Source organism: Aeribacillus sp. FSL k6-2211, assembly GCF_037966125.1.
Lineage (GTDB): Bacteria > Bacillota > Bacilli > Bacillales > Aeribacillaceae > Aeribacillus > Aeribacillus composti.
Genome location: NZ_CP150190.1, coordinates 2,233,494 through 2,291,164 on the forward strand (window position 1 = coordinate 2,233,494; position 57,671 = coordinate 2,291,164).

Annotated in this window: 47 protein-coding genes, 6 pseudogenes, 1 CRISPR repeat array, 1 riboswitch and 1 other annotated feature (2 of these 56 cut by a window edge); of the genes and pseudogenes, 16 read left to right on the top strand and 37 right to left on the bottom strand. The window is 39.9% G+C overall.

The window, feature by feature from the left end:
* The 4 genes from NSU19_RS10700 to NSU19_RS10715 all read left to right on the top strand — a co-directional run.
* Positions 1-671, top strand: partial view of an FtsX-like permease family protein gene (locus tag NSU19_RS10700; RefSeq protein WP_339196446.1) — the 3' portion only. 346 nt of this gene lie to the left of the window's left edge; the window shows 671 of its 1,017 coding nt (coding positions 347-1,017); the start codon falls outside the window, past its left edge; it ends in the stop codon at positions 669-671.
* Positions 664-1,749 carry a hypothetical protein gene (locus NSU19_RS10705; protein WP_339192903.1) on the top strand — a complete coding sequence of 362 codons (1,086 nt, stop codon included), beginning with the start codon at positions 664-666 and terminating at the stop codon, positions 1,747-1,749. Before NSU19_RS10700 ends, NSU19_RS10705 begins: the two co-directional genes overlap by 8 nt.
* 2 nt (positions 1,750-1,751) lie before the next feature.
* A complete protein-coding gene (locus NSU19_RS10710) occupies positions 1,752-2,447 on the top strand; it encodes an ABC transporter ATP-binding protein (RefSeq protein WP_094245972.1) in 696 nt (231 codons plus the stop codon).
* A gap of 120 nt (positions 2,448-2,567) precedes the next feature.
* Positions 2,568-2,738, top strand: coding sequence for a hypothetical protein (locus tag NSU19_RS10715; protein ID WP_339196448.1), 171 nt, complete (start codon positions 2,568-2,570; stop codon positions 2,736-2,738).
* 1,290 nt (positions 2,739-4,028) lie between these two features.
* Here NSU19_RS10715 and NSU19_RS10720 read toward each other — a convergent pair.
* Positions 4,029-4,709, bottom strand: a complete 681-nt coding sequence (locus tag NSU19_RS10720) for a response regulator (protein WP_339196450.1) — start codon at positions 4,707-4,709, stop codon at positions 4,029-4,031.
* Positions 4,709-5,539, bottom strand: a pseudogene (locus NSU19_RS10725) (ATP-binding protein); the annotation flags it as partial. The pseudogene NSU19_RS10725 and the gene NSU19_RS10720, both read right to left, overlap by 1 nt.
* 102 nt (positions 5,540-5,641) lie before the next feature.
* Between NSU19_RS10725 and NSU19_RS10730 the strand changes: the two are divergent.
* The gene (locus NSU19_RS10730) at positions 5,642-6,520 is read left to right on the top strand and encodes an IS982 family transposase (protein ID WP_339196453.1); all 879 of its coding nucleotides are present in this window, start codon (positions 5,642-5,644) and stop codon (positions 6,518-6,520) included.
* A gap of 36 nt (positions 6,521-6,556) precedes the next feature.
* Here NSU19_RS10730 and NSU19_RS10735 read toward each other — a convergent pair.
* The 7 genes and pseudogenes from NSU19_RS10735 to NSU19_RS10765 form a co-directional block, all read right to left on the bottom strand.
* Positions 6,557-7,309 (bottom strand): annotated as a pseudogene (locus NSU19_RS10735) (PAS domain-containing protein); the annotation flags it as partial.
* Between the two features lie 65 nt (positions 7,310-7,374).
* A pseudogene (locus NSU19_RS10740) lies at positions 7,375-8,902 on the bottom strand (tripartite tricarboxylate transporter permease).
* Positions 8,903-8,917: 15 nt separating this feature from the next.
* The gene (locus tag NSU19_RS10745) at positions 8,918-9,373 is read right to left on the bottom strand and encodes a tripartite tricarboxylate transporter TctB family protein (RefSeq protein WP_144598315.1); all 456 of its coding nucleotides are present in this window, start codon (positions 9,371-9,373) and stop codon (positions 8,918-8,920) included.
* 55 nt (positions 9,374-9,428) lie between these two features.
* Positions 9,429-10,396: pseudogene (locus NSU19_RS10750) on the bottom strand (tripartite tricarboxylate transporter substrate binding protein).
* An 875-nt stretch (positions 10,397-11,271) separates the two neighbouring features.
* A CRISPR array of direct repeats spans positions 11,272-11,636; the repeat unit is 30 nt; unit sequence GTTTCAATTCCTCATAGTTAAGATAAAAAC.
* Between the two features lie 436 nt (positions 11,637-12,072).
* Positions 12,073-12,383 (bottom strand): annotated as a pseudogene (locus tag NSU19_RS10755) (IS3 family transposase); the annotation flags it as partial.
* A gap of 172 nt (positions 12,384-12,555) precedes the next feature.
* Positions 12,556-13,890, bottom strand: coding sequence for a type I glutamate--ammonia ligase (glnA, locus tag NSU19_RS10760; protein WP_130158322.1), 1,335 nt, complete (start codon positions 13,888-13,890; stop codon positions 12,556-12,558).
* Between the two features lie 48 nt (positions 13,891-13,938).
* Positions 13,939-14,346 (bottom strand): MerR family transcriptional regulator, encoded by a 408-nt coding sequence (locus tag NSU19_RS10765; RefSeq protein WP_063386743.1) that lies wholly within the window; start codon positions 14,344-14,346, stop codon positions 13,939-13,941.
* Between the two features lie 71 nt (positions 14,347-14,417).
* Here NSU19_RS10765 and NSU19_RS10770 point away from each other — a divergent pair.
* Positions 14,418-14,548 (top strand): annotated as a pseudogene (locus NSU19_RS10770) (helix-turn-helix domain-containing protein); the annotation flags it as partial.
* A 7-nt stretch (positions 14,549-14,555) separates the two neighbouring features.
* Here NSU19_RS10770 and NSU19_RS10775 read toward each other — a convergent pair.
* The 13 genes from NSU19_RS10775 to spoVS all read right to left on the bottom strand — a co-directional run bounded on the left by NSU19_RS10775 (position 14,556) and on the right by spoVS (position 31,806).
* Positions 14,556-15,824, bottom strand: coding sequence for a methionine gamma-lyase family protein (locus NSU19_RS10775; RefSeq protein ID WP_063386742.1), 1,269 nt, complete (start codon positions 15,822-15,824; stop codon positions 14,556-14,558).
* Between the two features lie 14 nt (positions 15,825-15,838).
* Complete coding sequence (gene hflX, locus NSU19_RS10780; protein WP_063386752.1) at positions 15,839-17,044, bottom strand: GTPase HflX; 1,206 nt, start codon at positions 17,042-17,044, stop codon at positions 15,839-15,841.
* 684 nt (positions 17,045-17,728) lie between these two features.
* Positions 17,729-18,643, bottom strand: a complete 915-nt coding sequence (spoVK, locus tag NSU19_RS10785) for a stage V sporulation protein K (RefSeq protein WP_232515765.1) — start codon at positions 18,641-18,643, stop codon at positions 17,729-17,731.
* Positions 18,644-19,062: 419 nt separating this feature from the next.
* Entirely contained in the window at positions 19,063-19,290 is a 228-nt protein-coding gene (gene hfq, locus NSU19_RS10790; protein WP_066246428.1) for an RNA chaperone Hfq, read from the bottom strand.
* Between the two features lie 30 nt (positions 19,291-19,320).
* On the bottom strand, positions 19,321-20,277 hold the full coding sequence (gene miaA, locus NSU19_RS10795; protein WP_339196456.1) for a tRNA (adenosine(37)-N6)-dimethylallyltransferase MiaA: 957 nt from the start codon (positions 20,275-20,277) through the stop codon (positions 19,321-19,323).
* 226 nt (positions 20,278-20,503) lie between these two features.
* Positions 20,504-22,402, bottom strand: a complete 1,899-nt coding sequence (gene mutL, locus NSU19_RS10800) for a DNA mismatch repair endonuclease MutL (protein WP_339196458.1) — start codon at positions 22,400-22,402, stop codon at positions 20,504-20,506.
* A gap of 9 nt (positions 22,403-22,411) precedes the next feature.
* The gene (mutS, locus tag NSU19_RS10805; RefSeq protein ID WP_327862727.1) at positions 22,412-25,030 is read right to left on the bottom strand and encodes a DNA mismatch repair protein MutS; all 2,619 of its coding nucleotides are present in this window, start codon (positions 25,028-25,030) and stop codon (positions 22,412-22,414) included.
* A gap of 562 nt (positions 25,031-25,592) precedes the next feature.
* Positions 25,593-26,147: an outer spore coat protein CotE gene (cotE, locus tag NSU19_RS10810; protein ID WP_339196461.1), complete on the bottom strand. Its 555-nt coding sequence runs from the start codon at positions 26,145-26,147 to the stop codon at positions 25,593-25,595.
* Positions 26,148-26,389: 242 nt separating this feature from the next.
* Entirely contained in the window at positions 26,390-26,815 is a 426-nt protein-coding gene (locus NSU19_RS10815; RefSeq protein ID WP_063386735.1) for a RicAFT regulatory complex protein RicA family protein, read from the bottom strand.
* The gene (gene miaB / locus NSU19_RS10820; RefSeq protein ID WP_094246007.1) at positions 26,815-28,347 is read right to left on the bottom strand and encodes a tRNA (N6-isopentenyl adenosine(37)-C2)-methylthiotransferase MiaB; all 1,533 of its coding nucleotides are present in this window, start codon (positions 28,345-28,347) and stop codon (positions 26,815-26,817) included. The genes NSU19_RS10815 and miaB overlap by 1 nt, the downstream gene beginning before the upstream one ends.
* A gap of 204 nt (positions 28,348-28,551) precedes the next feature.
* The gene (locus tag NSU19_RS10825; protein ID WP_063386733.1) at positions 28,552-29,418 is read right to left on the bottom strand and encodes a 2-oxoacid:ferredoxin oxidoreductase subunit beta; all 867 of its coding nucleotides are present in this window, start codon (positions 29,416-29,418) and stop codon (positions 28,552-28,554) included.
* A complete protein-coding gene (locus NSU19_RS10830) occupies positions 29,419-31,176 on the bottom strand; it encodes a 2-oxoacid:acceptor oxidoreductase subunit alpha (RefSeq protein WP_063386732.1) in 1,758 nt (585 codons plus the stop codon).
* 369 nt (positions 31,177-31,545) lie between these two features.
* Positions 31,546-31,806 (bottom strand): stage V sporulation protein SpoVS, encoded by a 261-nt coding sequence (spoVS, locus tag NSU19_RS10835; RefSeq protein WP_003181955.1) that lies wholly within the window; start codon positions 31,804-31,806, stop codon positions 31,546-31,548.
* Positions 31,807-32,098: 292 nt separating this feature from the next.
* Here spoVS and NSU19_RS10840 point away from each other — a divergent pair, with 292 nt between their 5' ends.
* Positions 32,099-33,280 (top strand): IS701 family transposase, encoded by a 1,182-nt coding sequence (locus NSU19_RS10840; protein WP_339196464.1) that lies wholly within the window; start codon positions 32,099-32,101, stop codon positions 33,278-33,280.
* A gap of 253 nt (positions 33,281-33,533) precedes the next feature.
* Here NSU19_RS10840 and NSU19_RS10845 read toward each other — a convergent pair whose 3' ends face one another.
* The 13 genes from NSU19_RS10845 to NSU19_RS10905 all read right to left on the bottom strand — a co-directional run bounded on the left by NSU19_RS10845 (position 33,534) and on the right by NSU19_RS10905 (position 47,962).
* Entirely contained in the window at positions 33,534-34,643 is a 1,110-nt protein-coding gene (locus NSU19_RS10845) for an IS4 family transposase (protein WP_339196466.1), read from the bottom strand.
* A 126-nt stretch (positions 34,644-34,769) separates the two neighbouring features.
* Entirely contained in the window at positions 34,770-35,564 is a 795-nt protein-coding gene (locus NSU19_RS10850) for a TIGR00282 family metallophosphoesterase (RefSeq protein WP_063386731.1), read from the bottom strand.
* 82 nt (positions 35,565-35,646) lie between these two features.
* On the bottom strand, positions 35,647-37,206 hold the full coding sequence (gene rny / locus NSU19_RS10855) for a ribonuclease Y (RefSeq protein ID WP_063386730.1): 1,560 nt from the start codon (positions 37,204-37,206) through the stop codon (positions 35,647-35,649).
* Positions 37,207-37,454: 248 nt separating this feature from the next.
* A complete protein-coding gene (gene recA, locus NSU19_RS10860; protein ID WP_063386751.1) occupies positions 37,455-38,465 on the bottom strand; it encodes a recombinase RecA in 1,011 nt (336 codons plus the stop codon).
* A gap of 166 nt (positions 38,466-38,631) precedes the next feature.
* Positions 38,632-39,891, bottom strand: coding sequence for a competence/damage-inducible protein A (locus NSU19_RS10865; protein ID WP_339196468.1), 1,260 nt, complete (start codon positions 39,889-39,891; stop codon positions 38,632-38,634).
* A gap of 18 nt (positions 39,892-39,909) precedes the next feature.
* Positions 39,910-40,488 carry a CDP-diacylglycerol--glycerol-3-phosphate 3-phosphatidyltransferase gene (gene pgsA / locus NSU19_RS10870; protein ID WP_327862729.1) on the bottom strand — a complete coding sequence of 193 codons (579 nt, stop codon included), beginning with the start codon at positions 40,486-40,488 and terminating at the stop codon, positions 39,910-39,912.
* A gap of 54 nt (positions 40,489-40,542) precedes the next feature.
* The gene (locus NSU19_RS10875; RefSeq protein ID WP_339196470.1) at positions 40,543-41,430 is read right to left on the bottom strand and encodes a RodZ domain-containing protein; all 888 of its coding nucleotides are present in this window, start codon (positions 41,428-41,430) and stop codon (positions 40,543-40,545) included.
* 15 nt (positions 41,431-41,445) lie between these two features.
* Complete coding sequence (locus tag NSU19_RS10880; protein WP_339196472.1) at positions 41,446-42,240, bottom strand: YmfK family protein; 795 nt, start codon at positions 42,238-42,240, stop codon at positions 41,446-41,448.
* A gap of 146 nt (positions 42,241-42,386) precedes the next feature.
* Positions 42,387-42,644, bottom strand: coding sequence for a DUF3243 domain-containing protein (locus NSU19_RS10885; protein WP_063386726.1), 258 nt, complete (start codon positions 42,642-42,644; stop codon positions 42,387-42,389).
* Between the two features lie 73 nt (positions 42,645-42,717).
* On the bottom strand, positions 42,718-43,428 hold the full coding sequence (locus tag NSU19_RS10890) for an SDR family oxidoreductase (protein ID WP_339196474.1): 711 nt from the start codon (positions 43,426-43,428) through the stop codon (positions 42,718-42,720).
* 18 nt (positions 43,429-43,446) lie between these two features.
* Entirely contained in the window at positions 43,447-44,736 is a 1,290-nt protein-coding gene (locus NSU19_RS10895; RefSeq protein WP_063386724.1) for a pitrilysin family protein, read from the bottom strand.
* Positions 44,733-46,010, bottom strand: coding sequence for a pitrilysin family protein (locus tag NSU19_RS10900; RefSeq protein ID WP_339196476.1), 1,278 nt, complete (start codon positions 46,008-46,010; stop codon positions 44,733-44,735). Before NSU19_RS10900 ends, NSU19_RS10895 begins: the two co-directional genes overlap by 4 nt.
* Positions 46,011-46,588: 578 nt before the next feature.
* Complete coding sequence (locus NSU19_RS10905) at positions 46,589-47,962, bottom strand: IS1380-like element ISGsp2 family transposase (RefSeq protein ID WP_327847978.1); 1,374 nt, start codon at positions 47,960-47,962, stop codon at positions 46,589-46,591.
* Positions 47,963-48,164: 202 nt separating this feature from the next.
* Positions 48,165-48,209: riboswitch (PreQ1 riboswitch) on the top strand.
* Positions 48,210-48,218: 9 nt separating this feature from the next.
* Between NSU19_RS10905 and NSU19_RS10910 the strand changes: the two genes are divergently transcribed.
* The 9 genes from NSU19_RS10910 to NSU19_RS10950 all read left to right on the top strand — a co-directional run bounded on the left by NSU19_RS10910 (position 48,219) and on the right by NSU19_RS10950 (position 55,399).
* Positions 48,219-48,707: a QueT transporter family protein gene (locus tag NSU19_RS10910; protein WP_339196478.1), complete on the top strand. Its 489-nt coding sequence runs from the start codon at positions 48,219-48,221 to the stop codon at positions 48,705-48,707.
* 310 nt (positions 48,708-49,017) lie between these two features.
* Positions 49,018-49,240, top strand: a binding site (T-box leader).
* Between the two features lie 99 nt (positions 49,241-49,339).
* Positions 49,340-50,377 (top strand): anthranilate phosphoribosyltransferase, encoded by a 1,038-nt coding sequence (gene trpD / locus NSU19_RS10915; RefSeq protein ID WP_339196480.1) that lies wholly within the window; start codon positions 49,340-49,342, stop codon positions 50,375-50,377.
* Positions 50,374-51,162, top strand: a complete 789-nt coding sequence (gene trpC, locus NSU19_RS10920) for an indole-3-glycerol phosphate synthase TrpC (protein WP_339196482.1) — start codon at positions 50,374-50,376, stop codon at positions 51,160-51,162. The genes trpD and trpC overlap by 4 nt, the downstream gene beginning before the upstream one ends.
* Entirely contained in the window at positions 51,163-51,513 is a 351-nt protein-coding gene (locus NSU19_RS10925) for a hypothetical protein (protein WP_339196484.1), read from the top strand. It abuts the gene before it with no gap.
* An 8-nt stretch (positions 51,514-51,521) separates the two neighbouring features.
* Positions 51,522-51,770 carry a hypothetical protein gene (locus NSU19_RS10930; RefSeq protein ID WP_339196486.1) on the top strand — a complete coding sequence of 83 codons (249 nt, stop codon included), beginning with the start codon at positions 51,522-51,524 and terminating at the stop codon, positions 51,768-51,770.
* A gap of 71 nt (positions 51,771-51,841) precedes the next feature.
* Positions 51,842-53,053 carry a tryptophan synthase subunit beta gene (gene trpB / locus NSU19_RS10935; protein WP_339196488.1) on the top strand — a complete coding sequence of 404 codons (1,212 nt, stop codon included), beginning with the start codon at positions 51,842-51,844 and terminating at the stop codon, positions 53,051-53,053.
* Positions 53,028-53,759, top strand: coding sequence for a tryptophan synthase subunit alpha (trpA, locus tag NSU19_RS10940; protein ID WP_339196490.1), 732 nt, complete (start codon positions 53,028-53,030; stop codon positions 53,757-53,759). Before trpB (NSU19_RS10935) ends, trpA begins: the two co-directional genes overlap by 26 nt.
* A gap of 85 nt (positions 53,760-53,844) precedes the next feature.
* Positions 53,845-55,008 (top strand): tryptophan synthase subunit beta, encoded by a 1,164-nt coding sequence (gene trpB / locus NSU19_RS10945; protein WP_339196492.1) that lies wholly within the window; start codon positions 53,845-53,847, stop codon positions 55,006-55,008.
* 85 nt (positions 55,009-55,093) lie between these two features.
* On the top strand, positions 55,094-55,399 hold the full coding sequence (locus NSU19_RS10950; RefSeq protein WP_339196494.1) for a chorismate mutase: 306 nt from the start codon (positions 55,094-55,096) through the stop codon (positions 55,397-55,399).
* Here the strand turns inward: NSU19_RS10950 and NSU19_RS10955 are convergent.
* Together NSU19_RS10955 and NSU19_RS10960 are read right to left on the bottom strand one after the other, a co-directional pair.
* The gene (locus NSU19_RS10955; RefSeq protein ID WP_087960047.1) at positions 55,362-56,723 is read right to left on the bottom strand and encodes a transposase; all 1,362 of its coding nucleotides are present in this window, start codon (positions 56,721-56,723) and stop codon (positions 55,362-55,364) included. The genes NSU19_RS10950 and NSU19_RS10955 overlap by 38 nt on opposite strands.
* A 313-nt stretch (positions 56,724-57,036) precedes the next feature.
* Positions 57,037-57,671 carry the 3' portion of a GLUG motif-containing protein gene (locus NSU19_RS10960; RefSeq protein ID WP_339196496.1) on the bottom strand. Its footprint extends 2,248 nt past the window's final position, so 635 of the gene's 2,883 nt are visible here — the last part of the coding sequence; its start codon lies beyond the right edge, outside the window — the gene reads right to left on this strand; the stop codon is at positions 57,037-57,039.

Below are 57,671 nucleotides of genomic sequence, written 5' to 3' on the forward strand. Positions count from 1 at the left end.
CGGACTTAACAACTTCTCATGTCTATCTTTTCCGAGGTACATACACTGAAAAACAGTGGTCGAATTCTGGTACAGCATCTCTTTTACCAAAGGAAGTTGAAATTTCCGGAGTGATTGATTCGCCATCTGCAACAGATGATTATCAATATGCACGTACGATTAATCTAGATCCACTACCTCCTGGAAATTACACGATAAATACTTCGGATCCGGATCAAGTAAAACATATATTAAACTTGTTCTATCAGATGGGGTTTGTCCCTCAGGTAAGTAAGGAAATCCCATTATTTACATATTTCATTAATAATCCATTTGTTGTAATCACTGTCATTTTTCTAGTTATGGGTCTTTTATGTGTTGTTTTGGACTGGTTTTTATACAATCAAGAACGTGCTCGAGAGTTTGGCATTCGAAGACGTTATGGAGCCTTGCCCACTACCCTCGTGCGAGAAAATCTATTATTTGGGATAGCTGGTCTTCTAATAGGGAGTGCTATAGGTGGAATTATGTCAAAACTTCTAATAGCAGAAGTTAGCCATACTGATATCCCATTATTCAATTTACAAACATTCGCTAGTATTGCTATCTCATTCATTATTGTCATCTTGACATGGTCTTTGATACTTTATGTGGTTATAAAGACAAACAAGGAGGTAAATGTTGATGCGTGAGTTGTGGGCAGGGGTTATTATGGCTTGCCGACGTTGGCAGGCCATGTTAGGAATTTCATTGATGATTACCGCAGCCTGCGTTGTTTTTGCACTGGCCTTAGAGGATGTTGTATCCCAGGTTGCTGTATTAAAAGGAGGCCAGCAATTACGGGAACAGCACGCTGTCACTTTTACCCCTTACTATCCATCCGATGGTGAACCGAGTCAAGTAGGGACGGATACTATACAATTTGTGATAGACCAAATCAACGATCAAAAGGGCTATACTGCAATCATTAATAACATGGGACTTGATGATCCTGAATTTGCAGATGGACATCTTACACTAATACTGTTCGGTGATGTTATTTCAGATTTATTTCCTGAGCTTCAGCTGTGCGAATCCGTACCATGTGCTATGCAAGGGTCAAAACTTGCTGGTGAAAATATGGACTCTGTAAATATAGCAGGAGAAAACATACCAGTAGTCGGCACACTTCCTGCAGGAGCTACTTTTTTTGATCCTTCGGCGGCAGGTTTACCCTTAGACAACCGCATCGTGATTAGAGCACCAACTAACCTTCTTCCACTACTCAGTCCTATTGAGCAAGAAGAAGCTATAGCTCGAACGGTCTTGCTTGATCCGGAAGCTAAAGCGGTAGGTACGTTTGTTAAGATGAGTGCAAATAGTGACTTGTTTCTTATTCCCCATGACATAGCTGTGGATCAACCTCAACGATTTCGTGAAATAATGGGACGTTCCGCTATATATATTGTAGGTATGTTAAGTTTTCTGTTACTAGTTTTTATTGCTTTCGTGTCCTCTGCACGTTTGACGATTCGTCAAGAGCATCGGGCTTTTAAAATCAGGGTTATGTATGGAGCAACGCCTTTTCATATTAGTCTTCGCATTGGGGGATTTTTGGCAGCGGTGGTGCTGATCCCACCGATTACGATACTTACACTGCTCTTATGTTACTTACATCTTGCGGGTGCACCATCACCAAATGTACCGTTATGGGTTATGTTAGGAATCTTAGTGACATTTTTTATATTATGGTTATGGTCCATGCGCAGCACAAAAAAGATAGGAGGCTGAAAATGAAACCAATCCTTGAAGCTCGAAACATTTCGAAGGTTTATGGTAGGGATCGCACACAAGTAACGGCTCTTGAAAAAGTTTCTTTACGACTGAATGCTGGTGAATGTGTTATTTTGATGGGGGCGTCAGGTAGCGGTAAATCTACATTATTAAATATATTAGGATTAATTAGTAAGCCAACGCGGGGCCATATCCTCATTCAAGGAAGAGAAGTATCAGAACGCGATCGTAATAGGGCTCGTCTACGAAATGAGTATTTTGGATATATCCATCAGGATTACGCAATAATTGAGAATGAAACTGTTGAAAGTAATGTCATGATACCATTGCAATATGCAAGACCCTTACCAGGACGTAAGGAGAGAAAAAATAGAGTATTAGAGGCATTAGAGAAAGTCGGTCTGGATTGGGCATTAAAGAAGAAACCATCAGAACTTTCTGGAGGTGAACGACAGCGAGTTGCTATTGCTCGTGCTCTGGTGAACAATCCTGATGTGATACTCGCCGATGAGCCGACAGCAGCCCTTGATAGCGAGACAGCGCAAACAGTAATGTCTCATATTCTTTCTTTCAAAGAAAAAGGTGCTGCAGTGCTTGTTGCGACCCATGATGATAAGGTGGCTAAGCTAGGGGATCGAATTCTACGAATTAATGACGGTCAACTCATAACAAGTAAGGGGCTGTCCAAAAAGTGACTAATTTTCACTTTTTGGCAGCCTCTTTCTGTTAATTCATGCTTAAAAATACAAAAAAATCACCCTTTCTAGTAAAAGGTAAGTGACCAAACAAACATTTTAGAAAAAGGGCGATTTTTTATGAGTAATCAAAAGACTACTATAATGAATGATACCATGCAATTGTCATTTTTTCCAGAAATACATGATAAAAAACCTTCAAAACAACAAAGAGACATTACTCCTACATTTAAAGAATACAACAATAAGCAAGTTATCGTTATTTATGATATTGAGGTATTCCCATACTGACATCAAAAGCAATGACGCTTTGCATATACATTCCTCCTGATTTTTATGTAGAAGTCTTCACTTCACCTTATCGATTCCCTTTTCTTATACACGATCTCAAGGAACCAACATACTGAAACTGATTCTTATAAGGGCAGTGAAGTAGGCCAGTTTTTTCATTACGAACTCAAGGTTCTGGGGCTGTCACGACCTATTCTCCACTTCTACTATAAAAAAATAGTAGCACAGACCATGGCCATGGTCTGTGCTACTAATCTTAGTATGTTTTTTTGGTTAAAATTTTTCTTCATAGTTAAGATAAAAACCCAGTGGGTTCAAAGGTTTATCCTATGTCATTGACAAGTTTCAATTCCTTATAGTTAAGATAAAAACGCTAAGAAGAAATACAAAGAAGTTGTAGAAGCAGCGTTTCAATTCCTTATAGTTAAGATAAAAACGAAAATTCTCGCATTGCAGGTGGAGCTTGGGGAACTTTGGTTTCAATTCCTTATAGTCAAGATAAAAACAACGGCAGTTTTTGAAGGGGGCAAAAGAAAATGTGGTTTCAATTCCTTATAGTCAAGATAAAAACCCCAAAAATCAATGTTATATAAGTATTTAGTTTAAAATGATTTATGAGTTATTTTCATTTTAGCGAAGGAGTTACATTTTATCAATCCTTTGATTTGCGTGGGCTCATTGGAGATTAGAAAGAGTCGTCGATCCCCCAGGATTTTTGCATGATTGGGGGTCGACGACAATTTTCATTTAAAACAGGCTTTCCACGTTTGCAGGCCAACAATCAAATCCGTGTTTTATCTGAAATATTTTACCTGATCCATCTGTTTTAATAGAGCAAACGGCCGAACTAGAAGTTCATGCCGTTTGTTATTTCCATTGAATGGTTAGAGAGATAGACCATCATCGTCACGGTCTCTGAACTAAACAGTATTGAAATCAATACGCTTAAGCGGCATCATCCGGTAGTGTCCATATTCCACGGATAAAACGCTGTGTTCTGGGTTTATCCTTCTCACTCATTTGCGGTGAGAGTGAGACCTTATTCAATGCGTAAAACGCTGTGTTTTTGAGCAAGGATACGGCCTACCGATGAATAACGCTTAAGTAATCACTCCACCAAGATTTAATACAAACATAATCATATCGGCAATCGCCGCGCCGGCGAAAGAAGAAGGCGTCTGAAAACAGTAAAAAACAGCAACGATGGGAACAGCCAATACCTGCAAGCAAAATATCGGTAAAATGACATCAAGCAAAATCAGAATAAAAACATCTAAGTAGTCTTCCTCCCTATCGTTTTAACTTGTAAATTCTCTCCGGCCTTCCAACAGAGCCGTACAAAATGTCAGCTGTCACTTGAGAAATGGAAACAAGATATTCTAAATATCTTCTTGATGTCGTTCGGCTCGCACCAATAAGTTTCCCTACTTCTTCCGCTGTAATGCCGTCTCGATATTGCTTCACTACCGCCAGCACTTTCTCCAATGTCAATCGGTGAATTCCTTTTGGCAGTTCCCCATCTGCGTCTCCAAAGGTACGTTCCCGTCGAATTAATTGATCGATTTCCTCCTGTCCAATCAATTCTTTTTCCTTCATCAGTTCATGCATTTTATAAAAATATTCTTTGTATTTCACCAATGTTTCGGTAAAACGGTCGAGCATAATCGGCTTGATAATATAGTCAAACACTCCGCCATGCATCGCTTGCTTTAATGTATCAATTTCTCTGGCAGCTGTAATCATAATAATATCGATATTCGCAAAATGCTCGCGAATCCATTTTAAAAATTGAATCCCATTCATATCAGGAAAATAAATGTCCAGCAGCACTTCTATCAGTTCTTTCCCTTCCTGTTCATTTGTGGCAATCCCGACCACTTTATATCCTTCTACTTTTTCAACAAAGCGGCGGTTAATTTCGGCAATACGTTTATCATCTTCGACAATGAGCACTTGAATAGTGTATTCCATCATAATTCCTCCCGTTGCTTCGGAATGATAACGGTAAAAACGGTTCCTTTTTCTCGCTCTGATTGATAAGTAATGTGCCCTCCAAGCACCTTTAACGAATTTTTTACTAAATCCAGACCGTATCCTCTCTGTGCTTTCCCCTTGGTGGAAAATCCCCGTTCAAATATTTGTTCAGCAATCTCTTCCTGAATACCCGTTCCGTTATCTTCCACTTCAATGATTAGATCGTCGCCAAGATCGGTTAAAAAGACGTTGACCCGCTTTTGGTCACGCCCATTATGCAATGCCGCCTCCATGGCATTATCAATAATATTGCCGATAATCGTAACAAGATGATCGCGGTCCAATTGTTTCGGAATATCTTTAAAGCTGCTTTGCCGATCAATATCAAATTGAATTTTTAGCTCATTAGCTCGGTTAAATTTTCCGATTAACAGCCCTCCAACAATCGGGTCAGGTACTTCTTTCATCACAAAACGAACGATATCCTGCTGCATGTTTGTTTCTTTTGTAATAAGTTCCAACGCTTCTTCATAAGATTCCAGCTGAATCAATCCAGAGATAAGATATAATTTATTGGAAAATTCATGTGTCTGCGCCCGCAGTGCTTCGGCATAGCTTTTTAGCTGGGAAAGCTCTTTTGTCAATCGGTACAGTTCCGACTTATTGCGAAATGTCGATACCGCCCCAATGACGTTTTCTTTTTTATCAACAATCGGAATGCGATTAGTAATGATCGTTTCTTCACCTAATATCATTTCGTCATCATATTCTGCTTCACCTGTTCGAATTACTTCTAACAGCCTAGAATGAGGAATAATATGTAAAATACCTGTGGTGCTAGATAAAGATCACAGGATATAAAAATAGCCCTTGCATGGAAAATTCCTTTAAAATGAAAGTGCTACCAAACATTTAAAAGGAGAAGTCCCATGCAAGAGCACTTTCATTTTACAACAGACGAAGCGAAAATTCAAAAACAATATGCAGCGATTTTGTTCTTTGTATCTGGACAATTGTCTTTGATTCAGATGTATTTACAACGCCGAAATCACCATTTGTTGAAGCAAGAAGATGAAGTCATCATCGCCGTCCATGTTCTTGGAAAGTTGTTAGGTTTTACATCCGAACGAGCTTGGCACCGATTTGTGATCGGAAACTTATTTTCGAAAGATTTATTTCCTGAACGTTCTCGATATAACCGCCGTTGTCGAAATCTTGGCTTTGCCGTCAAATGGATACGATATCAACTAGCCAAACGTGGGCAACATCACGCTTATGCGGTAGTGGATAGCTTACCTATTGAACTCTGCCACCACGCACGAATGTATCGCGTCAAACGGTTTCAAGGAATCGCAGATATCGGGTATTGTGCATCCAAAAAGATGGCTTACTATGGGTTTAAGCTTCATCTCCAGATCACTGACCAAGCGCTTCCGATGGGATATGTCGTCACCGAAGCATCCTGTCACGACCGGACAGCTGCGGAAACCGTGATGGCCCAACTTCCTCATCCGTATACACTTGGTGACAAAGGATATGTGAGCCAAGACTTGCAAAAGAAGCTGTATGATGAATACAAGATCACTTTTTGGACGCCCGTTCGGAAAAACCAGAAAATCCATCAATCGAAAGCATGGAAACGATGGATGAAACGAAAACGCAAAATCGTCGAAACCGCGTTCTCGGTTTTAGTGGATTCATTTCGGATCACGAAAATTCGCGCCAATTCGATCTCTGGATTTGAAACGGCGCTTGATGCCATTTTGTTGGCCTATTCGCTCGTTGTTCTTGGGCTAGTTGAGCGTTGACGCTCAACTAGCACCATGGGTATGTAAAATATATTTTCCTAGCACATCTTGTTCTCTCTCATACCCTAACAGCGTCATCGCCGTTTTATTGACCATTGTAATGATTCCATTCTGATTCACAGCAATAATTCCTTCGCGAATCGCTTCTAAAATCGCCTGCTTTTCTTGGTATAATAGACCGATTTCTTTCGGTTCCAATCCATGAATCGATTTTTTTACCGTTTTGGCAATAACAACCGCTCCAATTATCCCTAACAATAGAGCAAGGATAGAAAATAAAAAAATGTTTGAGGTATATGACCAAACGATATCCTTAATATCTTCCAACAAAAAGCCTACCGATACAATGCCCACCACATTTCCCTGCTCATTGAAAATCGGTGCTTTTCCGCGTATCGCCGGACCGAGCGAACCAACCGCTTCAGAAATAATCGCTTTTCCTTTAAGGACCTCGTGATTATCTCCCCCGACCATCTTCTTTCCAATTCGATCTGGGAGCGGATGGGCGTAACGAATTCCTTGTCTGTTTCCCACGACAACGTACTCTGCGCCTGTTTTTCGACGAATCATTTCTGCAAACGGCTGAATTTGTTGATGAGGGTTCGGCTGTTTAAAAGCGTCCCGAATGTGCGGCGTAGCAGCCACCGTTTCTGCTACATTCAGCGCCCGCATTCCGATTTGATCTTTCAGTGTTGCCGCAAGCATGTACTGAAACAAAAAGGAAAGAAAAATAATAACAAATAAAAGCAATGAACAAATAATGATCACCAGACGCGTTTGCAGCTTCATTTTACTCTCTCCTTGACTAAAAATAGAGAAAGACTATCCACCAAAAGGCAATAGTCTTTCCCTTATTACATATCTTCGTTTACAATAATCGACTTCCCTTTTAATTTTCATGATAAATGGCACAACAATCCATAAAAACGCTATGATCAGTAGTACAAGTGAGATTGGTTTTTCAAAAAACACCATAAAATCGCCATTCGACGCTGTAAGTGCTCTTCGCATGTTATTTTCGATCATCGGACCAAGTACCATCCCTAATACAAGCGGAGCAAGGGGAAAGTCATGTTGTGCCAGCAAATAGCCTAAAAGGCCAAACCCAATGAGTAGAAACACATCAAATATTGTGACTTGCACCGCATAAACACCGAAAACCGAAATCGCAACAATAAGCGGCAGCAAATATTTAGTCGGGGTTTCAATAATTTTAGCAAATATTTTGACAAGAGGCATGTTTAAAATAAGTAGCATCACATTGCCGATAAACATGCTGGCAATAAGCCCCCATGCAACATCTGGATGTTCGTCGAACAGAAGAGGACCCGACTGGACGTTATACATAATTAACGCACCCATTAAAATCGCCGTCGTCCCAGAGCCAGGGATTCCGAGCGTCAACAGCGGAATCATCGCCCCTCCTGAAGCGGCATTGTTCGCTGATTCCGGCGCCGCCACGCCGGCAATCGTTCCCTTTCCAAATTTTTCAGGCGTTTTGCTTAATTTCTTTTCCATGATATAAGAGAAAAACGAGGCGAGCGTCGCCCCTGCTCCCGGCAATACGCCGACGAAAAAGCCTAGCAGCGATCCGCGCGCAATCGGACCCACGCTTTCTTTTGCTTCTGCTTTCGACGGAAGGATGCGGCCGATTTTTGCGATTTCGCCGTCATTTTTCTCCTTATGAAGAATGGCTTTGAATACTTCTCCTAAGGCAAACAAGCCGACCGCTACCGTTAAAAATTCCAAGCCCCCGTATAGAAACGAAATGTTATACGTAAACCGTGCCACACCTGATACATTATCAAGACCAATGGTCAAAAGCAATAAGCCGAAAACAGTCATCATCCACGCTTTTGTCATCGAGTTTCCCGCCAGTCCACTGACAGCAGCCAATCCGAGAAGCATTAAGGAAAAATATTCCGCTGGGCCGAATTTCAACGCTACATTGGAAAGCGGCTCTGCCAACAGCACAAGGGCAATTAAGGAAACGAGCCCGGCGACAAATGAACCGATCGCCGCAATCGCTAAAGCTGCCCCCGCCCTTCCCTGCTTTGCCATTTGATAACCGTCCAATGTCGTTACAACAGAGGAAGACTCTCCAGGCGTATTTAATAAAATCGATGTTGTCGAACCACCGTACATCGCTCCGTAATAAACACCAGCAAGCAAAATAATTGAGCTTGTCGCCGCTTGAGCTGGGTCAAGACCGGACGTCATTGAAGCGGTTACCGGGATGAGCAGCGCTACCCCGCTCATCGGCCCAATTCCTGGCAGCACTCCTACCGCCGTTCCGATCAGCACTCCAAGAAAGGCGAAAAACAGATTGTGCGGCTGCAATGCGGTCTGAAAGCCATCAATTAAAAATGTCAATGCATCCATACTTTTCTACCTCCTTTACTGCAACCAAATTGGCCAGCTAGGCAACGTTCCTTGCAACAGCTTGACGTATAGCCCGTATACCCCCAGAGAAAAACAAGCGGCAAACAACACCGATTTCCACAGCCCACCTTTTTCCATTGCCTGAAATCCAATAACAAGAAAGACAAAAGTGGTAATCACATAGCCGACTGTTTCTAATAAAGCAGCATAGAAAACGGCGGCAAGTAAAATGATGAAAAACTTTTTATATTGCAGCGGCTGCTTTTCGCTTTCTGAGTGCGCATATCTTGCCGTTTCGAAGAGCAGTTTAATGCTTAATAACACAAGAATAAGTCCTAGCAAAAATGGAAACACGTTTGGTCCGACGGCACTCCCATACGCACTTTTCGAGATTCGCAGACTTTCCACCATAAACAAAGCTCCAACAGCCAAAAAGGTGATGGCAGCAATGCGATCAAACGTTTTACTCACTCACATCCCTCCATTCTTGTTATAAAGATGGGGAAGAATTCTCTCCCCCGTTCACTTACTTATGCATTCCGAGCGATTTTAACATGTCGCTAATAAGCTGTTCTTGTTCTTGTAAAAATTGTGTAAATTCTTTGGAACCTTTGTACTCAGGCTCCCAGCCTTGTTTTGTTAACTCCTCTTTCCATTTTTCATGCTCAGACAATTTTTTGAATGTATTTTCCCAAAACTTTTTCGCATCGTCAGACATTTGTTTTGGACCAAATACGCCGCGCCAAATTGTAAATTCCGCATCAATGCCAAGCTCTTTTAACGTCGGTACATCTTTCAAAACATCGCCAAGACGTTCCGGCGCTGTAACAGCAAGCACCCGCACTTTTCCTGCTTTTACATATTCCCCGACAGAAGAAGCATCGGTTGCAATGACATCGGTATTTCCGCCAAGCAGCGCCGCAATTGCTTCTCCTCCGCCATCGTACGACACGTATTTCACTATTTTCGGATCGATACCGGTTTTATAAATAGGAAGAATCGCAACCAAATGATCCATTGATCCTGGTGCAGATCCGCCGGCAACCGTCACCGATTTCGGATTTTGCTTAATTGCATCCAATAATTGAGACATCGACTGAAATTTCGAATCCGCTCTGACCACGATCGCTCCAAAATCTTTGGTTAGTTGGGCAAGCGGTGTTGTATCTTTATAACCATATGGACTGTTCCCTTCCGCTTTTAAGTTGTTAATAATGATCGGCGGGGAGTTGACAAACAGCTTATAATCATTGTTTTTATCTTGCGTCGCATATTCCGCCATAAACACGGTTCCTCCACCGCCCGGTTTATTCTCTACCGTCATCGTTTGCTTCACCAGATTTGTTTCATCCAATATTTTCGTAATCGCTCTTGCTGTTAAATCCCAGCCGCCCCCAGCACCTGAAGGAGCGAAAACATAATCGGTTTTGTTGGATAATTTTCTTGTTTGTTAGATGATTTTGTCGCCGCAGTACTTCCGCAAGCCGCCAGCATCACCGCGACAATCCCCATCACTAGAAAGAACCACCACTTTTTCATTTCAACAGTACCCCCTTGTTTTTTGACAGCGTTTACATTTTCAAAGGTATTATAGCAACAATTTTCTGAATAATGTTTTTTTGCAAATAAAAATAATTATGTGCATTTTGTTCATGAAAATAGAAAAAAACCTGTCCCCGACTGATGTGGCAAAGAACAGGTTAAATTACAAAAGGATGGCCTTCTTCTCATTGTGAATATTGGAATAGAGCCTCGTCTACTCTGGATTTTTGAATAGTTTGTTGTAAGGTGACGGTTTACTTGTCGTTTTATAAGTAACAGAAATAACGGAGCAATTCCTTTGGTTAAACCGCATAATATTACACGGCTGGTTTTGATCAGATGATTATTCGTCCCAAGTTTGCGGATTGGATAACGCAACCCGGACGACTTCGTCGGAAATGAAACAATTAAGCGTTGAAGGATTTTTGAATATGGATTCATATGCGCTCTACAGTTTTTTTCGTCTAGCATTCGATTGGCTGCAGTTTAACTTCTTTCTTCCCGATTGGTACGATCCGGACGAGCTTCCTCGTCTTTCATGGTGTTCCATTCTTTCGCTTTCTTTTACTTTTTACTTACGAATTTCATAGTTTTGAAGCTATCACTTTTGAATACATTTTTTATAAGATTGGCCGTTATCTTTCACAAGTCTGTGCATAATTTCCTGCTGGATTGTAGAGATGATCGCTATAAAAATAGATATGTGATTTCTTTTTCTTGAAAAAGTATAGCTTGTATATCATGAAAATACTTCAATTCTGAAAGATGGATAAAATGTTCCTGTCTACTTGACATGGGTCACTTCACATTGGCCGTGCTTTTTTGGTTAAAATTTTTCTTCATAGTTAAGATAAAAACAAAGAGATTCGCATTCCTGATGCGTTCAGGAGAGCAACGTTTCAATTCCTCATAGTTAAGATAAAAACGATTTTGCAAAGAAACAGGAAGTTTATTTTCTGACTTGTTTCAATTCCTCATAGTTAAGATAAAAACCTTCTCCCCAGACTTCTTCCGTTCCTGGAATTGGATTGTTTCAATTCCTCATAGTTAAGATAAAAACTCTCATCTCGTCAGATATTTTCGAAAGAACTTCTTGTTTCAATTCCTCATAGTTAAGATAAAAACGGTGTCACACCAGTAATATCAAGTGATTCGCATATATGTTTCAATTCCTCATAGTTAAGATAAAAACCCCCAAAAAACGTTGTTAAATAAGCATTTCATTTTTAATGCTTGACTGGTTATTTTTATTTTAGCGAAAAGTGGAATTTTTATCAAATCTTTGATTTGCTTGGGCTCAATGAAGATTTAAAAGAGTCGTCGACCCCCCGGGGATTTTTGCACGATTGGGGGTCGACGCCTCTTTTTTATTTCCGTTTAAAACAGATTTCAAAGTTTGCCTGCCGACAATGAAATCCATGTTGTATCAACCATTTTACATGACCCATCTGTTTTAATAAAGTAAACATCCGGCTCATTCCCTTCTCATTCAATTGAAGGAAGAGTGAGACCATATTTAACATTTCATTCAGGAAAATTGGTTTAGGTCTATTCGATCGGTTCCTACGATCTAACATAAGAACATGATCTGAAAAATGATTGGTGATTTTTTACTTAAAATTCCTTTTTTACTGTTTGAGGTGTTTCTCTTTGTACTCCAGCGGGCTTAAATACCCAAGTGTTCCATGGATTCTAATATATTAAACCAATGAACATAATCATCTAATTTCAGTTTCAATCGGTCTAAATTTCCGAAATATTTTTTAACAAATTCTGTTTTGATAATTTTAAAGGTTGCTTCAGCTACTGCGTTGTCATAGGGACAACCCTTCATGCTTAACGACCGATTAATCTAAAAAATATCTAGAGCTTCATCAATTGTCTTTTTCTTGAATTCATTGCCTCTGTCTGTGTGGAATAATTGAATTTGCCGTAAATCTGCTTTCACGGTCGATCAAGATTCGATGCGTAAATATGAAGAATACACCTCATCAATTATGGAGTAATTTTTTTTCAATTTTTGTGGGTGCTTTTTATTGAAAGTTAGATTTATTGTTTTCACCCACAAATATAAAACCCCTCCAACGCTTGAGCGTCAAGGGGTTTCGGGATTAATATTGAGTGATGTATTGTTCGCGCTCCCATGGGTGCACTTGAGTGCGGAACATATCCCATTCGATCTCTTTTGCTTCGACGAAATGTTCGAATAAATGGGATCCTAAAGCACTGACAATGACTTCGTTTTGTTTTAAGTTTTCAAGTGCCTCATATAATGTTGCTGGAAGGTCGACAATGCCGTTTTCGATGCGTTCTTCTTTTGTCATCACATAAATGTTGCGATCTACTGGTTTTGGCGGAGTTAATTTGTTTTTAATGCCATCGAGACCAGCTTTCAAGAGTACAGCCATGGCAAGGTATGGGTTTGCAGATGGGTCAACGCTGCGCACTTCAATACGAGTGCTCATGCCGCGAGATGCAGGAATCCGGATTAACGGGCTTCTGTTGCGGCCGGACCATGCAACATAGCAAGGAGCTTCGTAGCCAGGCACTAAACGTTTGTAAGAGTTGACAGTTGGGTTTGTCACAGCTGTAAAACTTGTTGCATGTTTGATGACACCTGCAATGAATTGTAAAGCTGTTTCGCTTAATCGATCCTCTGTATTTGGATCGTAGAATGCATTTTCACCATTGCGGAATAAAGAAAGGTTGCAGTGCATACCTGAACCGTTGACGCCGAACAATGGTTTTGGCATGAATGTTGCGTGCAAGCCGTGTTTACGGGCAATGGTTTTCACAACAAGCTTAAATGTTTGAATGTCATCACAAGCTTTGATGGCATCTGCATATTTAAAGTCAATTTCATGCTGACCAGGTGCTACTTCGTGGTGGGAAGCTTCGATTTCAAATCCCATTTCCTCAAGCTCCAACACAATGTCGCGGCGGCAGTTCTCGCCTAAATCAGTCGGCGCAAGGTCAAAATATCCGCCATTATCATTCAATTCTAATGTTGGTTCACCCTTTTCATCCAGTTTGAATAAGAAAAATTCCGGCTCAGCACCTAAATTAAATGCTGTAAATCCGAGCTCTTCCATTTCCTTCAGCACTCGTTTTAAGTTGTTGCGCGGATCTCCTTCAAAAGGCGTTCCATCAGGATTATAAATATCGCAAATTAAGCGGGCAACTTTCCCTTTTTCCGCTGTCCATGGGAAAATGACAAACGTATCTAAATCAGGATACAGATACATATCAGATTCCTCAATGCGGACAAATCCTTCAATAGATGATCCGTCAAACATCATTTTGTTATCCAACGCTTTTTCTAATTGGGAAACAGGGATTTCAACGTTTTTAATCGTTCCCAAAATGTCAGTGAACTGCAGGCGGATAAATTTTACGTTTTCTTCTTGGACTAAACGAATAATATCTTCTTTTGTGTACTTTGGCATATTATTTCTCCTCTCATATATAAAAAATAAATTTATATAGCGATATTATCAATGAAAGAACCGTGAAAGGTCTCCTTGTCTTAATGTTGCACGGTTCATTCTTCCAGCATGGAGAAGTTCTTCCTTTAATAGTTTGCGAAGTTCGGCATCAGATAAATCTGATTTTTCTTTTGCCAATGAGGATCTTTCGAAAGTTTGTCTTTCTTGTTCGTTTTCTTTATACGCAAATATTTGCTTAATACCTGCCATATTGACACCCTGCTCAATCAACGATTTAATTTCAAGCAATCTATCGACATCATTGAAGGAAAATAACCGGCGATTGCCTTCCGTTCTCGCAGGGGAAATAAGACCATGTTCTTCATAATATCTTATTTGTCTGGCAGATAGTTCCGTCAGCTGTTTTACGATGCTGATTGGAAACAACGGCATGGAACGGCGGTCTTGATCATTCATGCTCTTTTAGCCCCTCCTTCCTTTTGCTTATCTACATTATAGATGAATGTAAGATATCATGTCAATATAATGTCACAAAATTTAACATGGTTTTTTACAAGGAAAACTTTATCGTTTGACTGCCCATTTAACGAATCGAGAATTGGCAAATATGATCGGAACTACCCTAGAAACCGTAAGCAGAACGCTGAACCAGATGAAATGTTTTTTTATAGTTCGACTAATCGTTTTTCTATTAATTCATTGACGGCATGGAAAATAGCGATTTTGACATGTTCAAACGTCAAGCCTCCCTGCACATATGCCACATATGGAGGACGAATCGGTCCATCCGCTGAAAGCTCAATGCTGGAGCCTTGGACAAAAGTCCCGGCCGCCATGATGACTTGATCGCTATAACCCGGCATTTCATTTGGAACCGGTGTTACATGCGAGTTTATGGGCGATGCAGATTGAATCGCTTGGCAAAACGCAATCATCATATCTGCATTATCAAACTGAACGGACTGAACTAGATCTGATCTTTTCTCATTCCAGCTAGGATTGACTCGCAACCCGATTTCTTCCAGCATTGCAGCGGTAAAAATCGCTCCTTTTAGAGCTTGTCCAACAACATGCGGAGCGAGAAAAATACCTTGAAACATCTCATGAAGACTGTAAAGCATTGCACCGGCTTCCCTTCCGATACCAGGCGAAGTGAGCCGGTACGCGCAAGCTTCCACGAGCTCTTCTTTTCCAACGATGTATCCTCCCGTTTTCACAAGCCCTCCTCCAGGATTTTTTATAAGAGAGCCTGCAATAAGATCAGCACCTGCATGTCCCGGCTCCTGATCTTCGGTAAACTCACCGTAGCAATTATCGACAAAAACAACAATTTTTTCATTGATTGATTTGATGAAAGAAACCATTTCCTTAATTTCCTGAATGGAAAATGACGGTCTGACATCATATCCTCTAGAACGCTGAATTCCGATCATTTTTGTTTTATCACTGATTGCCGCTTTTACTCGGTCAAAATCAACTCGTCCTTCAGGAGTCAGATCAATTGTTTGATAAGAAATGCCAAATTCTTTTAAAGAGCCTGTCCCCTTTCCGCGGATACCGACAATTTCTTCAAGCGTATCATACGGCTTTCCGGTAATATAGATAAGTTCATCGCCGGGCCTTAATACGCCGAAGAGAGCCGTTGAAATGGCGTGTGTACCAGAAATGATTTGCGGCCGGACAAGTCCTTTTTCACATCCAAAAATATCAGCATAAACATCTTCCAATGTATCCCTGCCGATATCATCATATCCGTATCCTGTTGAGGGAATAAAGTGGGAATCGCTCACCCGATGCTTTTGAAAGCTTCTGAGCACACGAAGCTGATTTACTTCCACTACTTTGTCAATTTCTTCGTGAAATGGTTTTATTTTTTTTTCTACTTTTTGAGCTATGTCCATAATTTTTTTTCCATGTGTAAAATATTGAAACATCTGTAAAACCCTTTCTACTTATTCTTCATAATTTGATCATATACTGGATGGTCGCGAAACACTAGACCAGAAACGATATAGTGCTGATTTTGTTCGTCAAATTGCAAGGTTGAAACGAGCGTATTTGCTTTTAACAACGATAGACGTTTCCCATCACCTGTTGGAACGGAGACAACGTAAGGATGCATTTTTTTCTTTAATTTTTCTTCAATAGCTGTTTTTAACCGTTCTATATCTTCGTCACAAAAAGCAGAAATGACAATATAGTCTTCCTTTAAAGAAGGAAAGAAATGCTCTAGTTGTTGATCTTTTTTATTGTACACTGTTAAAACAGGCAATCCGTCCGTTCCTAATTCTTTTAATAATTCATTCACAGTGTTTTCATGCTGAATATAGTCAGGATGAGAGCTGTCGACGATATGTAAAAGCAAATCTGCTTCCTTTATTTCTTCTAACGTAGAGCGAAAAGCAGCGATAAGGCTTGTTGGCAGCTGCTGGATAAAGCCGACAGTATCAGTCATGAGCACCTTCATGCCGGATGGGAGAAACATTTTCCTTGTCATAGGATCCAATGTGGCAAACACCATATCCTCCTGAAATGAATCAGCAGCTGTCAGCTTATTGAACAGCGTTGACTTTCCTGCGTTGGTATAGCCAACAAGAGCGATTTGAGTTTGATGATTTCTCTTTCTTTGCGAACGATAACGCTCGCGATGGGAAACAATATGGGACAGCTGTTGTTTTATATCGTGAATGCGATTTCGGATGTGCCTTTGATCCGTTTCAAGCTTCGTTTCTCCCGGACCTCTTGTCCCGATTCCTCCTCCTTGCCGAGATAGATTCAATCCATGTCCCGAAAGTCTCGGAAGCAAATATTCAAGCTGTGCCAGTTCAACTTGAAGTTTCCCTTCTCTTGACTTCGCCCTTTTTGAAAAAATGTCCAAAATTAGCTGAGTCCGATCGATCACCTTTACCTCTAACAGACGAGCTAAATTTCGCAGCTGGCTGGGCGACAGCTCATTATTGAAAATAACGGTATTTGCCTCTGTCGTCTCGATAAGCTGTTTAATCTCATCAACTTTTCCTTTTCCAATATATGTAGATGGTTCGGCCCTCAGTCGATTTTGTGTGCAAACAGCTGCGACTTGGCCGCCCGCAGCAGCCGTGAGCGATTTCAGCTCTTCCATTAAATAAAAAAACTGTTCTTCATCGGTTTCCATGAACTTGACGCCAACGAGAATCACCTGTTCTTTCTCTTCCACTCGTCTTCTTCCTCCAATTATGCTGCAAATTTATAAACTATGCGTTATGAATTAAACCTTCGATAAACGGATCAATGGTAAGGTTATCAAATTTAAATCATCTTTAGCGCACTTCAAGACAAAAGAAACGTATTGAATTCAAAAGTAAGATGATCAAACTCAATTCATCTTCAGCACATTTCAAAACAAAACGTACAGAGTTCAAATTCAAACCATCTTCAGCACACTTCAACACTAGAAACGTTGCTAAGTTCAAAATTAGGATACCAACTCCAATCATCCTTAGCGCACTTCAAGACTAGAAACGTTGCTAAGTTCAATGTCAGGACTCAACTAAATCATCTTCAGTATGCTTTAAAAACAGAAACGTATTGAGTCAAAATAAAGATTATCAAACTTAAATCATCAACGCACTTCAACACTAGAAAAACTTATTGAGTCAACGTTAAGAGTATCAAATTCTAATCGTTTCAGCCAATTAAAATGGCTGCCGTCATTCTTTTCTAAACTATGTGAGAAAAATAAACGAATTTGTGTAAATTATGTGCAGCAATGAAACAGGAGCTTTCTTCAAAGCCCATTTAAATAAAGATTTATCAATCAATTCTTTTCAATAATCAAGCAAAGCAGCCTAGGGGCTGCTTATACGTTTAATATTAAATCTTCTTCTTTTACAAGAAGCAAATCTTCCTTGCCAAACTTATCAGAAAGCAGGAGCCTCATTGCCTGTGCCCGTATAGATTTTTCGATAATGTTGCGAACATATCTTCCATTTGAAAAGTTCGTTGGGTGAGTCGCATATTTCACTTTTAGCAAATGCTCTTTCAATTTGCATTCAGCTCCATGGCTAAATCGATACTCTTTGTCCTTCATCATTAATTTTGCTATTTCCATCAGCTCATCGACTGAATAGTCTGGGAAATCAACTACAATCGGAAAACGGGATTCGAGTCCGGGATTTAAAGATAAAAAACGATCCATTTCCCTTGGATATCCGGCTAAAATTAACACAAAATCATGCTGTCTGTCTTCCATATGTTTGACAAGGGTGTCAATTGCTTCTTTTCCGAAATCTTTTTCTCCTCCTCGGGCTAAACTGTATGCTTCATCAATAAAAAGAATTCCGCCAAGTGACTTTTTGATCAAATCGCGCGTTTTTTGTGCTGTATGGCCGATATATTCACCTACTAAATCAGCCCGCTCCGCTTCAATTAAGTGCCCTTTCGATAAAACATTCATTTGGAAAAAAAGCTTTCCGATCAATCGCGCGATCGTTGTTTTTCCCGTTCCGGGATTCCCTTTAAACAGCATATGAAGCGCTTGCCTTCCGGTTTTTAACCCCTGTTCTTCTCTTTTTTTATTCACAAAAATCCATGCATATATTTCCTTTAATAATCTTTTCACTTCTTCCATTCCAACTAATGCGCCCATCTCCTGTTCAATCTCTTTTAATACACTGTGTTCGACAGCCGCTTTGGAAATGGAAAGATCATATGTCGCGATTTTTTCCTTTTTACCTTCAAGTTCAGTTTTGCTTTGTCCTAAGACAATATTCATTTGGCCGTTATTTTTGAAGGTGACCGCTCGCTCCACAGGCTTCACCTCATTTTTATATTTATCTTCTAAATTACATCTACTTTGTTTAAAGGAACATGTCATGGAAAAAGGTTGTTATTATTAATATTTATGCTGAAAGCCAAGTAGTACAAACCTTCTTTTCATCTATGTCTTAATAAAAACTAAGCAGTATTTTTCTGAAGCCTGGGTGGCTTGCGGCCTGGACAAGTACAGATTCCTAGGACAGGTTAGTTAAATATTAGCGAAGGGCAAAAATAACGACCATTCAAATTATCTGCGTTTAGCCGATAATTAGGAAAACATGGATTGAAGATAGAAAAATACCTGACATATCGGAACCGCTGCCACGAAACCTTTCCTTCTCATGAAAAAACCGGAGATCATCTCCGGTTTTTTCGTCATGCTTCAATGTCAATTTGTACATTTCTTTGCGGTGCAAATGTTGAGATCGCATGCTTGTAAATGAGCTGCTGTTTTCCCTCTGATTCGATGAGGACCGTAAAATTATCAAATGCTTTTACTTGTCCTCTAATTTGGAAACCGTTTAATAAAAACACGGTCACGTAAGTGCCATCTTTTCGTAACTGATTTAACACTTGATCTTGAATGTTTATCGGTTGCTTCATCATTCGTCCTCCTCATATCCTCTATATTTATTATTTCTTCTCAGAAAGAAGCTTTCCTGCTATATAATGAAAAATTTCACTAACTTTTTCTTCCATCGAGACAGGCGGAGTCATATCAAACCATTTGACATTCATTTTGTTTCGAAACCATGTTAGTTGCCTTTTCGCATATCTTCTTGTGTTTTTTTTCAACGTTTCAATTGCTTCTGCAAGAGAAGCCTTGCCATCAAAAAAATCGTATAATTCTTTATATCCAATCGCCTGCGCAGATTGTACACCGCGAACTCCAGAATCATACAGCGATTTTGCTTCTTCAATCAAACCTTCCTCAATCATTTCGTCAACTCTTTTATCAATGCGTTGATACAATACATCGCGGTCCATCGTAAGGCCGATAATGGCGGTATGATAGCGCTCATTTGCTTCATGCGCCTTTATATGCTCGCTCATTTTTTTTCCTGTTTTATAGAAAATTTCTAAAGCACGGATGACTCTCCTAGCATTGTTTGGATGAATTCGTTCTGCACTGTCAGGGTCGATTTCCTGTAAACGCTCGTATAATGCTAAATTCCCATGCTCATGCAAAAAATTTTCCAGTTCTTTTCTTATTTCAGGGTCAGATTGAATATCGGAAAATTGGTAATCATCATATAGAACCGCTTGAATGTACAAGCCTGTTCCCCCAACAATCATCGGCATTTTTCCGCGCTTTGTTATCGAGGCAATTGCTTTTCTCGCAAGCTCTTGAAACTCGGCAACGGAGAATTCTTCCGAAGGATTCTTTAAGTCAATTAAATGATGGGGGATTCCTTCCATTTCATGCTCTTTTATCTTTGCAGTTCCGATATCCATTCCTTTATAAATCTGCATGGAATCTCCGCTGATAATTTCACCGTTTAATTTTTTGGCTAATTCAATGCTTAGTTTCGTCTTTCCGACAGCTGTTGGGCCAATTAAAACAACAAGTCTATCCTTTTCTTCTTCCATATTGACCACACTTTCAAAAAATACTCACTGTTTCATCGTATCATGATTTTTAAGAAAACACCAATATATTATACCCTTTTTCATCATAGAGTATACTCTTTTCAATTGATTTCATATTATCTTTATACTGCTCTAATCCGAAAAAAACAACTTTTGTCCAATCATTGCTCCCATCTCCATTTACCTCATAACTTGACAACGATCTTTTACATGCAGCAGAAAACTATTACATAACCCTCTTAAACATTTTTTCCAGCTCATAGGTGGAAAAATGAATGATGATCGGCCGGCCATGAGGGCAAGTAAATGGATCTGACGCTTTTCTTAGCGATTCTAGCAACGCGAATATTTCTTCATTGTTTAAATATTGATTCGCTTTAATTGATCCTTTGCAGCTCATCATGATGGCTGCATCTTCTCTAAGCTTGTGGATATCCGTCTTTTTTTCATCAAGCACCTGCTGGATCAGCTCTTCAATAATTTCTTTTTCTTCACCTTGCGGAAACCATGTTGGATGAGATCGAATGATATAGGTGTTCGGTCCAAAATTCTCCAAAAACACTCCGACCTTTGCCAGCTCTTCTTTATGCTCTTCGATCACCATGACTTCATCAGAGGAAAAGCTCAGTGTAAGGGGAACAAGCATTTCCTGCACTTCGCTCGCCACTTCCCCAACTTTTTCGCGAAAATATTCATATTTGATTCTTTCTTGGGCAGCATGCTGATCGATTATATATAATCCTTTTTCATTTTGCGCCAAAATGTAAGTGCCGTGCATCTGTCCAATTGGATACATTGGAGGAACTCGGCTTTCATCCAACCTATTATTGTCCGAATCCTTCTCTTTATGTTCTTCGTTGTTATTTGGCAAATGCTCTTGTACTTCAGCTTCTCCATTGACAACTGGAGGTTCAGCTATTTTTTTAGAGGAAAAGGATTGTTGCTGCTCTTCATCCGCTCCTCTATGATCAATCGCATACAAATCATCTTCGTTCCATTGATTGTCAGCCGTTTTTGGTTGAAACGTCCATACTGGATCCTGTTTTTCCTTATTGATCAGATGTTCAAATTGGATCTCCTGCTGCACGTTTACCGGGTGCTCTTTTTTCTTTTTGACTGTATCAGAGGTTGGGATAAGCTCTTTTTTCTTAAATGCATCCTGGATGCCTTTTGCGATGACTTCAAATAATTCCGCTTCTTTGCTGATTCTGACCTCCAGTTTGGCAGGATGAACATTTACGTCCACTAAGATCGGATCCATTTCAATATGAAGATAGACGACCGGAAAACGCCCTATAGGCAGGAGCGTATGGTACCCTTCTTCCACCGCCTTCGTAATGGAATGATTTTTAATAAATCTCCCGTTGATCATCGTAGAAATATAGTTTTTGGATGCTCTTGTCACTTCCGGCAACGATAAATAGCCGCGTATGTCAAAATCAAGCGAACGGAAATGGACCGGAAACATTTTTTTCGCAATGGGAACCCCGTAAATCGCTGCAAGAACTTGCCGTACATCTCCTTTGCCGTTCGTATATAGAAGCCGTCGGCCGTTATGCGTAAATTTAAACGATATGTTTGGATAGCTCAGCGCAAGACGATTGACTATGTCGGTTATTCTCCCAAGCTCCGTATTCAAGCTTTTCATATACTTCAATCGCGCCGGCGTATTGAAAAACAGGTTCGTGACCGTAATGTCCGTTCCTTTTCGACTTGATGCTGTCTCTTTTGCTGTTACCTTCCCGCCGATTAAAGTAATTTTCGTCCCGGGTTTATCCCCAGTGCTAGTTTTCATTTCCAGATGAGAAACGGCGGCAATCGAAGGCAGCGCTTCGCCTCGGAAGCCGAGAGTTCGGATGCGGAATAAATCCGCTTCATCTTTAATTTTGCTTGTTGCATGCCGCTTAAACGCCTTTTCGCAATCATCTGGCTCCATTCCGTCCCCATTGTCCACGACGCGAATTTTGCTCAAACCGCCTTCTTCCGCCTCAATTTCAATCACTGTGCTGTTTGCATCAATCGCATTTTCGACTAGTTCTTTCACAACAGAAGCCGGCCGCTCCACGACTTCCCCAGCGGCAATTTTGTTGGATAAACTAGCATCCATAAGGATGATTTTTCCCATCATCATCACCTATTTCAATTTCTTTTGGATGTCATACAGTGTGTTTAATGCTTCAAGAGGCGTCATATCCAATAGATCTAAGGAAGAAATGATGGAGAGCACCTCTTTTTCCTTTGATGAAAGCTTTTTCCCTGCCGGCTCTTTTTTCTTCTCTGCTATTTCATCGCCGAATAAAGAAAGCTGGCTTGGCTCCGCAGAATATTCGATGCTCGGTTCCACCGAATGCTCGATGACGGATGGTGTATATTTCTCTTTCTGATTGTCTCCTTCGAGCTTGCTCAATATTTCTTTTGCCCTTTGGATAAGAATTTCAGGAAGCTCCGCAAGCTCAGCAACATGAATTCCGTAGCTTTGATCAGCCGCCCCTTCATCCACTTTATGGAGAAAAACAACCTTTCCGTTTTCCTCTATTGCCTTAACATGGACGTTCTGCACATTTTGCAATTCATCTCCGAGCACGGTTAATTCGTGATAATGGGTCGAGAACAATGTTTTGGCTCCGATGTGGTCGTGAATGTATTCGATTATCGCTTGAGCAAGCGCCATGCCGTCATATGTCGATGTCCCGCGCCCGATTTCATCAAATAAAATCAAGCTTTGATTCGTGGCATGTACAATCGCATTTTTGGCTTCCAGCATTTCCACCATAAACGTACTTTGCCCTGATACTAAATCGTCAGCCGCTCCAATTCTAGTAAAAATTTGGTCAAAGATCGGCAGAACCGCTTCGCTGGCAGGGACAAAGCAGCCGATTTGCGCCAAAACAGCCGTTAAAGCAATTTGCCGCATGTACGTACTTTTTCCTGACATGTTTGGACCGGTGATTAAAAGAATGTTTCTTCCTTCTTTCATCCAGCAATCATTCGGAACATAGTTTTCGGATTCCATCACTTTTTCTACGACTGGATGACGACCGTCTTTTATGTAAAGCTCGGAGTCGGAAAAGGACGGTTTCGTATAATGTCGTTCTTCGCTGATTACAGCAAAGCATTGCAGGCAGTCAAGCTCGGCAATCTTTTTAGCCAAGAGCTGCAATCTAGGAATATATTGCTTTACTTCGTCGCGAATTTGCACGAACAATTCATACTCAAGATCAACGATTTTTTCTTCCGCTTCTAAAATCAACGCTTCTTTCTCTTTCAGCTCTGGTGTCACATAACGTTCGGCATTGGCCAACGTCTGTTTCCGTTCATATCTTCCTTCATCCAAAAGATGAAGATTCGCTTTCGTTACTTCAATATAATATCCAAACACTTTGTTGTAGCCGATTTTAAGCGATTTAATTCCTGTCAGCTCTCTTTCTCTTTTTTCCAGCTCTGCTATCCACGTTTTTCCGTTTCTCGCTGCATCTCTGTAGCGATCCAATTCTTCGTTAAATCCGTCCTTAATGATGTTCCCCTCTTTGACTGAAATCGGCGGGTTTTCGATGATCGCTTTTTGAAGCAACTCCTTCAAGCTTTCACAAGGATCAATTTCTTTTTTTATTTGCTCCGAATCAGCAATTCCTAACGAAGCAACGATTGAGCGGATCTCAGGAATTTTTTCAAGCGACTTTTTCAATTGAATCAGATCTCTTGCGTTTGCATTTCCGAACGCAATTTTTCCCGACAGTCTTTCTAAGTCGTATACTTCCTTCAGCAATTCCCTTAGTTCTTCTCTTTCGATATAGCGGTCGATCAACATTCCAACGATATTTTGCCGCTTTTCAATTTCTTTTTTGTCAATAAGCGGACGGTCAATCCATTGCTTCAGCAGACGCGCGCCCATAGCTGTTTTCGTCTCATCTAACAGCCAAAGAAGGGAGCCTTTTTTTCCTTTCGACCGAATCGTCTCGGTCAGCTCCAAATTTCTTTTCGAGTACATATCAATTTTTAAATATTGATTTAATTGATAAAACTCCACCTTTTGCAAATGCTCAAGCGTCCGTTTTTGCGTCCGTTCTAAATAGTTGTATAGCCTTGCAAACGTTATTTTCAGCCGCTGATCTTGCAAATGTCCTGCAATGCTGTCTAATTTTTCAAGATAAGCTGCGTCTTTTTCAATCGAAAATGTCACAGGCTGTCTTTCTAATATCATTTTTTTTAGTTTCTCAGGAAAATCATCTGCCACTACAATTTCTTTCACTTGGCGGGAATAAAGCTCTCCCAAGCAGTCCTCCATTGTGGAGAGAAGGGTGACATATGATTCCCCTGTCGTAATATCTGTCAAAGCTAAGCCGAAAAGCGCTTCAAAGACCGTAACGGAAGCAATATATTGGTTGTCTTTCTCGCCTAGCCCTTTTCCTTCCATTAATGTCCCTGGTGTAATGAGCTGAACGACTTCCCGTTTCACAACACCTTTTGCTTGTTTCGGATCTTCTGTTTGTTCACAAATCGCCACCTTATAGCCCTTTTCAATGAGCTGTTCGATGTAGCTTGAGGCTGAGTGATACGGCACCCCGCACATCGGGATTCTTTCCTCGCCCCCGCCATCACGGCTTGTTAACGTAATTTCCAATTCTTGAGAAGCCTTGATGGCATCCTCAAAAAACATTTCATAAAAATCGCCTAAACGAAAAAATAAAAAGGCATCCTGATAGTCTGCCTTGATGTTTAAATATTGCTGTATCATTGGCGTGTATTGTGCCATGTTCATCCCCCGACTGTATGTAAAAGTTAACATCTTTTATTATAGCACAAACTCTTTATTCCGAAAAAAACTTATTCGCTCAAATAACCTATGACAAAACAATAAAACTAAAAAGCACGTACATGATTATTCGCAAATTTGTTTATTGCTTCAACCTTTGACATAAATGTTCATGATTAATGGCGGATTTGTTTATTCCTTTAAACTTTTGACATAAAAAATTAAGAAGCAGGTGCGCGGTTATCGCAAATTAGTTTTTTCCGTTAAACCTTTGACATAAAAAAACTAGGAAGCAAGGGCACGATTATTCGTAGATTGTTTATTCCGTCAAACATTTGCCGAAAAAACAAGGAACCCAGCGAGCGATTATCGCAAAATTAGTTTTTCCCGTCAAATCTTTGACATAAAAAACAGGAAGCAAGGGCACGATTATTCGCAGATTATTTATTCCGTCAAACATTTGACTAAAAAACAAGGAAACCAGTGCGCGATTATCGCAAATTAGTTTTTTCCATCAAATCTTTGACATAAAAAACTAGGAAGCAGCCCTCCTAGTTTTTCATTATTCTTCTGGTTCACCTTCTAAAAGCTCTGGCGTCAAATCTTCTATTTCATCCTCTAAATCCTCTTCCCAATCATCCCATTCCTCATCGGATTCAGACAAGTTGCTAGGATGGACGGAGACGACCACTTTCGTTTCTCCGATGACCTCTGCTAAAAATTCTCTTTCTACTTGAACCACAATGTTTTCGCCGTTTGGAGAAATGGTGACTTCCAGACAATTCGGCTGCTGCAAAACACGGGCAACCACTTCGTTCTCGTCATCTAAATAGTTGTCATCTTTATATCGTAATTTTAACACATCTGTATACTTGACACGCTCTGTAACTACTTCTGTTTTCGTATTTTCATCAAATGAATACCAAACGTTAATATCATATGTTCCCTCGATTTCAACTGTTTTCCCCCGTTTTTGCGCATCATATTTATGGTTAATAATCCAACCACCCAAAATACTTGCTGGTTTCTTCTCAGGACTAATCGTATGTGTTGCTTGAGTAAACTTTCGACCTTTTGCTACTACCGCTTTCGTTATGATTTCCCTATATTCTGCCATTTGCCAAACCCTCCTCAAAACGATCGTAAAAAGATTTTCGCTAGGACAAGCTCGATATTTTCATAAATCCTTCTAGTTCATTCTATGCATGAGCCAGAAAATATGTACCAAAAATTAAAAAAGACGCTGACGCGTCTTTAAACAAAATGAGGGAGGGTTGGCCGAAATCATAGAAATACCGATTGTTCATAAGCTCAAACGGTTTTTATTTTTTCAAAAATAGCCTGAAAACCTTAATACGATTAATGGCAAGATCCATGTTTATTCCGAATTTGGGCGCCTGTTTCACCCGTTAACAGATTACCTCCAGTTGAACGAATAATTTCATTTGTCACATGGTTTGAAATTGTATTCGCTACTAATTGAAGAAGATCGTTAACTTCAATTTGCGATTCTTTAAATTGCTGGACGATCGGAATTTGATCTAATTCTTCATACAGGCTGTCAATTTTCTCCTCCACTTGTTTGAGAGCTTCATGCTTTCCGAAATGCTGAAAATTGACGGCTTGTTTTTGCAGGCTTTTAATGCTGGCAATCATTTCCCGAACTTTTTGATTTTCGTTAATTTGTTCTTCCGCTTTTTTAAAGAAGTCAACTTGCTCTGTTTCGGCTATCATTTGCGCCAGTTCTTTTGCCTTTTCTAAAATATCGTCTTTCGTATACGCCATTACAATGTCACCCCAATTTGCTCTTCCACCATTTCTCCATCAAGAGTCCAGGTTTTGGCTTTTGTAATTTTTACTTTTACAAGCTGACCAATCGCCGATTTCGGACCTTTAAAGTTAACTAGTTTATTTTTTCTCGTATACCCTGCCAAAATGTCAGGATTGTTTTTGCTCTCGCCTTCAACTAATACCTCAACGACTTTGCCTTCATATTCTTTCATTTTTTGGGCGGAAATTTCGTTGACTAATGCATTTAATCGCTGCAGCCGCTCTTTTTTCACTTCCATCGGGACATTATCTTTCATTTTAGCAGCAGGCGTTCCTTCCCGAGGCGAATAAATGAACGTATAGGCACTGTCAAAGCCGACTTCGCGATAGAGGGAGAGTGTTTCTTCAAACTGCTCATCCGTCTCATTTGGAAAGCCGACAATGATATCAGTCGTTAACGAAACGTTTGGAATCGCCTTTTTAATTTTTTGCACTAATTCTAAATACTGTTCGCGCGTATATTTGCGTGCCATCAATTTCAATATTTCCGAGCTGCCTGACTGCACCGGAAGATGGATATGATCGACAAGGTTGCCACCTTTGGCCAAAACTTCAATTAAACGGTCGTCAAAATCTTTCGGGTGACTTGTGGTAAAACGAATTCTGGCGATATCGATTTTTCGAAGCTCGTCCATTAAATCGCCTAGGCCGTATTTGATATCGTCAAAATCTTTCCCGTAGGCATTTACGTTTTGACCAAGTAACGTGATTTCTTTATACCCTTGCGCTGCAAGGTGGCGAACTTCTTGAATAATATCCTCCGGTCTGCGGCTCCGTTCTTTGCCTCGAGTGTACGGAACAATGCAATACGTGCAAAATTTGTCGCAGCCGTACATAATATTGACCCAAGCTTTAATATTTCCTTTCCGGACTTTCGGAAGGTTTTCAATCACATCGCCTTCTTTTGACCAAACCTCCACGACCATTTCCTTCGACATGTACGCTTCATTCAACAAATGCGGAAGGCGGTGAATGTTGTGTGTTCCAAAAATTAAATCAACATATTGGTACTGCTTTAAAATTTTGTTGACAACAGATTCCTCTTGGGACATGCAGCCGCAAACACCTAAGATAAGATCCGGCTTTTCCATTTTGAGCGGCTTCAAATGCCCAATTTCCCCAAATACTTTGTTTTCAGCGTTTTCCCTGATCGCACATGTGTTTAACAAAATAACATCAGCATCTTCTGTGCTGTCAGTCGGCTTATATCCGAGCTGCATAAAAATACCGGCCATCACTTCCGTATCATGTTCATTCATTTGACATCCGTATGTGCGAATATAAAACTTTCTGCCTTCTCCCATTCCTTTTAAATGTTCAGGAATGACAAAATCTTTATGGTATTTCACTTCTTCTTTTCCGCGCTTTTTCGCATCTTTTAAAGAAGGCGGAATGTAAACACGCTCGAAATACTTACTGTAATCCTTCTCGGATTTTTTGTCCGAAGGATTCACAAACGTGGTTGCTAATCGTTGTTTTTCATTCATGGCGCATTACTCCTTCATGTTTAAAAGTGTACACTGTTTTATAGTATATCGTGTTAAGTAGCAGAACACAATATTGCACCATTATTTTATAATAAAGACACTTTTTTTTTAAAATTTTCGATACAAGATTTCTAGAAATAAGCTAAAAGTAGATTTCTTCCTTTAACAATTGAAATCAAAAAAAGAGAGAGGGGAACCCCTCTCCTACATAAACTCTGCTACTAATTCGTCAAATTTTTCTTTGCTAAGTTTCAGTTCAGCTTTTGCAAGCGGCACTTCGCCGAATCCTGGAACAAGCTCTTCATATGGTTTTTGTTCTTTATTTTGATAAATAAGACCTGTTACAAGACCGTTATATTCCATTAACGTTTGCATGGCAAGTTTTTTGTCAGAAGGATCATATCCTTCAATATCTTTCAGCTTTGTTAAATTCTCTTTAAACCAGTCGTATGTGTTCACTTTGTTATAAGTAACGCAAGGACTGAACACGTTGATAAAGGAAAAGCCTTTATGCTGAATTGCTTGTTCGATCAAGGAAGTTAAATCTTTTAAATCTGTCGAAAAGCTTTGCGCAACAAACGTAGCACCTGCTGTTAACGCCAATTCCATTACGGACAGCGGAGATTCAATTGAACCTTGCGGGGTGCTTTTTGTTTTAAAACCGACATCACTTCTTGGGGACGTTTGTCCTTTTGTTAACCCGTAAATTTGGTTGTCCATCACAATATACGTAATGTCGATATTTCTTCTCATCGAATGAATGGTATGCGCCGTACCAATAGCAAACCCATCGCCGTCACCGCCAGCTGCTATGACCGTTAAATCTTGGTTCGCCATTTTTACGCCTTGTGCGATCGGCAGCGCACGACCGTGAATTCCATGGAAGCCGTAAGAATATATATAACCTGAAATCCTTCCTGAGCATCCAATTCCGGAAATGACTGCAAGCTGATGCGGTTCCAAACCGACATTAGCCGCTGCCCTCTGTATAGCTGCTTGAACCGAGAAATCGCCGCAACCCGGACACCAATTCGGTTTGACATTGTTGCGAAAATCTTTAAAAGTGGCCATTTAGAACAACACTCCTTGTTTTGTGAACTCCTTGCTTTGCGTATAAATTTCATTCGGCAGGAACGGGTTTCCGTCATATTTTAATAGAGATTGAATTTTGTCAGCAAATCCGACATTCATTTTTATAAGATTTGCTAATTGTCCTGTTGCATTATGCTCCACAACGATGACTTGTTTAGCCTTTTCAATGAGCGGGCGAATTTCCTCTTTCGGGAATGGATGAATGAGACGGATGTGCGCATGGTTCACTTTCACTCCGTCTTCTTCTAGACGTTCCATCGCTTCCTCAATGGCCCCTCTTGTCGAAATGTAGCCGATGAACAAAATATCCGGCTCTTCATGCTTGTCATTTTTATGAACTTTATTGTTGAACTCTATTTGTTCTAATTTGCGAAGCCGTTTTTCCATTTGCGCCTTTCTGTTTGCGGCAGCTTCCGAAGGTTTTCCGGTTTCATCGTGCTCAACACCTGTCACATGGTGGATGCCGTTTTTCATTCCAGGAATCACTCGCGGCGATATACCGTCTTCTGTTATTTCATAGCGTTTGAAATACCCTTGATTGCCTGCTTCCGGAACTAATTCTTCATTTAATAGTTTTCCGCGCCGAATTTGGATAGATTCATAGGAAAGAGGTTCAACCGTTTGCTTACCAAGAGAAAGCTGCAAATCAGAAAGTACAATCACAGGGCATTGGTACTCTTCCGCTAAGTTAAACGCCTCAACCGTATCATAAAATGCTTCTTCCACCGTACTCGGTGCAATAACAATTTTTGGTATCTCTCCATGTGTTCCGTAAATCATAGCCATTAAATCCGATTGCTCCTGCTTAGTTGGAAGTCCAGTGCTCGGACCACCGCGCTGTGTATCAACTATGACTAGCGGAGTTTCCGTCATGCCTGACAGACCGATCGATTCCATCATTAATGATAAACCAGGACCAGCAGAGGAAGTAAATGCCCTAGCGCCAGCATAGTTGGCTCCAATCGCCATTGTGGCTGCAGCGATTTCGTCTTCCGTCTGAATGACAGCTCCTCCTAAATCTGGAAGCTTTTTAATCAAATATTCCATAATTTCCGAAGCGGGAGTAATCGGATAGGCAGCCATAAAGCGTGCACCAGCGGCAATCGCACCTAGAGCGATGGCGTCGTTTCCAATCATGAACATCCGCTTTTGACCATCAGCTTTTTCCAAATAAAGATCTGAACGGTCAAACCCTAATTCTTCTTTTAAATATTGGGCGCCTTTTCTAATCGCCTCCATGTTGTTTAAGACGACTTGTTCGCCTTTTCTTCCGTAAGTGTCTTGTACAACTTCCTGAAATAATGACGGGTCAAGATTCAAAATTGCGCTTGTTGCACCGATTGCAACCATGTTCTTCATTAAAGATGTTCCCAGCTCTGAAGCGATTTCCGTAAAAGGTACTGAATATAAGGAAACATTGCTTCCTTCAGGGATTTTCGGTCCAAACTTTGCATCGGCAAGAATAACTCCGCCGTCCCGCAATTCGTGAAAATTAAAATCGATCGTTTCTTGGTCAAAAGCAACAAGAATATCTAAATCATCGCTTATCGTTCGAACTTTCTTCGTGCTGACACGAATTTTATTGTTTGTATGTCCCCCTTTAATTCGTGAAGAAAAGTGGCGGTATCCATATAGGTAATAACCAAGCCGGTTGAGCGTAATTGCAAAGACTTCTCCTGTACTTTCGATTCCTTCTCCTTGCTGCCCACCGACTTTCCATGAGAGTTGGTTTACCATTTCTATGTTACACTCCTTTGGATCTAAAATATCTTTATCATTTCCGGTATTTTAGAGGCCCACTGCCCTGCCGAAAAGTCTATGATGATGAATTATGCTATTTTTAGCCATAATAACCTTGTTCTGGCAGCAAAACCACCATACCTTAAAATTTTTGGGATAATCCTAAACGATTTCAATTTTATCCCTAAATAATCAAAATTACAAGTTTAAATGCTTGTAATGACAAAAAATTTTAAATATTCACCATACTTCATTTCTGTATAATGAAATTATAATAAAACCGATAAATATTATCAACATTTTAAGCAAAAAACAGTCTGCAACCGATAAGGAGTGCAGACTGTTTAGCTAATTTATTTAAACATGTTATCTCGGCTCAACAATCAATTTAATGGCTGTTCGTTCTTCACCGTCTATTTGAATATCTGTAAATGCCGGAATACAAATTAAGTCAACACCACTCGGAGCTACAAATCCTCTTGCTATCGCTACCGCTTTTACAGCTTGATTCAATGCTCCAGCTCCAATCGCTTGAATTTCGGCGGCTCCACGCTCCCTCAGCACCCCTGCTAGCGCTCCGGCGACAGAATTCGGATTAGATTTTGCTGAAACTTTTAATATTTCCATTTCCTAGTTCCCCCTTCATTTTTTACAATGGTTCGTGAAAATTTATTGGAACAAATGCTGTTAGATGCATTGTTCAAAAGACCCATCACCTCTTGAACAATTGGTTCCATCCCATAGTTACTATATTCCCTAAAGTTTAGCAGTATTCCTGCTTATTTTTAATTTTTTTTACAGTAGATGAGCAAAATCACTAACATAAATTTACATCGAAACAAAAAAGGAGACATGAACCCGATTCCTTGGTTAGAATAGATGTGCCAACAAACCATTCACACAAGGAGGTTCATGTCTCATGAATAGATTAGCACATCATCAAGGAATCCACAAGTTTTTCACGATGTTGGGGTTGGCACTTTATTTTTCAAAACCTGTCATGAAGCATCTCGTTCATATTATCGATGCGCTGACAACGAAAGGATTTGTGGGAACCTTGACCGATCTGCATCATGAGAGCTTTCATCCCAACCATCGAACGACACTGAGCCATTTTTTCACGAAAAGCCCTTGGGATGAAGAAATCTTGCTTCGCAAACTCCAGCAGTGGATGCTTCGTCATGTGGAACGAACGGCCAAGCGAAAGAATCACCCCATTTTTGTTTCGATCGATGATACGATCTGCCGAAAAACGAAGCCTTCGTCACAGGCGAAACACGCTATTGAAGGGTGTAATTGGCATTATTCTCACGCGGACAAAAAGTCGATTTGGGGACACTCTCTCGTCTGGCTCATGGTTCATACGATGACGCAAGCCTTTCCCTTTGCGTTTCGCCTCTACGACAAGGCGGATGGGAAAAGCAAGGGTCAATGGGCCATCGAGATGCTTTCTTCTTTGGATGTGCACGGTTCTGTTTATGTGCTGATGGATTCTTGGTACCCATCGAAAACACTCGTGGAAGCCTGCCTGAAAAAAGGATTCCACGTCATTGCGATGCTCAAGACGAATCGGGTTCTTTATCCAAAAGGCATCGCCATCCAAGCCAAACAGTTTGCCCGCTATATCGAACCGAACGACACCCATCTCGTCACGGTGGGAGAAGAGCGTTATCGCGTGTATCGCTACGAGGGAGCGCTGAAAGGTCTCGATGATGCCGTTGTGTTGTTGGCTTGGAAAGCCGATCAGCCGATGACACCTGAACATCTTCACTGCGTCTTGAGCACCGACCGGGAGCTAAGCGATGAAGAGATCTTGCGCTACTATGCCCAGCGTTGGTCGATCGAATGCTTTTTTCGACAAGCGAAAGACCAGCTGAAGCTCGATGGGTACCGCGTTCGTCAACGTCGGGCGGTGAAACGGTATTGGATCTTGGTGCAACTCGCTTATGTGTACAGTATGGTCGAATCCAACAGCGATTTCTCTACCGGGCTTGACTTCCTTCGAAAGAAGAAAGGACATAGCCTCGTGGAGTTTATTTACGATGCAGCGAAACAAGATATTCCCATTGATGTCGTTAAAAAACAGCTTCATGTGGCATAAGGGGTACTCCGTTTGTCTCTTTTTACATGGTAATTATTGTAATGAAAATTGCTCAACTACAGTTTTTTTTATTTAATTTCAGTAGCGTTGCATAAAAAATAAAAACATTTTATGCAGAATTTTCTGAATAAAATATTTTATGATAAACGAAAAACAAGGCAGTAACCAACTAAAGGTGATCACTATCCATTTGGTAATAAATGTATTTGTTTTATTGTTACATGGCTACTGCGCTTCGCCGACTTTTTTCAACTCATTCCCGTTGAATTCGTTCCACCCACACGGTACTTGGTTTCCAAAGAAAAACGCGAAGCCAACGATAAATCTGGGTGAGAGAATGTTTCGATTTCATTTCAAGTTGAATAAGAATGAGTAAACAGTAAGAAATCAGAGCTAAGTAAACCTGATTTTCTACAGCTTCTGGACTCGTTCCATAAAGATGTTTGAGTGTTAAACGTTGCTTAATCCACTTAAAAAATAGTTCAATGGCCCATCGAGAACGATAGATATCACCAAGTTCTTCTGGATCTAGGTCGAATCGGTTCGTAATGATTCGAATTCGATTCCCGTCCGAATCGAATGTTTCGATTAATCGAAACACATTTTCCGTTCGTTTTTGTGGTGTCCCAATGACCATCATCGAATCAGATAAAATAGAGGAATTGGATGGGACAGAGAACGATTCAAGAAATCGAACATAGGCATTCTTTTTCAGACGGGAGGCGAAAAAGAGGCCTTTATCACAGTAATAATCGAACTTTTCGTAGTCTACATAACCACGATCAAACACGTACATGGCATCTGTTTCGTCGATCAGTTGTTCCATTTGTGTTCGATCATTGTTCCCTGCTGGGGTCATGACCATTTTTTCCGGATAAACCGTATCTTCATTGACAAACACCAGTCGTAAATGAACCTTAATTCCCGACTTCGTTTTGCGAAACGTAGCCCATTGATATTTTTTCAGATTCAGTGAAATGGTCGTAGAATCCACGATTTTTAAGCCACTCACCTGACTGGAGGAATTCGTGGACATCTGGCGGATTTGATTCACTAAATCCAGAAAGATTTCTGCGAGCAATTCGGGTTTTACTTGGCGATGTTTTCGAGAAAGTTGTGAAGCACTAATAGATGTCAATCCTAATTCTCGCTGAAAATCATCCAGTAACGCATCATCGGCGATGGCGCGCAGTCCTTCTCGTTGTTGAAGTTGAGCATGCAAAAACAAAAGTAAATACGCTTTTGTGGTTAATTTTTTCGTATATTTATCTTGTTTCATCTCTTCAATTCTTTGTGTAAATTTAACAGAATTGAGAGGAGTGACCCATTTACCAAATGAAGAAAATAGTGTATCCTTGTCCATAGGCTTCATCCTTTATATTGGATTTGGACAGGGACCACCTGTACCATCCATTATAAAGGATTTTTTTATGGACTTTTTTCAATTCAGAATTTTCGAATTAAATTAATGCAACGCTAGTGATTTAATTTATTCAAAATAAACGTGATCATCATTGATTAATATTCGTTTGATCGATTTCGCTTTGCCGGTTCCTTCCTCAATTTCCACTAATACGGCATTCAATTGTCCTCTGCCTTCATTGATTTCAAACCGAACAGGGAGATTCGTTAAAAATTTTTTTAATACTGCTTCCCTGTCAACTCCTAAAATACCGTCATATGGTCCTGTCATCCCGACATCGGTAATAAATGCCGTTCCTTTATCTAAAATTCTTTCATCGGCAGTTTGAACGTGTGTATGAGTGCCAACCACTGCGGAAACTTTCCCATCCAAATACCAGCCCATCGCTTGTTTTTCGCTTGTTGCTTCCGCATGAAAATCAACAAAAATATATGGAGTTCTTTTCTTCGCTTCTTGAATCAATTCATCCGCTTTCCGAAAAGGGCAATCGATTGCCGGCAAAAATGTTCTTCCCTGGAGGTTTATGACTGCAAGCTCTTTTCCATCCGCTTCCACGTACACGATTCCTTTTCCTGGTGTGCCTTCAGGAAAGTTAGCCGGTCGAACCAACGCTTTTGCTTCATCGATAAATTCAAAAATTTCTTTTTTATCCCAAGTATGGTTGCCCATTGTCACTGCCTGAACTCCCAATGAAAGAAGCTTCTGGTAAATTTTCATAGTTATTCCTTTGCCATGTGCAGAATTTTCACCATTGACAATTGTTACTTCAGGATTATATTTTTTCTTCAGCTTCGGCAAATATTGTTCAACCATTTCTCTCCCTTTTGCTCCTACCACATCGCCTACAAATAAAACTTTCATGATGAATTCCTTTCTAAATGTTTATTATATAGTTTTGCATAAATTGAAAAAAAAATAAAGCGGCACATTTTCATGTACCACTTTATTTGGCATATTCAACCGCACGAGTTTCCCTAATGACGGTCACTTTAATATGTCCAGGGTAGTCAAGCTCTTCTTCGATCCGCTTGCGAATATCTCTTGCTAATCGATGAGCTTCTAAATCATCTATTGCATCCGGTTTTACCATGATGCGAACTTCGCGGCCTGCTTGAATGGCGTACGATTTTTCCACACCTTCAAACGACTCGGAAATTTCCTCCAATTTTTCAAGCCTGCGAATATAATTTTCAAGCGTTTCACTGCGGGCACCCGGCCGTGCTGCCGATAAAGCATCAGCCGCTGCAACTAAAACCGCAATTACCGATGTCGGTTCTTCATCCCCATGATGGGAAGCAATGCTGTTGATGACAACCGGGTGTTCTTTATACTTCGTTGCCAGCTCCACGCCGATTTCAACATGGCTTCCTTCTACTTCGTGGTCAATGGCTTTTCCGATGTCGTGCAGAAGCCCTGCACGTCTTGCAAGGATTTGATCCTCACCTAATTCGGCAGCCATCAATCCGGTTAAAAAGGCAACCTCTATTGAATGCTTCAGCACGTTCTGGCCATAGCTCGTTCGAAATTTCAATCTGCCTAAAATTTTGATCAAATCCGGATGAAGACCGTGAACGCCAACTTCAAATGTCGTTTGTTCTCCGATTTCCCTAATATGCTCGTCCACTTCCCGCCGCGATTTTTCCACCATTTCTTCAATTCGCGCTGGATGAATGCGCCCGTCTTGAACAAGCTTGTCAAGCGCAATTCTTGCTGTTTCACGGCGAATCGGATCAAATCCTGATAAAATAACCGCTTCCGGTGTATCGTCGATGATGAGGTCGATCCCTGTCAACGTTTCAAGAGTGCGGATATTTCTTCCTTCTCTGCCGATAATTCTCCCTTTCATTTCGTCATTTGGCAAATTCACAACAGAAACGGTCGTTTCAGCCACATGATCTGCTGCACAGCGCTGTATAGCAAGGGAAAGAATTGCCTTTGCTTTTTTGTCTGCTTCTTCTTTCGCCTTTGTTTCTGCTTCTTTCACCATTACAGCAATATCATGAGAAAGTTCCTTTTCCACTCGTTCAAGGATGATTTGTTTCGCCTCTTCACGCGATAAACCCGAAATGCGTTCAAGCTCTATTTGTCCTTCTTGCACCATCTTTTCCACTTTGCTTTCCATCTCTTCAATATGCTGTTGTCTTTCATTTAGAGAATCTTCTTTTTTATCTAGCATCGCCTCACGCTTATCTAATGATTCATCTTTTCGATCGAGATTCTCCTCTTTTTGCATTAAACGGTTTTCTTGTTTTTGAAGTTCATTTCTTCTTTCGCGAATTTCTTTTTCTACTTCCAAACGAAGCTTATGAATTTCATCCTTTGCTTCCAGAAGCGCTTCTTTTTTCGTTGCTTCAGCTTCACGCTTAGCATCTTCAAGAATTTGTTCCGCGGCGTTTTTTGCACCCGCTATTTTCGCTTCAGCAATGGATTTTCGAACAAAATAACCAACAACTGCACCGACGATTAGGCCAAGCAAAATGGAGATGATTTCAATGAGTTCCATTCTTTCACCTCCTCTTGCTATGAACTTGTCACAAAGAAAGTGTCGGCATTACACATTTACTCTCCCAATAACATTTTCCAAAAAAATATGTTAAATATATTGCAAAAATGAAAAAATATACATATCCATTTTAAATGTGGGAATAACCCTTGTCAAGTTTTCATCTTGTCGAACAAAGGATGGGGCTTTTTTTGATCAAAAAAATAAGACCGGCTACTCCGCCAGCCTTACGCTAAGATGTGCGTACATTATTCATCCAAAAGCTCGAACGTTTCCTGCCCCTCTTGCACAGGTTCATTCGTTTCAAGGCCATATGCCTTGCGAATTTCTTGCTGAATGGCATCGCGAATATCCGGATTTTCGCGCAAAAATTGCTTTGCATTTTCTCTTCCCTGTCCTAAACGCTCCTCTTGGTAAGAATACCACGAACCGCTTTTTTGTATAATATCCAATTCCGTTCCCAGGTCGATGATTTCTCCTTCTTTTGAAATCCCTTCCCCGTACATGATATCAACTTCTGCCGTTCTAAAAGGAGGCGCTACTTTGTTTTTGACAACTTTAATTTTCGTTTTGTTTCCTACCATATCATTTCCTTGTTTCAGCTGTTCAGCTCTGCGCACTTCAAGGCGGACAGATGAGTAAAATTTCAGCGCGCGTCCCCCTGGAGTTGTCTCGGGATTTCCGAACATGACGCCCACTTTTTCCCTTATTTGATTAATAAAAATCGCAATGGTTTTCGACTTGCTAATGGCTCCTGAAAGCTTCCGAAGCGCTTGTGACATAAGACGCGCCTGCAATCCGACATGCGCATCGCCCATTTCGCCTTCAATTTCCGCTTTTGGGACGAGTGCTGCGACCGAGTCAATGACAATGATGTCGACTGCACCGCTGCGAACGAGAGCTTCTGCAATCTCAAGAGCCTGCTCGCCGGTATCGGGCTGCGACAAAAGCAGTTCATCAATATTAACACCTAAATTTTGCGCATAGACAGGGTCGAGCGCATGTTCCGCATCGATGAACGCTGCTTGCCCGCCTAGAGCTTGAACTTCAGCAATGGCATGAAGGGCCACTGTCGTTTTACCGGAGCTTTCCGGTCCATATATTTCAATAATCCGACCTCGAGGATATCCGCCGACGCCAAGAGCTGCATCCAATGCCAGCGATCCGCTTGGAACTGTTGAAACTTTTCGCTCAGCCTGTTCTCCAAGCTTCATTATCGAACCTTTTCCGAATTGTTTTTCAATCTGTTTTAACGCCATTTCCAAGGCAGCTTGACGATCATGATTCAATACAATTTCCTCCTTAAAAAATTGATAGCTTCAAAATAAATATACCGTGTTTTTTCCTGTTTGCCAAGAAAAAAGGGAACATTTATTCGTTTTTTAATTTTCATTATATAAAAATTAAAAAACCGGATGAAGACGCTCATAACCGGTTTTCCATTTCCTTTATTACATTCATTACATAGTAGCAGCCATAATTTGCCGTTCTGTGCCTGATCCCTTCCCGAGTACCGGAAAGATGAAGCTCAAAGACTGCCGTCGGCCGATCGTCGATTTGAATACCGATATAGACAGTCCCAACTTCTTTTCCTTCAGAAGGATCAGGTCCTGCCACTCCCGTAAAGCTGATGCCGATATTGCTGCCGGTCAATTTTTTTATATTTTCCGCCATTTCTTTCGCACATTCAGAGCTAACGGCTCCTTTTGTTTTCAACGTTTCTTCCGACACGCCAAGAACATGCTGCTTCACTTCGTTTGTATAGCAGACAATTCCTCCAAGCACAATATTCGAAGCGCCTGGAAAATGGGTCAGCTGTTCGGAAAAAAGACCGCCCGTCAAACTTTCTGCAGCCGAAATAGTATATTGCTTTTCTTTTAGAAGCTTCATAAGCTGCTCTTGGATCGAAGTTTCACCGTGTCCATAAAAATATCGGCCAACACGGCTTAAAATCTTTTTTTCTGTTTCGTCAATCAGCTTCAGCGCAGTCGACTCATCTTCATGTTTTGCTGTCAGGCGCAATGTTACTTCGCCGTCTTTTGCCAGCGGCGCGATGGTCGGATTTGTTTGCTGATCAATCAGATCCTCTATATCTGTTTCAAGCTGAGATTCGCCGATGCCAAAGAAACGAAGCACACGCGAGATGATTTTTTCTTTTAACCCGTAATGATATTGCAAAAACGGCACACCGTAGTTGATAAACATCGGCTTCATTTCTTTCGGAACACCCGGCATGAGCAAATATATAATTCCGTTCGCCTCTAACGCCATTCCTGGCGCCATTCCGTAATGATTTGGCAAAACAGTAGAACCTTCCAAAACTAATGCTTGTTTCCGATTGTTTTCCGACATTGTCCGTTTCGTCCGTTTAAAAAAATCCTCAATGTTTTTCATCGCCGCCTCGTCGATCACGAGACGTTTATTCAAAATACGTGCAATCGTTTCTTTCGTCAAATCATCTTTTGTCGGGCCGAGCCCGCCGGTAAAAATGATGCAATTCGACCGTTTTTTTGCCGTTTCGATCGCATGCTTGAGCCTCTCAGCATTGTCTCCAACGACCGTATGATAAAAAACATTAACACCTATTTCGGCAAGCTTTCTTGATATAAATTGGGCGTTTGTGTTGGCGATCTGTCCAAGCAACAGTTCTGAACCGACAGCAATAATTTCAGCATTTACATTCATACATTTTCCTCCACATGGTTATTTCGAATTGACAAACGCGTGTTTATTTTTCATGAAATAGTCCCATCCAGATAAAATGGTAAAAAAGAGCGCAACCCACAAAGCAATGTCTGCAAATGGAAACGAAATCCATTCAAAAGGTATATTATGTAAAAGCAAAGCGGAAATAGCCACAATCTGCGTCCATGTTTTTATTTTGCCGAGCATATTAGCTGCTACGACTTCTCCTTCCCCAGCCAGAACTAAACGCAATCCGGTTACGGCAAATTCACGGCTGATGATCAGAATGACAATCCAAGACGGAGCAGCACCTATTTCCACCAATATGATGAGAGCAGAAGAAACGAGCAATTTATCGGCAAGAGGATCTAAAAACTTTCCTAAATTTGTCACAAGTCCAAGCTTGCGTGCATAATATCCATCAATCCAATCGGTCGTCGAAGCTAAAATAAAAATGAGGGCGCCAACGACATGATTGACAGGAATAACTACTTCACCGACCGACCAATTTCCCCAGTTAAAATCGCCAAGCATCACAATCATAAATATTGGAATTAGCATAATTCTTGATACAGTGATTCGATTAGGCAAATTCATTTTGTACCTCCACTAGCATAAAGTAAGAAAGAATAAGCCATCTCGTACGATGACTTATTCATCCTTGTTATTTAAAATGATAATATCCTGCCGAACCATTTTATTCGGGTCCGTTTCATAAGAAACGGCTTCTCCATTCACTTGAATGGTCGTAAATCGAGCATCGCCTACAACGATTTTTGCTTCTTCTTCCGCTGTTACATCAACCGTTTTCTGCTCATTTTGTCGCATCATTCCTGCAAAAAACGATTTTCCTTTTCCGTTCTTCACTTCTATCCACGAATTCCCATTGGTTGAAATATCGATCACCAATTTGTCCGCATTGGACAATTCATATACGGTTTCTTTCCCTCTTACTTCTTTTACCGTCAATGTTTGCTTCGTTTCATTTTCGGCGTTCTCTTCTTTTTTCTCCTCTTGATCTGTTTCTTCAACCGAACGGTCTTTTTCATCGTCAATATTATTTTGCTCTTTTTTCTCAGGCTCCACGCCAGAGGTTTCTATTTTGACGGATTTTGTATCGTCCTCCGTCTGAACGCCTTCATCTGTGCTTCCACGCTGGGAAAGCACCCAAACGATAATCGCCACCAAAATAATAACAGCGATGACGGCAAGCTTCGGCAACAGCTCTAAAAATTTGGAAGCCGGCTTTGGAAGCTCTTTATGCGTTTGAACGCGGGACAATTTCTCAGGTATCTCATCATATGTACTTGGTATTTCATTTTTATACTGTTCAAATAAAACATCCGGATCAAGGTCAACCGCTTCCGCGTATTGTTTAATAAACGCACGCACATAAAAATTCCCCGGCATGATCGAGTAGTTTCCTTCCTCAATGCCGATTAAATAGCGCTTTTGAATTTTAGTTATTTCCTGCAAGTCATCGAGTGAGATGTTTTTTTCCAGCCTAGCTTGTCTCAGATGGTTACCTAACTCGCTCAAAACGTACCCACCTTTCTAAAAATCAAATCCATTATAAATTGAGTGGCCAAACGGCTGATGATTATTTTCTACGACGTCATACGTAATTTCTTCATCAGGGTGATGTCTTAGTTCAATAATGTAGTCGAAATCATCCAAAGTATATTCGGAGCTCTGAACGAAAATATCTGGATGCTCCACGACTTTCGTTGCCGAAAGCTGCATCACTTCCCGAACTAATTGCAAATGCTGTTCAGAGCCTCTTTTCATCGTGACGATTCCATCTAAAATAAACACGTTATCTGTCCGGTATTCATCAGCAATCAGCCTTTCCCGGACAGTTTGCTTCAGCATGGTTGAAGAGAGAAAAAGCCATCTTTTATTCGCACAGACGCTCGCCGCTACGATCGATTCTGTTTTTCCGACACGCGGCATTCCGCGTATGCCGATTAATTTATGACCGTCTTGTTTAAAGAGCTCGGCCATAAAATCCACAAGAATACCAAGTTCATCGCGAACAAAACGGAACGTCTTTTTATCATCTGCATCCCGTTGAATATAAAATCCATGACGGACAGCAAGACGATCTCTCAGTTTAGGCTGCCGCAATTTTGTCACTGTTATGTTGTCCATCGTATTCAGAATAGATTCAAGCCTTTTAATTTGTTCAATCGTTTCGCAGCGCAGAAGCATCCCGCGGCGCATATCATCAACGCCGTTAATCGTAACGATATTAATGTTCAGCATACCGAGCAAAGACGAAACATCTCCCAGCAGCCCCGGCCGGTTTTTTTGAATTTTATATTCTAAATACCATTCAGTTTTTTCCACCTTCAAAGACCCCCAAATAACACACCTATAAATTTATAATAAATCATTTTAGATAAAGAAGAAAGGATAATTGCAAGGAAAAAATAAAGGGCATCTTGGTCATTTCACCAAGTGCCCTAACTTGACAGTAATAAATGAACAACATCCTAATGAACGCTGTCATTTTGAACCAGTTTCACCATCATGTTGGCGATTGCATGTTGCTCCTCTTTTGAAGCGACACTCCACAGATCGTGAAGAATTTTTTCTTCAGGGTTTTTCGGCTCCACTTGCTTTGCTAAATAATCACCGATTTCATACGCTAAATTGGAAATAACCTCTTGGGACAATCCGCCGCTTTCTGCTTGCTGGAGGCGATCCGCCAAAAAATCTTTCCATTGATTCCAATTTTCCAATACTGACATATGTTCCCCTCCTTTATCGTTTAATCAATTTTTATTTTCCCTTGATCATGCAGTTTTTATACGGGAGAGGGAATCAGCAGTACCATCCTCCATTGACAGCAATCACCTGACCTGTAATGTAGGAAGCTTGCTCGCTAATAAGGAATAAAACAACATTCGCGACTTCTTCAGGATTTCCATTTCTTTCAAGGGGGATGCTGTTTTTAATATCTTCCAATTCTTCAGGAGAGAATCGATCATTCATACTTGTATCGATCATGCCTGGCGCAACGGCGTTGACGCGAATATTGGAAGGCGCTAATTCCTTCGCTAGTGCTTTCACAAAGGAAATTTGCCCCCCTTTTGCCATGGAATACAAAGCTTCACAGCTGGCTCCTGTCTGCCCCCATATAGAGGAGATGAAAAGAATGCTTCCTTTTTGTTTTCTTATCATTCCACTGACTACTTTTTGAGTAATAAAAAAAGGCGACGTGAGATGAAGCTGTATAATTTTTTGATAATCTTCCATCAAAACATCTTGAATCAGTCCGTAGTGGGAAATACCGTTAGCAAAAATAAGAGCATCTATAGAAGTTGGAATGTTTTCAAGTAATTGTTCCGTCCCCCTTTCCGATGACAAATCCGCATAAACTGGAATGATCTGATCATATAACTTCATTGCTTCTTTTAACGGTTCAATGTTTCGAAAGTATTGAGCATAAATTTGATATCCTTCCTGAGCCAATTTTTCTACAACCGCTTTTCCGATTCCTCCGCTGGCTCCAGTTACTAACGCTGTTTTCAAGATTTCCCCTCCGCAATATTATGATTTCGGCAAAACTTGGAAAACTGTTAAATAATCTTCATCAATCGCTTCTTTTAAAACTGCTTCAATCGTGTCCATGTTTACATTTTCTAAAGCTTGCACAACATCGAACAGATTCATTTCGTTAAATTGATACCGGGTAAATTGATTGGCGATAAATTCAGGAGAATTAAAAGCCCTTAAAAAAGAGCCGATTTTTTTCTTTTTGGCGGCTTCCAGCTGCTCATCGGTAAATAACGATTGCTTGCTTTTCATAAGAGCTTCTTTTATATATTCACTCAGCTCATCCGGCCGGTCGGTATCGCCGCCGACCATAGCAAAACCGAAGCTGTACTCCTCTGTATAATCGAAGCTGAACGTATCATCAATGAGCCCTTTTTCATACAATTCCAAATAAAGCTTTGAGCTTTTGCCAAAAAGCATTTCTAAAATTAAATTCATGGAAAGCTCATGCGTAAGCAGCTCTTCCCCTTTTCGGAAAGGATGTTTTGCCTTTAAGCCAACTAAGCATTTCGACGACTTGACATTCATATAAATTTTTTCACTCGTTTTAAACACTTCATCTCTTTCATGTACTTGTTCACGAACAATATTGGTTGGCTTTTTAAAATCTTTTTTTGCCTGATTCTCTTCCACTTGCTTGATAATTTTTTCCGGTTGAACAGGCCCGATCACAAACAGGAGCATGTTGCTGGGATGGTAAAACGTTTCGTAGCATTCATAAAGCTGCTCTTTTGTAATTTGATTTATCGAATCAATTGTGCCGGCAATGTCAATCCGTACTGGATGGCTTTCATACATGTTTTGGATGAGTCCAAAATAAAGCCGCCAATCAGGATTGTCTTGGTACATGTTGATTTCTTGACCTATAATGCCTTTTTCTTTTTCAACGGATTGGTCAGTAAAATAAGGACTTTGGACAAAATCTACTAACGTTTCTAAATTTTTTTCAACATTTGCTGTGCTGGAAAAAAGATATGCCGTTCTCGTGAAGGATGTAAATGCATTGGCCGATGCCCCTTGTTCACTAAACTGTTGAAATACGTCCCCATCCTTTTTTTCAAAAAGCTTATGTTCCAAAAAGTGAGCAATACCGTCCGGGACGTGAACGATTTCCTCTTTGCCAATTGGAACGAATTTATTGTCAATAGAACCGTATTTAGTGGTGAATGTCGCATACGTTTTATGAATCCCTTGTTTTGGAAGGACATAAACATCTAATCCATTTTCCATTTTCTTATAATAATACGTTTCTTTCAGTTGATCGAATGTAATTTCTTTTATCATAAAGATCCGCCCCCTTTCAAAAAATAAACCGTATCCAGTTGAATTTTTTCAGCAAGCTGGACGATTTCGTCTTTTTGGACCTTTTCTACCCCTTCGATCCATTCTTCAATAGTTCGGTTTGTTTTCGCAACAACATTGTGGTACAGCACTTCCGTCATTCCGTAAGGGGTATCGATTGTTTCCAGCAACTGATTTTTGATCACCGCTTTCGTTTGTTCCAATTCTTTATCTGTAAAATCTCCCTTTTTCATCGCTTCCATTTGTTCATGAATAATCGTGAGAGCGCGTTCGTAGTTCTTTATTTCAATTCCTGACATCACCATTAACAAGCCTTTATGGCTTTCCACTCTCGAGGAAGCATAATAAGCAAGACTGTTCTTTTCGCGAACGTTTAGAAACAGCTTCGAATGCGGAAATCCCCCAAAAATGCCGTTAAACACTTGCAATGCGTAATAATCATGATCACTATATGTTGTGTGCGTGCGGTACCCGATGTTCAATTTCCCTTGGGTAATGTCTTGTTCTTCGATAACTTCGTTAACCTTCTCAATTTTTTTTTCAACACTTTCAGCCCTAGCTTGTTGATTGGATTTTGTTAAACGGAAATATTTCCTGACAATATCAGCCACTTGTTCGTTTTCAATATCCCCGATCACAAATAAATCGACTTCATCATGCTGCAGCATGTTTGTATAATAATCCGTCAGCTGTTGAGGAGAAATTTGGTCGATATGCTCTTTCTCTCCGTTGACATGCAGACGGTACGGCTCAGTTTTGCACATTTCTTGGATTAAACGTAAATTCGCATAACGCATTTTATCGTCATAAACCGCTTGAATGCGCTGTTTTAATGTCCGCTTTTCTTGTTCGATAATGCTTTCATTGAACACCCCTTCTTGAAAAGGAGGCGAAAGAAGTACTTCGGACAACAATTCGATCCCTTTTTCCAATAAAGGTGTCTTATCTTTTAAAAATTTTTCATTCGGGATTTCCATCCGGAACGTAATGATATGGTTTTCTCCCTTTTTGGCTAAATCGACTTGCAGTGTTGCACCGTACAAATCATCCAAATATTTCCTTAATTCAGTTGTGGATGGGTAGGATGCTGTACCTCTTTGCAAAACATGGGGAAGCAAAGCTCGAATGGTTACATCCTTTTCCGATAGCGGCGCCTTTAACCTTAAAATGAGTGAATTTGTTTTAAAAGCATTTGATGAAACGGTATGCAGCTGAATCCCGTTTATTTCGCTTACTTGCTCTTGTAAAAAACCCATTCTATCCCTCCTAAGCTGAAAGCTTTCTATATGATATTGTTTCCAATCATGAAAAAACACGTTATTAGTAATTATATCAATCATAGGATATTGAAGGAAATCATAACGAAATGAAATATTATTTAAAGTTTACATAATTAAATTACTGTTAATTATTTAACAAAAAGCAGGGATGCCTCTAGCCAGATCAGCTGACTTATGACATCCTTCTTATGTATAAAATATGGGTATACTATACGATAACATGCAGGAATTAAAAAGTCTTTAGCAGATTCTCGGAGAAAACATACTATTGATCGTTGCCCAATACTTTTTTGTGTGTTTCAGTTTATTGTTCAATTTTAAGTAAAAAAATACCATATACTTAAAAACCTGAATCCGTGATGAATTGAAATCGACTTTGATTTTGTTGTAATTTTGATGGATTGATAATCCATAAAACCCTTTTTATGCTTATGACCTATGTCATCTCTATTTCCGAAAATGGAACAAATCTCTTTTTTAGGTATACGAACCAAAAAAATAGACAAAAAAGCACAGGGAGTGACGTTGGACATCAGTGCCCGAACATTCGTTCGTTATCTTGCCTCTCTCCATTTCTGATAGACGTTCAGTAGGGGCTCGCTATAGCCACTCCTTCGCGTCAGTTTCATCCAGATCTGTCGTGATCGACGGACGAGTCGCCCTGCCATCGTGATCACCGTCTGAATAATCGTCTTGATGCGGCGGCGTTTCACTTTGTGGTGCAACGGATGTCTCGGATCGCTTAATAGATCTTGTCCAATCAGACGAAGAAGATTGTAAACGAAGGCTCCCATGACCAACACGAGCGCATTCGTTTTCATCTTCCCAGATGGAAGCCGCTCTAAATCTAAGTCGCTCTTCAGTTCGCTATGAAACTGTTCGCATGTCGCATGGTCATGATACAACGCGAGCACATCGCTCATTCGAACATGCTCGTATCCTTTGAGCCGCACCCAATAGCTTTCCACTTCATAATCAGGAACGAGCATCAGCTGTCCATTGCGTTCCATCGTCCGTTCCGTCACTTGGGTGACTTGAACGTACGTATACGTGTTTCCATCGATCGCTGCCTTCTGTGGAAGGCATAGCTCATAGGTTTGTACTCCTTCGCTTTGTCCATCATCGACACGTTTGCCCTTTTGCGAAGCGATCTGGAACCAAAGCGCTGTCGATTCTCGGCGTAAGTTTCGCTTGATGACAAAGTCCACGTCTTCCTTTAGGCATACGTGCACATTCGCTTCTGCATCGTTTCCTGCATCCATGCGAACAAGCAGACGAGATGAAGTCAGTTGACGAGCTCGACGGATAGCGGTGACTAAAAACGAGGGCATGTTGTCTTGCACATGTTGTTTCCCTGGACGCAACTCGGCATGAACGAGATACCCTTCCTTCCCTGCATACGCAAACAACGGTGTAAAACCGTCAAATCCTTTATACGTTCGACTGACTCCTTCTTTTTTCGTATCGGAGTTGTCAAATGGGGAACCATCTATATCAAGGGGAAGCCATGTCGTCTTTCCTTTGGTCCAACAAGGGGACAAAGTGGCATGTCGTTGAATCAACAGACGTATGGACTCCTCCCAAAGAATCGTTTCGGTCATCGGAAGACAAGCGAGCTGATCGAGTCGTTGTCGCAAGGTTGGAGAGGAAGGCACGTGCTGAATCCCCATCGATGCCGAAAAGATATCGTCCTGACGATACGCTTCGATATGATCGAAATCCGTTTTTCCTGTGGCAAGCAAGCCAATCATCGAGCGAATGACATCGCTATGGGAAATGTGCACTTCTCGACGAACCGTTGGAAGCCGAAGTGCGTTTACCCGTTTATCCAGTTTCGTTCGATGGAGTAAGTAGCCAACGAGAGCAAGCCCAGCACTTGGGGTAATCGCTTCATCTGTCAATACAAACCGAATCGGGAAATCTTTCATCACATCACCTACTTGATGAAGAATCGTCAACGTCGTTTTCCCTTATCGTATCAACGGTTTGCGACCATTGTAAAGATGTTTTGTCACGGATTCAGGTTATTATAAGAGTTTTAAAAATTTGGATTTTTTATATTTTTTTTGGTAATTTTAAATAATTGACTTTTACTTTTTATTTTATTAATATATAATCTTGTGTTTCATAAACACCGTGGTTCGAAACCATCCCACGATAAAAAACTAAGGAGCTGTTGAAAAAATGAATAGTAAAACAAAATTTTTAGCGACGACAGCGATTATTGCAGCACTTTACTTTGCAGTATCGATGTTAGTTGCACCGTTCGCATTTAAAGAAGTACAATTTCGTATTTCTGAAATGTTTAACCATTTAGTCGCTTTTAATCCGCGCTATATGTTAGGCATTTTGCTTGGAGTATTCATCACTAATTTATTTTCACCATTAGGGCCGATAGATATTTATTTTGGAGTAGGCCATTCACTTTTAACTCTTGGAATTTTCATTTTAATTTGTAAGTTTGTGAAAAATATTTGGCTTCGATTAGTGATTAACTCATTTTTATTTACATTCACAATGTTTATTATCGGTATTGAATTAAACATCATGTATGAAATTCCATTTTGGTTTGCATGGTTAACGTGTGCAATTGGTGAATTTGTCGTCTTAATTATAGGTGCACCAATTATGCACTTTATAAATAAACGTCTTAAATTTAAAGATTTAATATGATAAGCAGGAGAGGTAGGGTTAGCACCCACCTCTTTTTATATTTTTAAAGAAGCTACTTGTAAAATAAAACCCTTTTAAATCTAGTGCTTCTCCCTTCTTGATTTTTCTAATGAAGAAACTGCTTAATCGTTCATTCTGTAATTTACCTCCCCCCAACCTTTTCAAATGAAATCAATCTATTTTTTCTGAATACATTGACAATATAGAAATATTTTTATAGAATGAAATTTACATAATCGTTCGGAATTGGCATTCGCCATGAAGAGCTGAGCAGAGTTTAGTTTAGTATGAGAATAGTTGAGAATAGCCGAGTAAATTGATGAGTAAGAATAGTAGCGATTTTGTACGCTTTAGAGAGCTAGTGGGTGGTGTAAACTAGTGCGAAAGAATCGTGAATGGGCCTTACGAGAGCGACTAGCGCAAGTTAGTTGACGGATTCCCTCGTTATCGGGAAGTGTCAATAGTAGACACACCAAGGTGGAAGTTTTTACAACTTCAACAGAGGTGGCAACGCGGTAAATACCGTCCTCTACAAGGAAAATGAAATTCCTTGTAGGGGACTTTTTTATTTGTCTGCAAATCCTCGGCTTTACCACTCAACTTCAAATTATAACAATTTGGAGGAATGAATGATGACACTTCAACCGTTTATTACACGAGTAAATAATAATGAATATTTATCTTTCGATGACATGTTACAAGCAGCAAAACTTGTTTTTAATGAAACTACACCTAAAGATGAAATTGCCCAGTTTCTTGTTGCATTAAGTCAAAAAGGTGAAACAGCAGAAGAAATTGCAGCATTAGCTACTGTCATGAAAGCAAACTCTTTAAATGTTGCCGTTCCAGAAGGAGTATATATGGACAATTGTGGAACAGGTGGAGACGGTTTAAAAAGCTTCAATATTAGTACCGCTTCCGCTTTTATCCTTTCATCTTGCGGTATAAAAGTTGCAAAACACGGTAATCGAAAAATCTCAAGTAGCTCTGGTAGTGCTGACGTTTTAGACGCTTTAGGTATTCCTGCAAGTCTATCTATTGATCAATCTGTCAATCTAATTAAACAACATGGAATTACCTTTTTATTCGCTCCAAGCGTTCATCCAAAATTAAAACGAATTGGAGAAGTTCGCCGTGCTATTGGAAAACCAACAATCTTTAATCTAGTAGGACCATTAACAAACCCTGTTAATATTGAAAGACAACTTGTTGGCATAAACCGCCCAGCACTTGTGATGCAGTATGCAGAAGTACTTAAACTTTTAGGAAGAAAACGTGCTATTGTCGTTTCAGGTTCAAAAGGAATGGATGAAGCTTCTTTAAATAATGAAAATACTTTTGCATTACTCCATGACGGAGAAGTAATTCCTTTTTCCATTGACATTACTCAACTTGGATTTTCTGAAACTCCAGTTGAAGATTTACGTGGTGGTACACCTGAAGAAAATGCAGAAATTTTACGAAACTTATTAAAAGGAAAACAAAGTCCATATTTCGATGCTGTTTTACTGAATGCGGCAATCGCCCTTTTCGCATATGGCAAAGTGGAAAATGTAAAAGATGGTGTAGAATTGGCACGTGAAACAGTACATTCTGGCAAAGCTTACGAAAAACTCGAAGCTGTTTCTAATTTCTGTCAATCAATTTCTAAGGAGAATATTGCGCTATGACAATTTTACAAAACATAATTGATTACAAAAAAACGTTAATCCCTTCATTACTTGAAAAAAAACCGAATTTTAATATACAGCCGAAAAAACGACCTTCTTTATATGAAGTTTTGCGCAAAGCAAACCAATTACAAATTATTGCTGAAATGAAAAGAGCTTCCCCTTCTAAAGGACTAATCAATACAGATGTTGATCCGATTGAGCAAGCTCGTAAATACGAAAAAGCTGGTGCAGCTTGTATTTCCGTATTAACAGAAGATAAATTTTTCAAAGGTTCTTTTGAAGATTTAGCGCAAATTGCAAACAACGTGGATATTCCTCTTTTAAATAAGGATTTCATCATTCATGAAGTCCAAATTGATTATGCCAAAGCAAGTGGTGCATCGGTCATTTTACTTATCGTTGCCGCTTTAACTGATGAACAACTAAAGTCTTTATACGATTACGCAACAAAAGAAGGATTAGACGTTTTAGTAGAAGTCCATAACGAAGAAGAAGTAGAAAGAGCTTTAGCGATCAAACCAAAAATTATAGGTGTCAATAATCGAGATTTAAAAACATTCCATGTAGATTTAATCCAAACGGAAAAACTAGCCAATCGAATTTTACAATTTGAAGATATTATCTTTATTAGTGAAAGTGGCATTTGGGAAGAAAAGGATGCCGAGCGTGTTGCCAAAGCTGGTGCCCGTGCCATTTTAGTCGGTGAATCGTTAATGAAAAGTGACAATGTGGAAGAAGCAATTCAATCTTTCCAAGTCCCTCTTCCAAAGGTTGTGAAGTAATTGGTCAAAGTAAAAATTTGCGGAATTAAAGAAGTCGAACATGTAAAAGCTTGTGTGGAAGCCGGAGCCACTTGGATTGGCTTCATGTTTGCAGAAAGTAAAAGAAAAATCACAATTGAACAAGCAAAAGAATTAGCTCAACATGTACCACCTCATGTAAAAACAGTTGGTGTTTTCGTCAATCCAACTGCTAAACAAGTTCAGGAAGCCGTTGAAAAAGTAGGGCTTAATTATGTTCAATATCATGGCAATGAAGAGCCATCCTTCATTGAATCACTTGGCTACCCTTCCATCAAAGCTTTTTCCGTTCGAAGCTATGAAGATGTTGAAAAGCGAGAAATTATAACGTAGATTACTATTTGTTCGACTCACCAGGCACTAAATTTGCAGGTGGTAGTGGAAAAATTTTCGACTGGACACTACTCGATCAATTATCCATCCCAAAAGAAAAAGTCATTTTAGCTGGTGGATTAAATCCAAACAACGTAAAAGATGCCGTTGAACGAGTAAAGCCTTTCGGTGTTGATGTATCGAGCGGTGTTGAACAAAATGGGCGGAAAAATAGCGAATTAATTAAACAATTTATACACATTTCTTCAAAACTATAGACAATTAAAATTAGACACATGCATTGGAAACTATTATATTAGTTCCTCGCTACAAACAAAGGAGTGACATTATGACGACTGCACAAAAAGGACGTTTCGGCCGCTTCGGTGGTCAATTCGTACCTGAAACATTAATGAGTGCTTTACAAGAACTTGAAGAAACTTATGACCAATTAAAAGATGACCCTTCTTTTAAAGAAGAGTTGAACTACTATTTAACAAATTACGTTGGTCGCACTACCCCACTTTATTTTGCTGAACGTCTCACTGAATATTCAGGTGGTGCAAAAATTTACTTAAAACGTGAAGACTTAAACCACACTGGCGCCCACAAAATTAATAACGCTTTAGGGCAAGCACTTCTTGCAAAACGAATGGGGAAAAAGAAAATCGTCGCAGAAACTGGTGCCGGTCAACATGGTGTTGCAACAGCTACAGCTTGCGCCCTACTTAACTTAGAATGTATCGTTTACATGGGTGCTGAAGACGTAAAACGACAAGCTTTAAACGTTTTCCGTATGGAACTTCTTGGTACAAAAGTTGTTGCGGTTGAACACGGCTCTGCTACGTTAAAAGATGCAGTAAATGAAGCGTTACGTCACTGGGTAACACACATTGAAGATACCCACTATATTTTAGGTTCAGCCCTTGGTCCTCATCCTTTCCCTACTATCGTTCGAGATTTCCAACGAGTAATCGGGGATGAAACGAAACAGCAAATTTTAGAAGTTGAAAACCGTCTACCTGATGCAGTTGTCGCATGTATCGGTGGCGGTAGCAACGCAATCGGAATGTTTTATCCATTTGTAGAAGATACATCCGTAAAACTAATCGGCGTGGAAGCAGCTGGTGCAGGCATTAGTACAGGGAAACATGCCGCGGCTATTCAAGGTGGAAAAACAGGCGTATTGCATGGTGCTTACATGTATTTATTACAAGACGAAAACGGCTTTGTCCAAGAAGCCCATTCCATTTCTGCAGGATTAGACTATCCTGGTGTAGGTCCAGAACATTGCTATTTATACGAAACAAAACGAGCTACTTACGAAACAGTAACAGATGCAGAAGCACTAGAAGGAGTAAAATTACTTTGTAAAACAGAAGGTATTCTCCCTGCTTTAGAAAGTGCTCATGCCATTTATTACGCTTCTAACTTAGCAAAAACAATGTCAAAAGATGATATCATCGTCGTATGCTTATCAGGTAGAGGCGATAAAGATGTTCATACAATTTCTGCTGCCCTTGGAGGTGACACTCATGAGTCAATTAACGAATGCAATTAATGAAGTCATTTCCCGTGGCGATAAAGGGTTCATCCCATACATTATGGCCGGTGACGGTGGACTAGATCAATTAAAAGAAACCATTTTAAAACTTCAACAACTTGGCGTAACTGCTATTGAAGTTGGAATTCCGTTTACTGATCCTGTAGCAGACGGACCAACAATTCAAAAAGCAGGAGAACGAGCTTTAGCAAATGGTACAACTTTACAAAAAGTTTTAACTACTTTGCGTACTTTCTCTGATGAAATCACAATTCCACTTGTTGCTATGACTTACTTAAATCCGATATTAGCTTACGGTGTTGAAAAGTTTGCCCAAGACGCATATGAAGCAGGTATCCGCGGTGTCATTATTCCAGATATGCCTCTTGAGGAATCAGACATCGTGCAACCGTCATTACGCGATTCTGGCATTAATCTTGTTCAACTCGTTACATTAACAAGTACAAAAGAACGAATTGAAAGATTAACAAAAGCTAGCGAAGGATTTATTTATGCAGTTACTGTCAACGGTATTACAGGCGCACGCTCTTCCTTTGAAGCATCACTGGAGGATCATTTTAAGCAAATTAAATCTTACACAGATTTACCAGTACTTGCAGGGTTTGGTATTTCGACACCTAATCACGTAAAATCTTTCAGTTCCTTTTGCGATGGAGTCATCGTTGGTAGTAAAATAGTAGATAGTTTATATCAAAATGATTGAGAAACCATTGAACAGTTAGTAAAAGCTTCTAAAGTAGCTACAATAAAATGAAAAATTAAATTTTTGTAAAAGGGGTTGCTAATTTATGAGTTTAGTATCAGTAAAAGATGGTTATTATGGACAATTCGGAGGTAGCTTTGTTCCTGAAGATGTACAAAACGTATTAAATATCTTAGCAGAACAATTTAAAAAATATAAAGACGATCCTGAATTCAACGAAGAATTAAGCTATTACTTAAAAGAATATGCAAGTCGCGAAACTCCACTTTATTTCGCTGAAAACTTAACAAAACAATTAGGTGGCGCAAAAATTTATTTAAAACGTGAGGATTTAAATCATACAGGTTCTCACAAATTAAACAACGTATTAGGCCAAATTTTACTTGCAAAACGTATGGGTGCAAAACGTGTCATTGCTGAAACTGGCGCTGGCCAACATGGTGTGGCAACAGCGACAGCGTGCGCTATGTTCGGTATGGAATGTACAATTTACATGGGTGCAAAAGATACGAAACGCCAAGCTTTAAACGTGTTCCGTATGGAATTACTTGGCGCAAAAGTAGTGGCAGTTGATAAAGGAAACGGTCTTTTAAAAGAAGCGGTAGACGAAGCTTTTGCAGACTTAGTACAAAACCATGAAAATACATTCTATTTACTAGGATCTGCTGTTGGCCCTACTCCATATCCTGAAATTGTAGAGCACTTCCAATCTGTCATTAGTAAAGAAAGTCGAGCACAACACTTAGAGAAAGAAGGCAAACTTCCAACAGCTGTTGTTGCGGCTGTTGGTGGCGGAAGTAATGCTGCTGGTGCATTTGCAAACTATATTGGGGATGAAAGCGTTCGTTTAATTGGTGTTGAACCTGCTGGTGCGGCATCGATTACAAAAGGTGTCCCTGCTGTATTACACGGCTTCAAAAGCTTAGTGTTACAAGATGAAGAAGGTAATTTACTTGGCACAAACTCCATCGCCGCTGGATTAGATTACCAAAGTGTAGGTCCATTACACGCATACCTTCACGAAACAGGTCGCGGAGAATACGTAACAGTAACAAATGAAGAAGTATTGGAAGCTTTCCAAATATTATCGAAAGTAGAAGGAATCATTCCAGCACTTGAAAGTTCTCATGCAGTAGCTCATGCAATAAAACTTGCACCAACTTTATCACCTGAAGATACAATTATCGTTAATATTTCTGGCCGTGGTGACAAAGACGTTGAGCAAGTATTTGAGATGTTGAAAAAGTAACCTACTTTATAGTCGGTCCTTTGTTACTACTTTAAAAAGTATCAAAGCACTTTCTCTTTTTAGTACTAATTTAAAGAGGTGCGTAATGATGACTGTAGAACTTAAAAGTTTAGAGGAAGTAAGAAATAAAATTGATGAAATTGATAGTAAAATCATTAAGTTAATTAGCGAAAGAGCTAACTTCGTTAAACAGGCAGCAAAATTTAAAAAAAATCAAGACGCAGTAAGAGCACCTAAACGAGTAGAAGAAGTAATTGAAAAAGTAAGAAACCTTGCAGTTAAAGAAAATTTAGATCCTAATATAGCTGAAGACGTATATCGAACGATGATTAATTGTTTTATTAATTACGAACTCAACTTTCGCACACAGAAATATTTAAGCATTGCTTGATATAATTAGGTATAGTGGCCAACCATTTATTCATTTGATTTTTAAAGATGTCCATGTTCAAAGAAACCTCGGCTTCCGCCAAAGTTTGGAAAAGGTCAATAAGTGATTGAAGGGCAGTAATAAAATCTATGTCTTTTACATCTTCGCAAAGGATGTAAAAAAGGTTGCCAATCGTCTTAGGATCCTCCTCTTTTCGCATTTGCCAAGCAATGAGAATATATCGTGTAAAAACAATGGTTGTATGGCTAATTAACATGTCGTAGGAACGTCCCTGGAATTCTTTCTCTAAATTTAAAAGGGATTTATTGCATTTGAAGAAGACTTCAATGTCCCAACGCATGCCGTAAATACGAATGATCTCTTCATTTTCTAATGTTGTATCTGTGCTGAGAATGGCAAGCCATTCGCTCCGTTTATTACGGTTTCGTACAAATAGAATTTTTACTGGAATTCCATTGTCTAAAGTAGCATAAACGGATCCGCGAATGTCTTTTTTACCCATGTGAGGTTTTGCCAATTTGTAAAGTTGATTCAGTGTGAAACGTTCACCATTGTAAACGTATCGCTGCTTTAATTGCTTCACCAAGCCAATGACAAATAACCCTTTGTTCGTAATCTTCTCAATTAAAGGCGCTTGTGTAAACCAGGAATCCATGAGAACATAGTCAGCTATAATCCCTTTTTCAAGCGCATGATCAAGTAAAGCTGAAGCCACGTCCGGTTTTGATTTCAGAGCTTCCTGGCGACGCTTATAGCCAGATGTTCGTTTATCAATATTGGTATTGATTTCTTGCAGGCGATTTTCCTTTTTCGGTGAACTTAGAAGAGCAAAATCAACGGGAATAAAAGTAAAACTATCGGTCCAGCCAAGGGTAAGCATTTGAAACCCTTTCAAGTACTGATGGGTAGAGTGATCAAAAACCTTAGCCAACAGTTCAACCGACTTACTACGGTTTCTTGAAAAGACAGAATCATCAATCACAAAAGCTGTGACACGATCTTTTGAAGTTAATGGTTGAAGCAGACGGATCATTTCACTGCTTAATGAAAGCAGAAACTTTCTCCAATGATAGGTTGGTGTATTTAAAAAGCGATAGACTGTATCCTTTCCGGGCAGATCCTGAGATCGTTTACTCATAAAAGCACGAAACCAGTTCTTATATTGGAAGACTAAAAGAAAAATCAGTTTGAAAACAGTAAGACAAGAATACCCGGAAAGTTTCGTAATATTCGCTTTTCTTAAATGATATCCAATATTTAATTCGGAAAATCCTTGTTTAATTTCTTTTGGTAATTGCGCAAAGTAGTCTTTATTCGTTATCATAGTGGTGACACCTTTCTTTTGGATTTGGTTTCGTCACCAATATTTTACCAAAAGAATAGGTGTCTTTCTTTATGTTTTAAAAAATGTCAAATGATAATTTTGTACTTCCCAAAACCATTTACATCAAGCATTTAAACAAGATTTTGGACTGCGAAAGCTGAGTTACGAACTAAACGAGTATTCAAAATCCACTAAATAATCCCTTCTTAACAAGGTTTATTTGAGAAGAAAAAAGAAGTGTTCATTTTCCGTTTTGAAAATGGCACTTCTTTTTTAGTTAAATTACTCCTATATAATACAGCGTTATTATGATTTATTGAGTATTTCGTTTCCTATTAAGAATGTATCCAAAAGCTCCAATTAAAATGAATGCTAGTCCTATTAAAAGCCAGTTCATATAGTGCATTGCAGTTTTAGGTAATATTGATGATTCTTCATTTGGCTCATTTTGTATTTCTTCTGTTGGTCCACTCCCTGGTTCTTCTATACTTGGTCGTATTTCTTCAAAATTAGCCGTAATTGTCACATCTTCTGCAGGGACCGTATAAATGAACGATGGTTCGTCGCTTACTTCTTTGCCGTTGATCGACCAATTGACGAAACGATAGCCTTCGTTTGGTGTTGCTTTTAAGATGATTTGACTACCATATTCGTACGTACCACCGCCACTCACTTTACCTGCTTTTGGATTATTCGCTTGAGCAGTTACTTTGAATGACAGGATTTCAAAGTTCGCGATGATTTCTACATCCTCTGCAGGAACCGTGTAAGTAAACGTTGGTTCGTCGCTTACTTCTTTGCCGTTAATCGTCCAATTCACAAAGCGATAGCCTTTATTTGGTGTCGCTGTTAAAGTAACGTTCTCGCCATATTCGTAAGTACCTTCGCCTGAAACAGTCCCACCTTCTGGATTGTTTAATTTCACGGCTACTTTGTATGATTGTTTTC

Bases quoted from the DNA above. Each gene is read 5' to 3' on its own strand.
- NSU19_RS10840 (WP_339196464.1), top strand. From the start codon at position 32,099: ATGAATAGATTAGCACATCATCAAGGAATCCACAAGTTTTTCACGATG.
- spoVS (WP_003181955.1), bottom strand. From the start codon at position 31,806: ATGGAAATATTAAAAGTTTCAGCAAAATCTAATCCGAATTCTGTCGCC.
- NSU19_RS10900 (WP_339196476.1), bottom strand. From the start codon at position 46,010: ATGGGTTTTTTACAAGAGCAAGTAAGCGAAATAAACGGGATTCAGCTG.
- spoVK (WP_232515765.1), bottom strand. From the start codon at position 18,643: ATGAATATTGTCTTAGGACAAAGCAAAACTGAACTTGAAGGTAAAAAG.
- NSU19_RS10895 (WP_063386724.1), bottom strand. From the start codon at position 44,736: ATGATAAAAGAAATTACATTCGATCAACTGAAAGAAACGTATTATTAT.
- NSU19_RS10885 (WP_063386726.1), bottom strand. From the start codon at position 42,644: ATGTCAGTATTGGAAAATTGGAATCAATGGAAAGATTTTTTGGCGGAT.
- hflX (WP_063386752.1), bottom strand. From the start codon at position 17,044: ATGGAAACCGATGAAGAACAGTTTTTTTATTTAATGGAAGAGCTGAAA.
- NSU19_RS10845 (WP_339196466.1), bottom strand. From the start codon at position 34,643: ATGGACAAGGATACACTATTTTCTTCATTTGGTAAATGGGTCACTCCT.
- trpA (WP_339196490.1), top strand. From the start codon at position 53,028: ATGAGTCAATTAACGAATGCAATTAATGAAGTCATTTCCCGTGGCGAT.
- miaA (WP_339196456.1), bottom strand. From the start codon at position 20,277: ATGGAAGAAGAAAAGGATAGACTTGTTGTTTTAATTGGCCCAACAGCT.
- trpB (WP_339196492.1), top strand. From the start codon at position 53,845: ATGAGTTTAGTATCAGTAAAAGATGGTTATTATGGACAATTCGGAGGT.
- hfq (WP_066246428.1), bottom strand. From the start codon at position 19,290: ATGAAGCAACCGATAAACATTCAAGATCAAGTGTTAAATCAGTTACGA.
- NSU19_RS10850 (WP_063386731.1), bottom strand. From the start codon at position 35,564: ATGAAAGTTTTATTTGTAGGCGATGTGGTAGGAGCAAAAGGGAGAGAA.
- glnA (WP_130158322.1), bottom strand. From the start codon at position 13,890: ATGCCAAAGTACACAAAAGAAGATATTATTCGTTTAGTCCAAGAAGAA.
- mutL (WP_339196458.1), bottom strand. From the start codon at position 22,402: ATGGGAAAAATCATCCTTATGGATGCTAGTTTATCCAACAAAATTGCC.
- NSU19_RS10865 (WP_339196468.1), bottom strand. From the start codon at position 39,891: ATGAATGTAAATGCTGAAATTATTGCTGTCGGTTCAGAACTGTTGCTT.
- NSU19_RS10715 (WP_339196448.1), top strand. From the start codon at position 2,568: ATGAGTAATCAAAAGACTACTATAATGAATGATACCATGCAATTGTCA.
- NSU19_RS10705 (WP_339192903.1), top strand. From the start codon at position 664: ATGCGTGAGTTGTGGGCAGGGGTTATTATGGCTTGCCGACGTTGGCAG.
- NSU19_RS10950 (WP_339196494.1), top strand. From the start codon at position 55,094: ATGATGACTGTAGAACTTAAAAGTTTAGAGGAAGTAAGAAATAAAATT.
- NSU19_RS10815 (WP_063386735.1), bottom strand. From the start codon at position 26,815: ATGGCGTATACGAAAGACGATATTTTAGAAAAGGCAAAAGAACTGGCG.
- NSU19_RS10775 (WP_063386742.1), bottom strand. From the start codon at position 15,824: ATGTTTCAATATTTTACACATGGAAAAAAAATTATGGACATAGCTCAA.
- cotE (WP_339196461.1), bottom strand. From the start codon at position 26,147: ATGGCAGAATATAGGGAAATCATAACGAAAGCGGTAGTAGCAAAAGGT.
- recA (WP_063386751.1), bottom strand. From the start codon at position 38,465: ATGGCGTTAAAACAGATTGAAAAACAATTCGGAAAAGGTTCGATAATG.
- rny (WP_063386730.1), bottom strand. From the start codon at position 37,206: ATGGAACTCATTGAAATCATCTCCATTTTGCTTGGCCTAATCGTCGGT.
- trpC (WP_339196482.1), top strand. From the start codon at position 50,374: ATGACAATTTTACAAAACATAATTGATTACAAAAAAACGTTAATCCCT.
- NSU19_RS10730 (WP_339196453.1), top strand. From the start codon at position 5,642: ATGCAAGAGCACTTTCATTTTACAACAGACGAAGCGAAAATTCAAAAA.
- NSU19_RS10905 (WP_327847978.1), bottom strand. From the start codon at position 47,962: ATGAAAGATTTCCCGATTCGGTTTGTATTGACAGATGAAGCGATTACC.
- NSU19_RS10955 (WP_087960047.1), bottom strand. From the start codon at position 56,723: ATGATAACGAATAAAGACTACTTTGCGCAATTACCAAAAGAAATTAAA.
- NSU19_RS10720 (WP_339196450.1), bottom strand. From the start codon at position 4,709: ATGGAATACACTATTCAAGTGCTCATTGTCGAAGATGATAAACGTATT.
- NSU19_RS10825 (WP_063386733.1), bottom strand. From the start codon at position 29,418: ATGGCCACTTTTAAAGATTTTCGCAACAATGTCAAACCGAATTGGTGT.
- trpB (WP_339196488.1), top strand. From the start codon at position 51,842: ATGACGACTGCACAAAAAGGACGTTTCGGCCGCTTCGGTGGTCAATTC.
- pgsA (WP_327862729.1), bottom strand. From the start codon at position 40,488: ATGAATTTGCCTAATCGAATCACTGTATCAAGAATTATGCTAATTCCA.
- NSU19_RS10710 (WP_094245972.1), top strand. From the start codon at position 1,752: ATGAAACCAATCCTTGAAGCTCGAAACATTTCGAAGGTTTATGGTAGG.
- NSU19_RS10765 (WP_063386743.1), bottom strand. From the start codon at position 14,346: ATGAATGATCAAGACCGCCGTTCCATGCCGTTGTTTCCAATCAGCATC.
- miaB (WP_094246007.1), bottom strand. From the start codon at position 28,347: ATGAATGAAAAACAACGATTAGCAACCACGTTTGTGAATCCTTCGGAC.
- NSU19_RS10910 (WP_339196478.1), top strand. From the start codon at position 48,219: ATGAATAGTAAAACAAAATTTTTAGCGACGACAGCGATTATTGCAGCA.
- mutS (WP_327862727.1), bottom strand. From the start codon at position 25,030: ATGGCACAATACACGCCAATGATACAGCAATATTTAAACATCAAGGCA.
- NSU19_RS10830 (WP_063386732.1), bottom strand. From the start codon at position 31,176: ATGGTAAACCAACTCTCATGGAAAGTCGGTGGGCAGCAAGGAGAAGGA.
- trpD (WP_339196480.1), top strand. From the start codon at position 49,340: ATGACACTTCAACCGTTTATTACACGAGTAAATAATAATGAATATTTA.